This window comes from Microcystis sp. 0824 (assembly GCF_003112475.1).
GTDB classification, from domain to species: domain Bacteria; phylum Cyanobacteriota; class Cyanobacteriia; order Cyanobacteriales; family Microcystaceae; genus Microcystis; species Microcystis aeruginosa_C.
The window spans coordinates 115,344-165,682 of the sequence record NZ_BDSM01000004.1 but is presented as its reverse complement, the minus strand read 5'-3'; the positions used below and the strand labels follow the sequence as shown (position 1 = coordinate 165,682).

Genomic DNA, 50,339 nt, shown 5'->3' with positions numbered 1-50,339 from the left:
CCCACACCCCACTCCCCCACTCCCCCACTCCCTAATTCATAATTCATAATTCATAATTCATAATTCATAATTCCCCACTCCCCCACTCCCTAATTCATAATTCATAATTCATAATTCATAATTCATAATTCATAATTCATAATTCCCCACTCCCCCACTCCCTAATTCATAATTCATAATTCATAATTCCCTAATTCATAATTCATAATTCCCTAATTCATAATTCATAATTCATAATTCCCCACTCCCCCACTTCCCCACTCCCTAATTCATAATTCATAATTCATAATTCATAATTCATAATTCCCTAATTCATAATTCATAATTCATAATTCATAATTCATAATTCCCTAATTCATAATTCCCTAATTCATAATTCCCTATGCTAGAGGCTTTACAATTTGATTTTATGCGCCATGCGATTGCCGCAGGAATATTAGTTAGTATTGCCTGTGGGATTGTGGGTACTTTGGTAGTAGTTAATCGCGTGGTTTTTATCAGTGGGGGAATCGCTCATGCTGCCTATGGAGGGATAGGAATCGGTTATTTTTTTGGTATTAATCCTCTGGTGGGGGCGATATTTTTTACCTTTTTTTCGGCTTTAGGCATGGGGTTTTTACAGCGTCGCATCCGCGAGAGAGCCGATACTTTAATCGGGGTGATGTGGGCGATTGGTATGGCGATTGGGGTAATTTTTATTGATTTAACCCCCGGTTATAAAGCTGATTTGATGAGTTATCTTTTTGGTAGTATTTTAACTGTACCGAGGGATGATTTATGGATAATGGCGGGCATAGATATATTAATTATAACCTTAGTTAGTATCTTTTATAAAGAGTTGTTAGCCATATCTTTTGATGAAACCTTTGCGATTATTCGTAATATTCCCGTGGAGATAATTTATTTAGGTTTAATGGGAATAACCGCTTTAACTATTGTGGCAGTAATGCAGGTGGTGGGATTAATTATGGTAATTGCTTTGTTAACTATTCCCGCCGCTATCAGTGGACAATTTGTTAAAAATATGAAGGCAATGATGCTCCTAGCGATTATTTTAGGAATTGTCTTTACTTTGGTTGGTTTATGGTTATCCTATAGTTTAAATCTCACCTCGGGGGCGACAATTATTTTAGTGGCAGGATTGGGTTATTTAATCAGTCTTGCTTGGAAACCTTTCATCCTCACTATCACCAGAAAAATAGCTAATCTTTAAGGAATTCCCCTAGTTGTGGTGATATAGCATTTATCTTAATAGTGAGGTATAAGGTTTTTATTTTCGGGAGACAGGAGCCGGTCGTTAATACCAAGTTAGGTTATACTTCATCTTTATGATAAACGCCGTAATTTAAAGAAAGAATACCAAATCCGTGTTAATCGCAATGATGATGAAATCCCGAAAGATATACTGTGACTAGATTTATCAAAAGTTTTGCCCGGCGGATTTGGTAAAATCAAGTAATTAATCGAGTTCATCAAACAAAAGTTCCTCTAGAATCGGTCCCATACCGTCATCATCGGGGGAAACTAATTCAACCTTCCCTTCCGCATCACCGACAGCTAAGAATAACAAAGGAGCAAGGGGACTGTAAATCGAGTATTTTTGGTCTTCGGAAAAGAAACTGGCGAGAAATTGCAATTCTTCCGGCTCTGATGACGAGGAAGGAGCATCGCTATCGATTTCTAAACTGAGAACATTATCTTCTTCCAGGGGAGGCAATTCACCACTAACGGTTAAGGTGTGAGCAGTGGGTTTGAGCAATAGGTCTAATTCTGCTAAAACTGCCTTAGCATCGGCAAAAACCCGCTCGATTTCCTCGCTATCTTCGATTAAGAAGGCATCAGATTCTTCTTCCTCCGATTCCTCATCCCAAGCTAGAATCATCACCGGGGTATCCACGGGGACAAGAAGCATATAGGTAAGGTCATCGGTTTCATAGGCATTCTCAATATAACAGTCTAGCGATCGACCTTGCTCATCCCAGAGGGTTATGACATCCGCTTCTTCGAGTTCGTTTTCTTGAAAATTAAATTGAGGGGACATAGGCTCTCAAACGCTAATGATTGAATCAGAATATCATGAGATGCTCCTCAATCAAGCCAAGAATTCTGGTGCAAATGTTGAAAACCCTGTACATCAGTTAAATTGTATTGTAGGGGCGTGATGGTGATAAAATTCTCGCCAATAGCGCGTACATCCGTAGGCACTTCCGGGGGTAAATGGCTGTAGTCCGGTTGTTCGATATCTTCCACCACTTCCCCAATTAACCAGTAATAACTTTTACCCCTGGGGTCCAGTCTTTTCTCGAAGGTTTCCTCGTAGCGTCGCAATCCCTGCCTAGTGATTTTCACTCCCTTGATTTCGGCACTACTAACCGGAGGGACGTTGACATTGAGTAAAGTGGGAACAGGAAAAGGGTTAAGGGTAACTTTCCTGACTAAAGTGAGGGCAAAATCCGCAGCCGGTTGGAAATCACAAGCTTTAAAACTGGCCAGACTAACGGCAATACTGGGAATACCTTCGATTAATCCCTCCATGGCCGCGGAAACCGTGCCAGAATAGAGGATATCAGTGCCGAGATTAGACCCGTGGTTAATGCCGGCTAAAACTAAATCGGGACGCTCTTTGAGGACGGCACTAAGGGCAAATTTTACCGAATCGGCGGGAGTTCCCGAGCAGGACCAGGCAATCACCTCGGGATGAAAAATTCCTTCCACCTGTTCGGCCCGGATGGGATGGTGTAAGGTTAGGCCATGACCGGTGGCAGAGCGCTCGCCGTCGGGACAAACTACGGTGACTTGATGACCGGCGGCAGCGAGGGTGTTGGCAAGGGTGCGGACTCCTAGCGCGGAAATACCGTCATCGTTACTGATAAGTAATTTTAAAGAGCGATCGCTAGTCATGGGAAATTTCTGCTCTACTGCGCCGGCTAGTGGTATAATGTAATAGTATTTTATCGTGGGTACGTAGCTCAGAGGATAGAGCACCAGGTTCCGGTCCTGGGTGTCGGGGGTTCGACTCCCTCCGTACTCGTTCAGTAATGTAGGGTTGATTCATGAATCAACCCTACCCGTTGGTGGTTTATGGGGTTTTAGTTCAATTTCCCCACTTCCCAATTCATAATTCATAATTCATAATTCATAATTCATAATTCATAATTCATAATTCATAATTCATAATTCCCCTACAGGGTTTGATAAGCTTTGAGGGTGGCAGTTTTGACGCTTTCGGGGACGAGGGGAAAGGTACTTAATATATGTTGAAATTCTGTTGGGGTTAATTCATACAAGTGGGCGACTATTGCATCTAATTTCGCTCTAATTGCCATTCTTTCTGCTTCTTCTGTTACTCCATTTTTATGGGAACCTATCCCCACTTCTTTCGCTAATTGCTCAAATTCTTCTGTAGTACAAATCAATTTCGCTGCATTTTCTACTATCTCCTGAAAGTATTTATCTCCCTCTTTTAATCGGGGGATAGGAGTTTGATAGATGTAGAAAAAGTTTAAGGTTGTTGAGACTTTTTTACGAGTTAACCAATCTATAAGAAAACTATTTAAAATTACACACAGAAATAATAATTCTGAATTCTGAATCAATCTTTTCCCATTGTCATTATAAATTTTTGAATTTGGCAATTTATTACCATGAAAAACACCTACGGTAATAGTAGCTATCATAGTTCTAATATCCGTATTTCTAGCAATATCACGAAATCCTAAACGATAGGTTTGATAGTCCAAGATTTGACCTTTATCGACTTCACCGCGTTTTAATAAAGCTTGTCTTGCTTCTTTTTCATCTAACCAGTATTTCGGTAAAGCATACCGATGGGTGAATTGATGAATCATTTTTCCTTCGTAGAGAGGTAGTCTTCCTTCTGCGGGTTCAGTTTTAAATAAATAACTATCATCAGTCATGTTAAATTCTGATGTTAACTTGAGATTCCATGTATCGGGAAGGGTTTCTCCTAGCATGGGAAAACGAGACATTTTTTCAGCGATATGAATATCTATATCTTGTTTAAATTCCATTACCGAGAGGGAATCGGGGGATAGTTTGCGGATTAAATCGACGCTAATTACTAAACTATCTTTATGGGGAAACCGTTGTAATTCCTCAACATCGTGACGCATAAACTCTACAGGAAAGGAAAAAGTTTGTTTATTTTTCTCAAAAGTTAGAATGACAAACTTAAAGCGACTATCTACACCTTCAAAAATTGTTTTACGATTTTCAAAACAAAATAATCCTGTCACGTTTGTCTGAGAAAATAACATTTCTCGCAGTTGCTTGGTTCCCAAATCGGTATAAATTCCACTGGGAACAACTATTCCACATTCTCCCTGGGGATGGAGTAGATTAAAACATTGTTCTGTAAATAAACAATAAAGATTAATTTTCCTTGAAGCACTTTTGCCGTTAATTACAGAATTTTGATTTCGATATTGTTCGGACTTTTTAAAATAAGCACTAACATGGGGATAACCACTACAATATTCTAACCAAGCTTTTTGGATTTCTGGATTCTCTAAAAGTTTATCTCGCTGTTTGTTCCATGATTTTATATCAAGTTTGTTTTTCTGAATTAAACTATCATACTGCTGAAAAAATTCCTTTTCATCGGTTTGAAAGACTTCCCAAGGGGGATTGGTGATAATCACATCAAAACCACCTTTTTCTGTAATCAGTTTATCGAAGTGATAACCCCAGTGGAAGGGTTTCAGGGATTGCATATCAGAGAGAGTTAATAAACGTTTCTTTGCTTTTCCCGTTAATTGTGCGGATTCGTACTTAATTGACAACTTACCGCTAAACTCATCTAAGAGAATTTGGTTTAATTTCTGCACCGATTCGCGGTTGACATCCTCGATGTGGTTGCGTAACATCTGGAGACGGTTTTCTTGGGGGGTTCCCTCTACTTCTCCCAACCGAAAAGCGTGTTCTTTGTATAATTCAATACTACGATTTTTTTCTGCGAGAATTGCCTGATAATTTTGCGCGGTGAGGGTTTGCAGAATGTTTTCCTCTCCCATGAGATTAAAACTTTTTTCGTCCACGCGAATTAAACCGATGAGGGAATTTCCCGACATGATATTAAAATCAATATTCGGTAAGGGTTCCAATTCTGTCACCGATTGTGCGGCAGCAACTAAAGCGAGAAATAAACGCAGTTTTGCGATTTCCGTTGCTTCCTCCATGATATCGACACCGTAGAGGTTATCGGAAATAATTCTTTTTTTGATGTAATATCCGAGAGAGGGATGGGATTTTCTTACCTCTGTTAACCACTGTTTTAATTTACTGTCTCCCCGTAGTTCAATTGTCCCAATCACCGCGCTATAAATTCCGATTAATGTCTTCATCGCAGCCACTAAAAAAGCACCGGAACCACAGGCAGGGTCTAAAATAGAAAGCTGGGGAAGAATATCTTCAATCAGAAGCTGACAGAGGGGAGAATCGAGATTAATTAGTAGTTCAGAAATACTGGCAAATTGTTTGCGGGGATAATGTTGATTGCTTCTCTCGACAATCCATTTATTAATCGTCCTATCACAGAGATATTCGGTAATCTCCGGACGGGTATAGTAAGCACCGAAAGCTTTTTGGTTGATATACTTTTCAAAGATATATCCCAAAACATCGGGGTTAATTTCGTCATCGCTTCCCCCCGGAGTGTCGTCAAGGTTCCAAGAGTAACGGGAGAATAAATCGAGGATATTCTCAAATGCTTGGTCATCAATACAAATGTTTTGATAAAGATTTTCGAGGGGATGTTGGAGAAATAATCCTCCGTTAAGATATTTGACTTTTCCCACCAATGCAGTTACTGTCTCATCTCGTTGGGATTCCGGTTGAGCGAATGCTTGGAAAAAGAGGGTTTGCAGAAACTGACGATAAAATAAATTTTTCCCGCGTCGTTGACTTGCTTGTAATTGGTTTTGCAGATAGTTGAAGTCGTTATCGATAAATCCCTTGCGCTGCAGGAAATAGACGAACATTAAACGATTGAGAATAACCGAAGTGTACCATTTTCGATCGCTTTCTCGATCGATTCCTTGGATAAAGGGGAGGAACTGTAAATGCTCTCGCTGAAATTCCTGATAAAATTTCTTGGTAATCTTTTCGATATCGAAACCTTTTTGTAAGCGATGGGCCACCTCCACCACGGAGGGTTCCCCATCTTCAAAGTCGGTGATATCGAGGACTAATTCCGCTAGTTTACTGAGAAATAAATCTCCCGGTTGTCCTTTTATATAAAGATGGTCACGGATATAACTTTTACTTCCCTCTCTTTTTACCCAGTACCATAAACTGCGTGTCCGTCCCCCATCGACGAAAATTAGCAGATTTTCGGCAATTCTTTCGATAACTTGCTGGTGAATGTCCCGACGAAGTTTCGCATCGGGTATATCGGTAGTTGTCACCTCTAATACTGCTACTCCGGACACTTCCGCAATCCGTTGACAGGGATATTCTTGGTTGTCAACGGTGATACTAACAGTTTTTTTTGCGCGAGGATGAGACCATCCCAATTCCTCGATAAACAGTTCCCCAAATTGGAAGTTAGATAATAAGTCACGAGTCCGGGAGAAATTGAGGGACATATTAGACCTCTTGGAAAAATTAAAAATTGTTGTTAGGGTTAGGAGTCAAAAGGTTTGATCCCCCTAAATCCCCCTTGATAAGGGGGACTTGAATTGGTTTGATCCCCCTAAATCCCCCTTGATAAGGGGGACTTGAATTGGTTAGATCCCCCTAAATCCCCCTTGAATTGGTTTAGATACCCCTAAATCCCCCTTGATAAGGGGGACTTGAATTGGTTTGATCCCCCTAAATCCCCCTTGAATTGGTTTAGATACCCCTAAATCCCCCTTGATAAGGGGGACTTAAGAAGGTTGAAATAGACCCAAGGAACAAATAATCTGAGGTTCTTGGGTGGATTCTTGTGGGTGAACAATACAGAGACGGTCATCTTTATATAAAGATACCAGTAAGTCTGCCAATTGTCGGTCACTGATGCCAGTTCTTAAACAACGATTTAAGCAATCGAGAGCCGACTGTCTAAGGGGATAATGATACAATTGGTCGAGAGCCTTGCATAAATCCTCATGAGCAAATAGATCATCCTTACTATCTTGAGAATACCTTTTTAAGCGCTCATAGGTCTTAAATTTTGCTCCCGTCAATCGTCCCAATTTAGATCCGGAGTTGTTTTCCTCCTCCGCAATTAATTCTGTACCTTTTTGTACTAACTGATGGTGTTGGGGATGGGGGGAAATGGCCGGGGTTTGGGGATGACAGGCAGCGGACCGTAAAATAGTTAATTGGGATTGAGTCACACTATTTCCCTGCTTATCAATCCATGCTAAAGCATCATTCCCCCCGGCAGTTTTTAGATAAACCATGACTCCCTCTGGATGGGTTGCTGTCCCACTATGGCAACGGGTAGAATAAACCACCGGCGGCAGAGTCTCTATGGTATGTTTTAAACTAGGGTCAACTTCGATCGCATTTTTCCAAATTTGATACGCTTCCGAGGTTAAATCCACTTCTTGATCCTCCTCCTCATCGATAACCTCAGATTTTTCATGATACAGATCTAATAAAGTCTGGTTATCCATCTCCTCCTCAAAAAATATCTCATCGGTCCCCACCACGTCCGCATTCTCTCGCAGTCTTTGAGATAGTCTCGTCCGCAGTTTAATAATTCTCTCCACTCCCTCCGCAGGTAAAAAGGAATAACAGAGAATCTGACTTGCTTTTTGACCGATTCTATCTACCCTTCCGGCCCGTTGAATCAGGCGAATAATTGCCCAGGGTAGGTCATAATTAACGATAATGGCACAATCCTGTAAATTTAACCCTTCACTCAAGATATCCGTCGCAACCAAGACTCGTATTTCTTCCCCCACTTGCTGAGAATTACTGCGGGGACTAAAACGATGGACCATTTCCGCAGGATTAGCAGAGTTTCCCGTCACTCCCGCAATCTTATCCACTCCCCGATTTTGCAACTGAGTGACTAAATAACTGACTGTATCGGCAAATTGGCTAAAAATTAACACCTTTTCTCTGGGATGATTCTCCTCTAACAGCTGCCATAACTTCTCTAGCTTTTCGTCGGTCTCCGGCTGCCAGGTCCCACAGGTTTGCAACAATGCTATTAAAGCCAAGGCATCGGATTTTAGGTCTTTTTTCAATGCGGGTTTAAACACCTCGGGGTTAATCCACTGAAAGCGCTTGCGATAATCACCGCTATACTTTTGATACACTTGTTCGGCTCTTTTTTGATACTCTTTTTCTAACCCGGTTATCCCCCCAGTCTCCTCGGTTTCTATACTTTCATCTTCTCCCTGAGTGACTAAATCCTCATCCAGATAACGAGTGTCTAACAAAGCTGGATCCTGACTCCCGATGGGAAGGGGTAAATTATTGGCCATGGCATGAAGGAAAATATAGTTACGGAGAATATGACGGTCAAGGGATTGCAGGAAAGCATACCCCCCACTCTCCAAACGTTTAAATAAATTCGTCCGACAAAAACCCATTAATCTTTTACCCGCACGGGATAGACTTTTTAAGATGGTTTCTTCCTCTCCTGTCCCTTTGCATCCTTTAATTAGATAATTTCCCAATCCGTAACGGGGTAACTTCAATCCGTTGAGAGTTATCACCACTGCTTCCGAATATAAACGCGCATAAACCGAGTCTTGTAGGTCAAACTTGATTGTCTTTAGTTGTCGTTGGGGAAGATAAACCCTCGACCCATCAGCAAATTTTAGATACCGACGACCCTGTTCGTCTTCTGTAGCATAATTATTTTCGATAAAACCGCGAGTCCGTCTAATCATATAGAGACGCATTAAGTCTCTCCAGTCGTCGGGAGAGTCACTTTTTTCAAAGGCTGCTAGGGACCTAACCGGAGATTGGTATCTGCGATTAAATTCGATTTCTCCTCCCAGAGATTCTAGTAGTCTTTCGGGACGAATTCCGAGATTAGTATCCTCTTGAATGAATAAACGCAGTTGATTGGACAGGTCAAGATAGTTTTTATTGTAGGGAGTCGCAGTCAAGAGAATACAGCGACTTTCATTGGTGTTAATGTACTCCTGTATCACCCGATAACGTTTACCCTCCCGATTACGCAGGTTATGACTTTCATCGATAATTACTACCCGATAGCGCCGCAGATTGGGTAATTCCTGCATAACCTGACTTAAGGGGATAATTTTCGCTCTTAATTTGTATTTATAGCTGTAATCCTCCCACATGATTAGGAGATTTTTCGGACAAATAATTAAGATTTCTAAATCGTAGTCTTCCTGCAAAATATATGCTAGAATGGAAGCGATGCGCGTTTTTCCTAACCCCACCACGTCGCCAATTAGTACCCCACCGCGTCTTTGCACATAACGAGCGGCAATTTTAATGGCCGATTTCTGAAAATCTAGTAAGTCTTGGTCAAACTGTCGGGGAATTTTGTATTCCGCTAAACCGGCTCTCGCTTCAAAGGAAAGATGGTAGGCTATTTTTAAATAGATATGATAGGGGGGAATAAGACTTTCCCGGGCCCAACTTTCGTTAATCACATTGACAATATCCTCGGATATATCCCAACACCAAGCATCAAACCAACGATCATTAAACCACTTTTGTAGTTTGGCACAAGCATCGTGGTCAAGGACATCAATATTTAATTCTCCCTGCTGTTGTAATCCCGCAAAAGTTAGATTACTACTACCCAAAAATCCCACCGTTGGGTTATTGACATCCTGTCGATGAATAAGGTATAATTTAGCATGGAGATTATAGCCCAAAAATAAGCGAATTACTAACTTACCCGATTGAATTTGTTTTCCCAAACGTTGCAAAGCTGCCTGATCTCGATTGCTAGGATTCCCCCAAGTTAATTGTTGGCAAAAATCCTGAACAATTTGTTTTCTTAAACGAGCGCAAGTAGCCTTATCTATATCATTTGAGCGCTTCAATAAAGACAGGGATTGCTGTAGTAATTCCTGGGGTGCTTGCTGCATACCAATCAGCAGACGACAACAGGACAAATCACCACCGAGAAAGTGATCAATATAGGTATCAATGGACTGCCAACCGCGCAAATTAAAATAACCCACACAAAAATCAGCGCGTTGGGCCACTAATAAACTTTCGCGTAAAATTGGCAATAAATGGGACTCAATATTATCAATAATACGCGGCATATTTTTAATCCGTAGGGTGCGATCTTCGATAGTGTAAACTAGCGATAATTATGGTGAGTGATTTTGGTTATGGTGGTGGGTTCGATCCCCCCTTCCCCCCTTGATAAGGGGGGTGGTTGATAGTTTTTAACACCTAACTACTTAACTGAATTTACTTACTTAATCCAAACAGTTTTAACGTTGACAAATTCGCGAATACCTTCCACACTTAATTCCCGTCCAAAACCGGAACGTTTAATCCCCCCAAAGGGTAAACGAGGATCGGATTTAACCATACCGTTAATAAACACACAACCGGCCTCAATTTCGGTAATTAAACGCTCAATTTCTGCGGGGTTATTCGTCCAAGCACTAGAACCCAAACCAAAGGGACTATCATTAGCTAAAGCGATCGCTTCCTCGATATTTTTGACTCGAAATAGTAAAGCCACCGGTCCAAAAAATTCCTCTTTTTCCCCCGGAGAACCAGCAGGAATATCGGTTAAAATCGTCGGTAGATAGAAGTTACCTTTCCCCTCTAAACGTTGACCCCCCACAAGGACTTTACCACCCATAGCGACGGTTTTTTCCACTTGAGCGGCAATTTCCGAGACGATCGATAGCGTGGCCAAAGGACCAATATCAACAGCTTCATCGAGGGGATCACCAACTTTTAAAGCTTGGAATTTAGCCACCAATAACTGTTCAAATTGATCGGCGACAGTTTCCATAACAATAAACCGTTTGGCAGCGATACAAGTCTGACCATTATTTAACAATCTTGCCGTCACTGCCGTAGCCGCTGCCACCTCGATATCGGCACTATCTAAAACGATAAAAGGATCACTACCTCCCAACTCCAAAACCACCTTTTTGATCTGTTTTCCGGCGGCGGCTGCTAAACTGATCCCCGCCGGTTCACTACCGGTTAAAGTGGCGGCTTTTACCCGTTCATCGTTAATTAAATCACTAACGCGATCGGCCCCGATCAAAAGAGTTTGAAAAGCACCTTCAGGAAAACCAGCTTCTAATAAAATTCTTTCCACCGCTAAAGCTGATTGGGGAACATTAGAAGCGTGTTTGAGTAGGCCGACATTTCCCGCCATTAAAGCGGGAGCAGCAAAGCGAAATACTTGCCATAAAGGGAAATTCCAGGGCATAACCGCTAAAATTACCCCTAACGGTTGATAACGGACAAAACTGCGACTAGCATCGGTGGCAATCAGCACATCTTCCAGATAACCGGCGGCATTATCGGCATAAAAACGACAAACCAAGGCACATTTGAGGACTTCTGCGATCGCTGACTTGATCGGTTTCCCCATTTCTAAAGTCATGGTTTTAGCCAATGCTACTTGATCCCGTTCCAAAATATCCGCCGCTTGCCGTAACCACTGTCCCCGTTGAATGATGGCGGTGCGGCGATACTGCTGAAAAGTTGTCTCAGCTAGGGCCAATTTCGCCGCCAATTCCTCCGAGGTTAGAGGGGTAAAAGTCTTGAGAATTTCTCCAGTGGCAGGGTTAACTGAAGCGATACCCATATCCAATTGTCTCCTATCGAGCGCTATATCTCTAGTTTAGTTCTCCGGTTGTCCCGCTGCTCACACTAATTTGGCGATCGGGATTAGGATTCAGGAGATAGGAGTCAGGAGATAGGAGTCAGGAGACAGGAGATAGGGTGATAGGGTTTTGGGGTGATAGGGTGATGAGACAGCTTCCCCACTTCCCACTTCCCACTTCATAATTCATAATTCATAATTCATAATTCTCATCTCCCCAACCCCGAACACCTAACACCGATCAATACGGTGCTGCTGACATAATTCGATCGCTAATTGGATCGCCGCTTGCATACTCTGGGGTCTAGCGATGCCAAGACCGGCGATATCAAAAGCCGTCCCGTGGTCTGGAGAGGTGCGAACAAAAGGTAAACCGATGGTAGTGTTAACAGCACAGTCAAAAGCCATTAATTTGACGGGAATTAGGCCCTGATCGTGGTATAATGCCAGATATGCGTCGGCGGGTTGTCCTGCACCGCTAAACCAAGCGCGTCCCGGTTCCACCCAAAGCGTATCGGGGGGGACAAGGCCGATTAATTGGGTTTGCGGGTATTTTTGCGCCATTGACTCTAGCCAAGGCTGTAACCAGTCCTTTTCTTCCCTTCCCAGTTTTCCCGCTTCGCCACTGTGGGGATTAAGACCGGATATGGCGATTTTTGGGCGATCGATGCCGAAATCTAGCTTTAAAGACTCGATCAATAGGTCTAGTTTTCGGGTCATCAGATCGGGGTTAAGAGTATCGGGAACTTCTCGCAGGGGGATGTGGGTAGTGGCGAGGAGAGTGCGTAAGTTATAGCCAGTGTGAGGGGATTTAGCGACGAATAGCATCCCATAACGGTTAATTCCCGCCATAGTAGCTAAAACCTCCGTTTGACCGGGGAAATCATAACCGGCCAACTGCCAACAGGATTTAGCAATCGGACCGGTGACAATACCGTCAAATTCGCCCTTGAGGGTGCGTTTTATGGCTTCTTGCAGGTAAAGAAAGCTAATTTCACCACTATGGGCATCCCCACGCCCACAAACTATTTTTTCTTGATGGTAGGGCAAATCGATCAGAGAAAAGCGATCGAGGAGATAGGGATCGTGATAGGCTTTTTCGAGAAGCGTTCTGGTGCCGATTAGAGTAATCTGACAACCGGACGAGATTGGGGAATCGGCGATCGCTTTTAACACCACTTCAGGGCCGATTCCGGCGGGATCACCGACGGGGATAACTAGACGGGGAATAAAAGAGGCGGATTCCATAAATTTTGGCCGTCAATATTGCTAATTCTCCCGATTAATCTCATCGTTGACAATTATCAGGAGGGAATAAATCAGTAAACAATCTTCAGTTTACTGTAATCTAATGGCGATAGATAGTAACTTTAGGCAAATTAAATTTTTTAACTTTTCTGTTTTCTTATTGCCCAAATTAGCCAGATTGTTGTAAGCTTATGACCCAACTACAACCCGATATATTCGTTAACAACCGTCCCGATACCGATGGAGACGAGGAAGAAGACTACTTCGATTATTTTTATGATGAACCGGGTAGTGAACCGGGGACATTAATTATCGAACCGGATGCAAAACCCTCGCGGATTATTTTAATCGACTACGATGAAGATAACGCCATTCGCAAGGTGGATATTACTCCCAATGCTTGCGCCCCCTATATTGGCACAAATACCGTGTCTTGGATGGATATTCAAGGGTTAGGTAGTGAGACGGTTTTAAAACAAGTAGGGGAAATTTTTAATCTGCATCCTTTGTTATTAGAAGATGTGGTTAATGTGCCGCAGCGACCAAAGTTAGAGGACTATAACAATCAATTGTTAGTGATTTCTCAGATGGTGCGACTGAAAGAAGATGAAAGCGGTTTTGATACGGAACAGGTGAGTTTTGTCTTGGGAAAACGCTATCTTTTAAGTTTTCAAGAGGAGGAATTACAGGACTGTTTTGAGATAGTGAGAGATCGAATTCGCACTTCCCAGGGACGAGTACGGAAATCGGGGGCGGATTATTTAACCTATTTATTATTAGATACGATTATCGATGGTTATTTTCCCGTGGTAGAACACTACGAAGATCGGATTGAAGCGTTGGAAGATATGATCATTAGTAATCCCGATCGAGATACCATGCAGGAAATCTATGATGTCCGTCGGGAATTATTGGCACTGCGTCGCTTAATTTGGCCGATGCGAAATGTCCTACATTTACTGATGCGTGACCATCATGGTATAGTCAGCGATGAGGTACAAATTTATTTTCGTGATTCCTACGACCACGTCATTCAAATTCTGGAAATTATCGAAGCTTATCGAGAATTAGCGGCGAGTTTGATGGATGTTTATATGTCCACTATGGGCAATAAATTAAACGAAATTATGAAGTTTTTAACCGTAATTTCGACGATTTTTATTCCCTTAACTTTTATCGTTGGTGTCTATGGCATGAACTTCGAGAATATGCCAGAATTAAAAGGAGAATGGAGTTATTTCCTTGTCTGGTTAGTCATGTTAGCCGTAGCGGGGGGCTTGATTTTCTACTTCTGGCGCAAAGGTTGGTTTAAACCAATTTATTCCCTTAAAGAGGAAGCAAAAAGTTAGGTAAAGCAGTTATCTTAATGGTGAGATAGGAAGTTTTCCTTTGGGGGGAGACAGGAGACAGGAGATAGAATTCTAAATTCTAAATTCTAAATTCTAAATTCTAAATTCAGGAAATTGCTTTTATTTATTCTCCCCACTCCCAATTGATAATTGATAATTGATAATTCATAATTCATAATTGATAATTGATAATTCATAATTCCCACACCCTAGGCCTTTTTCAGCCAACCCTAATTATTCCACCACAAATGCGAGGATTTGGCCTTGGTAACTGCCGAAGCGAATCTGTAAACCGGACTCTAGGGGAACTTCTTGGTTATGTACCTGGTTCCAGTGGCCATCTTGGTAGATAAAAGTACCAAAACGGGAGAAATCTTCGAGAAAGTATTGATAGTCTGGATAATCGGCATTTTTACGGCAAATTATCCGACAATGGTTTTTACTAACCCATTTTTCAGTAATCTGTAGATCATTTTCCCTGTCCCGTCCTATATTCATGCCACCACCACGGATTGACAATTTTCTTTCGGGACGATCGAGATAGTATAAGAAAGCGGCGGGCATGGTTCCGGAGACATTGGGCATAACCGTCGGTAATTGAGTCTCATCAAGGGTTTGCAGCAATTGCCCGTCGAATTCCGGGTGCATATAGAGAATCGGCAAAGTCCAAGCGGGCTGATTGTACTTGTAGAGGGTTAATAACTGCTGCCTGGCGATGCGAACGGCCTGATCGATAGGGACTCTCGGACCGGGAAACAAGTTGGACATCTGCGCTTCTTTGTCTTTGAAACCGAAGAGGGTGCGGGTAAAAATTTCGATAAAACTCAAGGCCTCGCGATCTGCGATCGCATCTCGCATGGCCAAAACTGCGGGAACGCCGTGGTGAATCAAGACTTCCGCCAGACTGCTGCGGGGAATCATCTCCTGACCTGATTTAGCAGGATAAGCCCCCCAACAGGCATTAAAAACCGTTAAAATGACCTGATTTCTCACCAAAGCTTGGGCTAACTCCGTCCCGTTTAGCTGTTCTCCTGTCCGCAGAAATAGGGAACCGCCATTGGGGGCGGCGATTCCGTGGCCGGCGTAGAAAAAAGCTTGATATTTACCCGTATCCAAGGCCCTGGTCAGTTCTTCGGCCCCCGGTCGAATTAGGGTATCGACTTTGACTTTCACTCCCCAATTCTGGAGGGAACTACTGCCCCCAGGGGAGATGGACCGGATAAGATTGGCGGCCTCGGATTCCAGTGCCTGGTCGGGATTAGTTTCTCCACCGGTATTAATGGCGGTGAGGTTGAGGGAACTAGCGGCGGTTTTAATCTGTTTTTCGCCGATAACTAAGAGAATATTGAGACTATTACTCGTTTTTATCGGTGGCAGTGGGTCCACATCGCTGGTGGTGCGGCTAAAGAGTATATTCGGATGCAGAGATATGGCCTGTTTACCGGCTTGCTGCATAATTTCCCAGGGCAGCAGAATTAAATAGGGATTGCGACATTCCAAGCGAATTCGCAGGGGCTGATTTTTGCCGAGGGCGATTCCCTGACTTTGGGCAAAACTTTGACTAATTGATGCTTGAAATAACCATTCCCAGAGACTAATACCTAGTTTCTGCATTAATTGACCGCTATAACTGCCGCCTTCTCCCGAAAGAGTCAGTTTAGGTCGATAATTTCCTTCTAATTGCTCTAACATCGGCAAGGTCGGCATTTTTTGCAGACAGAACATTTCCTGCCAGGCCATCCATTCCGTGGTTAGACTCTCGGTCCATTCACAGTCATGATGCACATATCCCCCCGGTAGGGGTGCTTTCGTCACCCAACGGGCGAAGTTATTACTCGTGGCTAAACTAGCGATGGCTAAATTTAGACTAGGGATGGCATCATCGGTCATTGTGGTTATTGAGAAGTTTGAAGTCTATAGAATCTTATTCTAGAGGATTTCTGAAAAGCAAGGAAGAGTATTAAGTCACCAATAAACAACAAAGTTCGATAATTTTGGTTTGCAAAGTCGCCAAAGGTTCTGCACCCCGCTTGAGACGATATTCTAATTCGAGAAGTATGGGCAAGGTGGCCAGAAGTTGTTTAGAAGAAAAGGATTGTATCTCTTTGCGAATGAAATACAGTCGCTTGGGGTTGGCAATTTCGGCGGCGGCGGCGATATTTTTCTCGTCTTTTTCTCCTTCTTCAATTTTTAATTTTACTATTGCCCAAGTGCGAAATTGACCCCCTAGGGTGGCGGTGATAGCCAAGGGGTTCTCGTTGCGATTTAATAATTCATTGACTAATTCTAGGGCCTTGCCTGTCTCCCGTTTTAAAATCGCACTAGCTAACTGTAGGCTGCTTTGATTGCTGGCATTGACTAAGCTTAAAATGTCCTTTTTGTCAATAGTTCCCGCCGAATTATTTTTAAATAAACGCAGTTTTTCTAACTCCATCCACAGCAAGCGGCTGTTATTTCCCACTGATTCAGCTAAGAGTTCGATCGCATCGGGAGTTAATTTTACTCCCACTTCTTTGGCAATTTCCCTAACTCTTTGGGCAATTTCCTCGACTTTCCAAGGCGGAATTAGTTCAAATTCTTTAACCTCCGCCTGATTTTGGATAAACTTGCTCGATTTTAAGCGGGAGTCGGGTTTTTTGGCACTGGTTAATAACAGATAGGAATTTTCGGGTAAATTGGGCAAAGTGCGCTGTAATTCCTTGAAAATATCCTCGGAACATTGTTGACAAATAACCGTATCGGCTAACCAAACTAAACGATTTCCCATGCCGAAAACTGGAGTCATCGCTTGATTGAGGGCATCGATAATTGCCTCATTGCGATCACCATTAATTTTATCATAATTAAACTGTATCCAATTGGGATCGAGAAGTTTTGCTTGCAGATTTTTCACCGCTTGGTTAATAGCAAATTCATCTTCTCCCCAATAAAATATTGTCGGCATAAGCTTCTAATTATAGCAGTTAAGTAGGTAGGTGTTAAAAGTTGTCAGACACCCCTCTTATCAAGGGGGGACTAAGGGGGAATCGGCACCCCCCTTATTAAGGGGGGATCAAGGGGGGATTTATCTTCAATTTAATTATAACTACTTACTTATCTTGAGGTGTTACTCTTGCCCATTTTGCCAAATTTTTACAGTTTTGTCAGCACTACCACTAATTAAATATTTCTCATCGTCACTAATTACTAAAGATAACATTTTATCTGTGGGTTGATCAAGGGTTGCTAATTTTCCTTTGCTTGTTAAAGACCAAAACTTAATCATTTTATCGGAAAGCTTGTTTAATCTGATCAGCACAAGCAGCAGAGGATAAACCCAGAATTTCCTAATATTAACTATGGCTATTCATAAACACAGGTAAAGACTATCTGACTCGATAATTTCCCAAATTAATCAAAAAATAGACTCGATCGACCCCAAATAACGCACAATAAAAAAGGAAATGTCAAAGGAGAATCGCAAATGTTGCCCTATATCCTAGCGGTCGTGGTGGGATTAAGTAGTCTCTACCTCCTCACCACCGCTTTTATCGCCCCCGATCGCCACCGTCAAGATGATTTTCTCTGGAGTGCGGTAGGATTATTCTATGCCCTTGTCCTCTGGTTGTGCGCGGGAAGGATTACAGGCGCTATACTTCTGGGACAAGCTGCCGCGGCCATATTATTTATTGCTTTCGCTTGGCAAACTCTCAAACTCAGACAAGCGCTTTTTTATGCCGACAAACCGGTTAAATTATTTACTATTGTCGGTTGGTTAGGCAATCGTCTGGGGAAAGTTACTCCCTCTCAATCCCCTAAAACTAAAGCTAAACCTGAGAAAGTAGCAGCAAAAGTCAAAGAAACGGTTAAAGAAACGGTTGCCCCCGTTGTCGAAACAGCGGCAGCTATTGGAGAAACTATTACAGAATCAGTGACAGAAATTGGGGAAAAAGCTCAAGAAACGGTTGCCCCCGTTGTCGAAACAGCGGCAGCTATCGGGGAAACTACTACAGAATCAGTGACAGAAATTGAGGAAAAAGCTGAAGAAATTATTGATGATGGGGAAACTTTCGATGATTTCGATGATTTCGATGATTTTGATTTGGCAACGGAAGAGATCAACCCTTCCGAAAATCCTCCAGAAATTCCCCCGACTGAACCTGTCGCAACTGTTGAAGTCGAAACTATTGCCGTTAGCGAAACGGTGATTATTGAAGTTACCGAGGAAGATTTGCCCCCAGAAGAAACTATCGGAAAAGATACTCCCCCAGAAACTCGCTCAAAAAGGGAAGAAAATCCCCCCCCATCGGATTAAAAGTTAAGATTATTTAGCGGGTGGGTTAGGCAATAAGTAGGTAGGTGTTAAAAACTTTCAGATGCCCCCTTATTAAGGGGGGATCAAGGGTGGATCCATCTTCAATTTAATTATAACCAGCTACTTAATTACCGAAGAAATTAACTAATTAATTTAACCTCCCCCCCCCACCCAGTCAAACCAAGTTTAAAAGGTGAATGGTTTTATTTTCCCAGTACACAGGGATAGATTTTCTCGTTTTTCGGGACGATTCCCGAGATAATCTTCTAACCAAAGACAACCTCGATCGAGCAATTTTTGTAAATAATTATATTCTGTTTCTAAGGGCCATCGGTGCTTTTGACCATCCCTAGCAATAATCACAATCTCTTGACCATCAGGACTAAAAGTGATCCCATAGACGATATCTTCTTCTATTTTAAACTCGGAGCGCAAATTTCCGTCAATGTCCCAGCGTCTAGCTGTACCATCCCTTGAAATAGCGGCGATTTTTTCACCATCGGGACTAAAACTAACTCCATAAACGGGAAAAGAATCGGTTTTAATCTCCTTTAAAAGATTACCTTGCAAATCCCAAATTTTAATCTTTCCCCGAGTAGCAGTAGCAATTTTTTGAAGATCGGGAGAAAACATCAAATCATAGATAATACTATCATCGGCCGTCCAAGAATTAACTAATTGTGGTCGATGATTACTTAAATGCCAGTATTGAGTTTTTCCCTCGCTTGTTCCCGTGATTATTGCTGTTCCCTCTCCATTAAAAGCAAGACTATAAATTGGTACTTGACTAGCAGTAAATTCTTGAAGCATTGTTCCTTTTTGGCTCCAGATTTGTACTTTTCCACTTCTTCCTGTAATCGCTATCTGATTACCATCGGGATGAAAAGCAATACTATAAATTGAACGCATTTTTGTGGCAAATTCTCTAATTTTTTTACCTTGTGAATCGAGTAAAGTAATCTGACCATCTTTATTAGCAATAGCGATAATATTGCCCTGGGAATTAATGGTAACACTGGTATTATCAGTCCTAGTTTGATTTAAATTGTTCAGTTGCCAAATTTTAGCCGTTTCATCACTCGATCCAGTTACCACCTCTTTTCCATCTTGACTAAATACAGCAGTAAAAACCGATTCTTGATGTCCTTTGAGATTAGTTATTTCTTCCCCTTGCAGTCCCCAAATTTTAGCACTACCGTCACTAGATGCAGTAATTACAAACTGGCCATCAGGACTAAAATTAACACTGTTGACAAAATCTTGATGTCCCCGGAAAATAGCTCTTAAATTTCCCTGTAAATCCCAGATTTTAGCAGTTTTATCGGCCGCTGCCCCGGCAATTTTTTGACCGTCGGGACTAAAATTAACACTATAAAAAGCCTCAATATTTTCTTGACCTAAACTCAAGATAATTTTACCTGATAAATCCCAGATTTTAATCGTACCATCCCGGGAAGCGGTGGCAATTTTTTGACCATCGGGACTAAAACTAGCTGCATCTATCGATCTTTTATGTCCCTTAAATACCTGTAAAGTTTGACCTGATAAATTCCACAATCTAGCAGTTTTATCCCTAGAAGTGGTGACAATTTTTTGACCATCGGGACTAAAACTAACACTATAAACCGATTCTTGATGGTCAGAATAGGTGACTAAGTTTTGTCCTTGCAAGTTCCAAATTTTGGCGGTTTTGTCTTCGGAAGCGGTAGCGATTTTTTGACCATCGGGACTAAAACTAACACTATAAACTGCTCCTTGATGACCGGTCAAAGTTTGAATATTCTCACCTTTTTGATTCCAAATTTTTACCGTTCCATCTTGAGAAGCAGTGGCGATTTTTTGACGATCAGGACTAATACTAACACTATAAATAGTTCCCCGGTGTCCTTGCAGTTGGTTTTTTTCTTGAATGCGATCTAAAATTTGTTGTAGGGTAATAATTGGACTGGTAGCAGGATATTTACCCAAGGTTTGCCCATCAGTAACGATATTTTTTAAACTATTTACTGCTTGCATGGCCGCCATTAAAGATTCTAGTTCTTCAAATTGAAATTGTTGCCAATAACTGTCACCATTGCGCTGTAATTGAATACCTAGTTGAGCGGTTTCTACTTGCTGCCATGCTTGTTTTACTTGAATAAAAGCTAAGAGAGAACCCAAAAGAGAAGCAATTAAAATTACCGAGCCAATTTGAATTCTTTTCGTAGCTTTTTGGTGAGCGATTGCTAAAATTTTATTAGCTTGCCTCTGGGTTTCTAGGCTAATTTCTGCCTCTCTTTTATCGAGATTTTGACTAGCAGTTAAAAACTGATAATCAAGATTACTTAGGCTTTTCCCCTGAGACCAATCAAGGGCATTATTTAAAGCTTTTCCGCGTAAAAGCCGTGATTCATCGGTATAATTAGACTGTTGCCAAGCGGCGATCGCTTCTGAGTAGGGACGCAATTGCTCTAATTGTTTTTCCAGCCAATTGAGATTAAATATTTCTCGATAAATAGGATTATATACTACTAATTGATTATCCTTTTTTACCACTAATCCCGACAACCTTAATTCCCCTTGTTCTGGACTATCATCGCACAGAATCGCCCCCTTTTCTAAAATTTGTTGATAGATGCCTAACAAACGACCCGCTTTGTCTTGATTTCTTAACAAGCGATCAGCAATAGTTCGCAGATGAACTGGTTCATCATGAGATTCCCAATTATTAATAATTCTCTCTTTGATCAGCGTCTCAATATCTAAATTACTTTCCCGCAATAACTGGCAGATTTTCTGGGTTAAAAATGGCTGTCCTCCCGTCCAAAAAATAACTTTTTCTAACCAGTCGGGTTGATAATTACTTTGACTGGATAATCCTGCGGCTAAAGGAGCAATTTCTGCCAGATTAAATCCCGTTAATTCGATCGCCTGGCCGATATTAAAAGATGTTTGGGTCTTTTCGCGAATTAAATCTGCTGGGGTAGCAACACCGAATAAAGCAAAAGTAATTCTTTCATACTGGGCATTTTCCGCTCTTTGGTTATAACAATAACGAATCAGGGAAAAAAAGTCATCTAGAGAAAACTGTAAACTGAGAATTTTATCGATCTCGTCGATAAAAATATATATTTTCTCTCCCTGACAATAAACTAATAAAACTTCCTCAATAAATTGTCCCAAACGCTGCACGGGGGGTAAATCCTCTCGCTCGCGCAACCAGGATTTAAGATTAATTTTTCCCGTCAGATTAAATCCTAAAAACAAACGGGTGATCACGCCGTTATACCATTGGGATAAATTATCATTACTACCAAGACTGGTTATATCTACGGACGCGCAATCCATGCCTAATTGCTGTAAGATATGAGTCACTCGTACCCTTAAACTGGATTTACCCATCTGACGACAGTTAAAAACGTAGCAAAATTGACCATTTTTTAACGCCGTTAACAGTTCTCGATCGGCATTTCTCTCGATATAGGTAGGATGGTTATAGGCAAGACTACCCCCGACACGATATTGATAATTCATTATTCTTAAACAAAATTATTTCAATGTCACCAACGGAAATAAAATAGACAATTCTGATTTAGATATCTATAATGCAAGGATAATCGCTATTGACAACCTATCCCCAAGGCAATTATGAAGAAAACTTTTTTCACCTCCATCGCCGTTAGTGCCACCCTCGTCAGTGGCATTGTTTTAGGTACTCTTGATGCCGGCAGTGCCTCCGCTTGTGCTTTCGCTAAAGGTAAAAGCATTTTTGGCAGCAATACCACCTTCCATCTGGATCCTAACAAACTTATTTTAGGGGTTGCCGGTGCTACGGGAGCAATCACCGTAGCTGGTGTTTTAAGCTACCGTCGTTTTCACTCTGCGCAGCCTGCCGAAGATGCCACCGCTAACCTGCCGGCGGTATTTCCTATCCCCATTCCCCCCGCAGCTTTAAACGCGGCAGTGGTGACGGAAGAAGCGGCAGAAACCAACAAAATCTCCTAAAAATCTGCTAGATTCCCTCAAAAAAGGTGTTGGCATCCCCGCAGATTTCCCGCTAGGCAACACCTTTTTCTAGCTAATTGTGTCCCAGTTATCAGAATTTTCAGCGATTTTTAAGTTATGTTAAAAGGTGCAACCCTACCACCAGAGGTAAAGATGGGCAACTCTACCACATTTTCCGACACCCCACTTCGCAAAGATCATCACACTTGGGAGCATTTAAAACAAGCCATCGCCGCTAGTTCCGGTTTTCGGCGTTGGCAGCAAGAACAACTAGAATCAGGTAAGAATAGAGACGATGCTGATGCTCGCATTTGTTCCTATCTACGCGAAACTTTAGAAACTTTAGCCTACTAGATTGATGCTCCCCAGCTATGATGGCATGGGGACTTTTTTTGTCTGTTTAAGCTAATTTGCGGGTATTATTTTCTGCGCGCTTCATAACCTAATAACCAGACAAAAGCGACAATTAAAGGCAGGAAATAATAAATAGCTCGATAGGCGATTAAAGAACCTAAAAGCTCGGCATTAGATACATATTCTGGTCGTAATCTCAGCATGATAAACTCAAAAACACCTATTCCCCCCGGCACATTGCTTAATACCCCTGCCGTCATGGCAAATACATAGAGACCGAAAAATACTAAAAACGAAGTATTGTAGTTGCCCGGGAGAAGAAGATATAGAACTCTAGCGGCTAATATCCAATCGATAAAAGTCAACAAAATCAAAGCCAGAGAAAGATTCCAAGCAGGCAAATAGATATTTTCTTTGCCGATTTTTATGGGTTTTTTATAAGTGAGAGTCAAGAAAAAATATCCCGTAACCAAGAATAAAAAAATTATTCCTAAAGGTTTGGTAGTTAAAAAAGGTAATTTTAAAAGTTGAGGAATCCGTTGGGGATCGAGGAGGAAACTTACACCACCAATGCCTAACATTCCTAACCAAAAGCTTAAATGGGTAAAAGTGATAACTTTGGCAATATCCACCACCCCCACCCCCGCAGGAGTATAGAAACGATAACGGATAGCAGTCCCAGAAAATAAGGTTAAACCAATGGTATTACCAAAAGCATAACTGATAAAAGCAGTACGGATAATAGTGCCTAAAGCTAAGGGATGATTGATATAATAAAAACCTAGGCGATCATAACCCGTCATCGACAAATAACCCAAAGCCATGCAAAAAATAGCTTCTAGCTTACGACTTGTGGTAATATGATCCAAACTAGCCAACAGTTGGGCAAAAGTGTAGTGTTTAAATTCTTGACTAATTGACCAGACCGCTAGAATAAACAAACTCAAAGATAGGATAATCGGAGCAAAACGCAGGATTTTTTTATACATCTTAACTTTTTACGAATTACTTTTAACTAATTAAAATTCATGAGAAAATCAAAGCTAGATTTAGCCAAACGTCTAAATCGATCCCGAAAAAGGAAATATGATAAATTCCTGACTTCTTCCTTATATTTAACAATTACTCTGGTTTTATGTTACCTAGTTTATCTCAATCTTCCTTGGTCTTTCCATCTTTTTATGCGTTGGGCAACTAAAGGGGGTGATTTAAACAAAATTCCTGACAAATTTTATGCAGAACTTAATCAATTGTGTTTGAGGGCAGATAGTACGGGGGAAGTAAGAACGAGAAACTATACAGAATATACAGAAATCGCCGAATCTCTTGGCACCTTTAGATGTACCTTAGTTAATGGTGGTCAAGAGTGGTTAATAGAAGATTATAAATCTTTTAGTTCTGCCGATGAAGCGATTTTAGGCACTCAGTTGGCGGTTTTTATCACCGAGATTTTGGGAACAGATTATAGTTATAGAATTCGCGCTTATATTCCCAGATACTAAGGAGCAACTAACTCCTGAAAAAACCTGTAAACCTAGGGATGGGTTCTGCACCCATCCTTAGAAAAAATTAGTTTTCCGATAGGTTTTTTGGTCGGGAAGGCCGAGGGATAGGGGATTGTCCGGGGGGAAAAGGTCGTTTTTCTCCTTCCCCTTGCGGTCCAGAATATCTATCGGCCGAGGGACGACGATTTTTATCAAAAGGCTTTTTAAAACCTCCCTTACCCATCGGTTTTTTCTTGCTGGCAAAACCGAGGTCTAACCCTTCCAAAATAGTTAAGGCATCCCCTTTAAGCTGTACCTGAAAATCCCAAAAACGACTGACCGGTTTACTAGGTAAAGTGCCGCGCAATTTTAGTTTAAAAAACTTGGGTTTGTCCGCTTCAGTTTTGGGCATTTGTCGGATTTTGACCACTACCGCTTGATTTTCCCGTTCGGTAAAGATGACTTCACCTCGAATCGAAAAATAACCAGGGGTAGAAGCGAGGAGTGGCTCTATCTCTAGATCATCCTCTTTTTTCAGGGTTTCTGGTTCCCAAACACCGACAATCTGAACATGAAGAGCATCATTTTCCTGACGGGTGCGCGGATAAACCACCCAAAGATGGGGTTTTTCCAGATCGAGATGATTTTTAACCAAACTGATCACCCGGCCGAGAATCACAGAATCGATCAGAGTACCATCGGCAGTTAAAATATTGCCTTTAGTTAATTGTTCCTCCGATCGCTGATAATGGCCATAGACGAGACCGATCGCCCGATACTGCCGCAGATGACTGGGAGGGGGGATCGGTTGTTGGCGTTTGACTTCTTCGGGGGTGGCTGACTCTACGGCTAAGTCAGCCTCGGTATGGGGGGACTCAAGGGGGACTTCCTGAAGTTCCACTTCAGGAGTCGGGGGGGTTTTCGGTGATTCGGTAAACCGATTCCCAGGACGATTCATATCACACTCCTAGCGGCGGAGACACATAGTAAATTAGTAATCAAGCAAGTCAAAAGCGCAATCTGGGGGGTTACAATAACCCTCTAGGGCGAATTTACTGGCATCTAATATATTAAGAACCATGATCTTTTGACTGTCAACCCAGTCAAAACCCTTTTGAGTCTTGACCGTTTGCCCATTGTACTCATTGACACTCCCGTCGCTAAAAGCGAGGGATTCTTGGTTCAACGAGTCCACTTAAACTAGATACCTTGCGTTATCCAACCCAGAGGTGGTTCTCTCCCCAAGCATTACTTTTCGTATGCCCTACGATAGTCCCCCAACCCCCCCCCGACGTCGGGGGGGGTTGGGGGTACAAAATTTGCTTGAATTGAAACGTTAGCTTCAAATACTGCTTTGTCTAATTCCTGTAAAGATTTTACCTACTCACGGGTGAGAAACTAGAACTATTGAGTAGAACCCCATATCTTTAATTGTCAAGGTGCAGAGGTTGTAGTGATTAGACTACATGGGTTTTTAAAGCGGTTAATTACCCTATCCGCTATACTCATATAGTAGCTATTTAGCCTGAGTAGGTCAAGACCCTTAAAAGAAGAAGTCATGCGAGATTTTTTCAGGAGACTGGACGCTTATTTTTAATCTGGCTTCGTGTCACTGAGCCTTGACATTGAGCCTGTCGAAATGTGTCGAAGTGCTGTTTTATATTGGCGCTTGGTTTCATCCCGTCGCGCTCATGCGGGGGTCTTCACCCCGACATTTGAGATAAAGAGCGGCGAATTCGATCGATCCCCTAATCAAATCTCTAGATTTCTATAACTTTTTCTTGTCTGTTCCCTCCCACCCCAGTCTATGAAAGCCTCTCTCTCTAACCGTCGTTGGCTGTCCATCGGTCTCATCCTGATGTTATTTGCTTTGCTGTCTTTCTCGACTATGCCGCTATTGACTTCTATTCTCAAAAGTCAGCACTCCTCGGGCCAGAGTCATCTGTCCGCAGTGAAACAAGAGGAATTAGCCAGTCAAGCACTGGGTTATCAGATGGTTTTAGAGCGTGAACCCGATAATCAGACGGCTTTGCGGGGATTATTAGATACTCGCTTACAGCAGGGCGATTTAAAGCAAGCGATCGAACCTTTAGAAAAATTAGCGCAACTTAACCCCCAACAATCCGATTATCTACTACTTTTAGCAGAAGCAAAACAGCAAATAGAGGACTATACAGGAGCCACAGGCAGTTATCGCAGCCTTTTGGCCTCCCAACCCCAAGATCTACGGGCCTTAACCGGATTAACTAATTTATTTCTCAGCCAAAACCGCTCTATCGAGGCGATTAGTCTGGTTAAAGACACGATTGATCGCGCTTTAAAAGCCGCTGCCGATCCCAATAATCCGGCTAGTTTAATCGATATCGTTTCCGTTCAGTTACTTTTAGGAAAAATCTATTTCGAGCAGCAAAACTATCCGGAAGCTTTAAACGCCTATCAACAAGCTCAACAGATGGATGTTAACGATTTCCGACCGATTTTAGCGGCGGCGATCGTACTAAAAGAACAGGGCAAAAATCAAGAGGCTCAACCCCTCTTTCAAGAGGCTCTCGGTCGCGCTCCTTTTGCCTACAGAGAGGAGATTCAGTCCCTAATCAGGAGTCAGGAGATCGGAGCCAGGAGATAGGAGATAGGAGATAGGAGATAGGGTTTTGGGGTGATAGGGTGATGAGACAGCTTCCCCACTTCCCCCACTTCCCACTTCCCAATTCATAATTCATAATTCATAATTCCCCCACTTCCCACTTCCCAATTCATAATTCATAATTCATAATTCATAATTCCCATAGTTTTGTAACGGCAATTTTTACTAAAAATCAATAAATGTAAACTTTAATCACAAGCTCGATCGAGTCCCGACAAAGGTGTTATATTAAAAACATAAGGCACAAGGGAAGCGACTCAACTTCCTTTCAGGCAAAAAGACCTAGAGCCTGTGCCACCTGCTCTAGCTCAACGCAACAGCTAAATCGGACGCAGATTCTCGAAGTTTGTAAAGTAAAGTATGGTTTCGCCTCTGTTGCTCGATATAGGACAGATGGAGTGAGCCGTAATCAGCACCTGAGTCGGTAAACTGAGAAATCTTGATAGTTGACAGATAGACTGTTGTGGGTTCCGTAAACCTCTATTATATTGAGTCCGTTAAATTTTTAGGAGTCCATATCGTTTGCACAAGATGAAGCCCGCCTCCCTAGGCGGGCCTATTGTGTTTTTAGAAAACCGCCACGAGATATTCCTGTAACTGCAATTGATAACCTGCCTGTAGCTGACAGGGATAATCAAGGGAAAACTCAGGTAAAGCTAATAGAGAACTTTTTTGACAACTAACCAAAGCCACATCGAAGCGACAGGTTAAATCGGACCATTGGGGATAAAAGGAGAGAAATATCTGAGCAGCTTCGTAAATTCTCCCCTGTTTACGGTCATCGATTGCTAATTTGCCCCCTAAATCCCAATTGCCGGCGCTGCGGGTTTTAACCTCGACAAAAGCGAGAATCGCCTGAGACTCAGACAAAACGATTAAATCGATTTCACCGCCACCACTACGCCAACGACGCTGGAGGATATGCCATTGCTGTAATTGCAACCAATCCGCCACCAAATTTTCGCCCAATTCCCCCACAGTTGTCATCTTCAGTTATCAGTGAACAGTGAACAGTGAACAGGGAACAGGGAACAGGGAACAACGTTGATTTATTATCCTGTCTTCTGACTCCGAACTCCTGACTACTGGCTCCTGTCTCCTGTCTCCGAACCAAGCAGGACAATTTTCTTTACCAGAGGTCTATTACAAAAGTCCTTCTAGACGACGACGGATGCTGTCCAACTCCGCATCGGGAATCTCGGAAAACTCTTCTTCGGCGGGGGGGACTTCCTCTTTTTGCCAATCCAACTCCGAGGCATTGCTTTCGGGGGGAATTACCAACATACCCGCTTCAATCATCTCCGCTTGATAGCCAGCATCGCGACAAAATTCTGCCACTTCCTCCGAATCAATTTTCTCTACCGTGGGAGTCGGAAAATCCTGCGCCTCTAACAGCAGCGCATAACGGGTGGCATCATCTTCCGATTCAAACATCAACACCTTATTGATAGCTCCCATTTGAATGGTGTGGATACCTTCGTTTTCTGTGCCTGCGTTAAAAAGTAGTACAAATACACGCATAATTACTATTAGCGATCGATAAGCAGTGGTCATCTATACTCATTTTACCCCCCTTCTCGATCGCTAATCCTCAGTAATTTTAGTTTCTCGTCAACCACTTTTGACCGTTAAGCCGTTGCAGGGTGTAAAACAACAGTAAATCGAGACTAACTTTCCTTTCATCGATCATAAATGATTCAAGTGTACTAGGTTGAGCGCCGCCCTCAGCCTGGGAAAAAGCTTTTTTACCGTTGATGTTTTCTTCCAAAAAATAAATGCTAAATTGACGCATTCCCCCGAGCCAATTGCCGCTTAACTGCCAACAGGGAGAGCTAGAAAAGCCCTGCACGGCAATTTTATCCTGTTTAAAGGACAGTTTTATATCAGTTATACCCAGCTTTTGCAAGGCTGCCGCCAGTGCGGGTTGAAAATGCTGCTCGATAAATTCAGCAAAGGGTTTTTCCTCGACGGTAGGCTCCTTGGGTTTTTTAGCAGCCGCAGGTTGAGCCGGTTTTTCTGCTGCTGCTGCCGGAGTTGCGGGGGTGGTGGTTTCTTCTGCCATAGGAATTAATCTGGAATGGGTAGGTAGCTACAATTATATTTTCTCCCGGGTTATCGGTTATCAGTTTTTTTAGCTATCAGCTTTTATTTACCCCATTGATTAGCCACTTTTCTGGTGAGGGCATTTCTCATAAAGATGAAGTATAACTGGACAGGGTAACGAAAACCTCTATATCAAGGTAGTAGGGTTGATTCATGAATCAACCCTACGAATCAATCCTAGTAATCAACCCCCCTTATCAAGGGGGGCAGGGGGGATCAAACCTAAAATCCATTCAACCCTAGGAATCAACCCTACGAATCAACCCCCCTTATCAAGGGGAGCAGGGGGGATCAAACCTAAAATCCATTTTTAATTTAATTATAACCAGCTACTTAGGGTTTGCGGCAAAAAGTTTTTACTGGAGGCAGAATGTAGAATAAGATTCCCCGGAAGCAATCTTTTTAATCTCTCATCGCTTCTATTATTTTCATGGTTTCGACGCTGACAGTACAGACTCTTTGTAGTAAGTCAATTACTGTTTCTTTATAATCGGCGAAGCGATAATGATTAAATCTTTCGGCGATGGTTTGATCTTTGGGTTTCTTTTCCTTATATTGATCTAATATCCATTCTAAGGCTGAACGATTACCGAGTTTATATTCCCAGGCAATTTTGGGAATATCTTGTAGGAAAGTGATATCATCAAGGTTGATAGAATTTTTTTCTCGGTCAGCTTTTAGTTTAGTTTTGGGTTTGAGATTATTATTAGTATCAATGCGAGTTAGTGGGTAGGGTGCGACGGTTTCATAGTTGATATGTAATTCCATTAGTTTGCTTCCCCATTCTACCCATTGAGAGAAGTTATCATAAAAGGGAAGCCGGGGAAATTCTCGCTTAAGATTTAATTCATATTTACTGCGATATTCTGGGTAGTGGAGGACTGCATAAGTGTAGTGGAAGATGTCGAGTTTGGTGATGGTTTTATCGTTGTAATGGTTTTGGAATTGTTGCAATCCCCAATCGGTGATATTATCGATGCGGTTTCCTTCTTTGTCGTAGTAGTAAAGAGGGAGACATTGAGAGTCACCTGTTAAATGTAAATCAAAAATTTGATTACTTGAGAGAACTGTAAATGCTTTTTGTCCAGAAGAATAAATAATAACTATGTTTTGAGAATTTATATCAGGAAAGATTTTTGGGAGTTGATATTGCATTTCATTAACACATTTATCCCAGTAAATATATTTTGAAACAAAACTTCTATATAGAGATGGTAATATGCAATTCTCATCAAAACTTATTTTACTATTATTTGTTAATTGTTTTTTCAAGTCTCTCGTCCACTTAATCTCAGTTGATAATTTTTCCTCTAAAACATTTGATGTTTTTGATATTTTTCCTAGTTGTCTATTATAAATTTCTAGAAAATAAGACATTTTACGAGATAAGTTTTTGTCAGAATAATCATATACCCATTCATCTCGATTGGTTACTACACCCAATGAAAATAGTTTGAAAACTGCCATTTCTTCTGCGCCAGATTTGGCTAGTTTAGTATTCTTATTTACCAATGGTATCAGACAATCGAAATCATTATCTGATTGTTCAATCCAGTTATGTTTTTTATCTGGGATGATATGCTCAAAATCAAGCTGATTAAGTTTTGTCGATGACAAAAACTCTAATTTTTGCGCTGCTGTATCCAATTCAGGACGGCGAGTATATAAAATTTGACAAGGAAGATTATTACTTTCTCGCTTCACCATCAAACTAATCGTCACCCCCGTCTGAATACCGAAAACATTATGAGTTGTCCCTGAAAGTTTAGGATTTTTCCTGACATTACCACCTAAATCAATGATATAAATTTCACTAAACTCATTCTCTACTACTTTTCTAAAACCGTCAAATGTCCTCGCATCGATAAATGACGAATTAGTAATAAAACCTATTATACCATTTTCACCTAACCTATCTGTAGCCCAACGAAAGAAGCGAGAATACATATCATATAGCTTTGTCTTCTGCGCTGTACTCTCTTCGATGTAAGTATCCTTAATGCGCTTATCAATAGCAGGATACTTCCGATTTTTATTATTGTCATTCTCATTTTGCTGATTAGCATTATAAGGAGGATTACCAATAATTACAGAAATATTGCGGTCATTTTGATTTTGAATGCGTTGGGTATTCTCCACCGACATAGCAAATAAATCCATCTGCTTGAGATGAAAAGCAGCATGGTCCAGGGTATCCACAAAACAGATATGCTCAAACTCTTCATACTCACCCATCTTCTGCTTGTAGGTGAACTCAATATTCAAATTAGCAATATAATAAGGCAGAATTGCCACCTCGTTACAGTGCATCTCATGCTTATACTTGTACCGTAACTTATCCTTCGGTAAATACTCAATTAACTCCGTTACAAAAGTTCCTGTCCCCGTCGCCGGATCTAAAATTTCTACTCCTGGATCCGCCAATAACTTACCAAAATGCTTGTGGACTAAATAATCGACACTTTCAATCATAAAACGGACAATTTCATTGGGTGTATAGACAATTCCCAAACGGTCCGCCGCTTTCGGATTGTATGCTTTATAAAAATTCTCATAAATCGCCTTGAGAAACTTCTGCTTTTCGTGGTGGTTATAAATATTCGCCGCTGTCCGCCGAATTACCGCATAATAACGTTCAATTGTCCCTAAAGTATTGCGCTTGGTATTACCAGTAAAGAAAGTTTCAATCACTCCCTGTAATTCCCTGGCGATATTATTTTCCCGGTGAAACTGGGACTCATTAAAAATATTGATAAAAATATCCTCTGTCAGAATGTGCTGAATAATCATCTCTCGCACATCTTCCAGACTAATTTCTGGATTGATTGACTTGCGACAAATCTCTAAAAATTTGTCCCGCGCTGTCACAAAATTCCGATTCGTCTCCGATTGCAACGCAATTAAACCCCGCAACGCTTCTAAAATTGTTGGTAAATCTTCCTTAAAACTATCAATCGCCTCTCGAAAATCCTCAACCTCCGGACGTACATAATTAATAAAAGCATTAATAATCCCATCCAAAGCCTCATCATCGCGCATCGAGACGCGCAGTCTTTCCTCTCCTCCTTGAATTAAAACCGCCGTCTGGGAATCTTCAAATAAAATATTGTCATTAGGGTAGCCTTTCGCTAACTTTTTCTCAATTTCCTCATCTAAATTGTCATATTGATCCTTACTTTCCCAATATCCCCAATCTAACCGTAAAGCATCCTTTACCGTCCCGTCAGGATAGACAACTTTTCCCGACTTAGTGCGATAATCCAACTCCGGAATTAACAAAAAATCCCGCGCCTTGCAATAGTCATTTAACAAATTCTGAAAAGCGACTCTAATCGAAGTTTCCTTGCGACTGCCGCCATATTGGACAATCTTCTCAACTTCCGCCTGATACTGGCTGATTAATAATCTAGACATGGGCTTAGAGGAGGTAAATTAAGTAGTTATAATCAAATAGAAGATAGATTTTGGACTCTGATCCCCCCTGCCCCCCTTGATAAGGGGGGTGCCGATAGGCGGGGGGATCTACCCTTATTAAGGGGGGTGCCGATAGGCGGGGGGATCTACCCTTATTAAGGGGGGTGCCGATAGGCGGGGGGATCTACCCTTATTAAGGGGGGTGCCGATAGGCGAGGGGATCCACCCTTGATTGTCTTTAATCGGGATGACAGGATTCGAACCTGCGGCCCCTTCGTCCCGAACGAAGTGCGCTACCAAGCTGCGCTACATCCCGAAAGTTTTTAGCTAAATTATCATAGCATATTCTGCCTTGAGTGGGTCGAGACTTGCTAGGATATTACAGATATAGGCAAAAATTATCGGAGTAGTTCAGGCGTGACGGTAAAACCAGAGTGGTTACGGGTAAAAGCACCGCAATGGCAGCGAGTCGGCAGTGTTAAGGAAGTTTTACGCGATTTAGGCTTAAATACCGTTTGTGAGGAGGCTTCCTGTCCCAATATCGGCGAATGTTTCCACGCGGGGACGGCTACCTTTTTAATTATGGGTCCTGCTTGCACTCGCGCCTGTCCTTACTGTGATATAGATTTTGAGAAAAAACCCCAACCTTTAGACTCCACGGAACCCCAGCGATTAGCGGCAGCCGTGCAACGTCTTGATCTTAATCATGTAGTGATCACTTCTGTCAATCGCGATGATTTGGCCGATGGGGGTGCTAGTCAATTTGTCCGTTGTATCGAGGAAATTCGCCGCATTTCTCCGAAAACCACCATCGAAGTGCTGATTCCCGATCTTTGTGGCAATTGGCAGGCTTTAGCTTTAATTCTTGCCGCTAAACCTGAAGTTTTAAACCACAATACCGAAACTGTTCCCCGTCTCTATCGTCGTGTGCGTCCCCAGGGTGATTACCAGCGTTCTCTAGAATTATTGCAGCGCGCTCGCGCCATTGTTCCCGCTACCTACACAAAATCGGGCATTATGGTGGGATTGGGGGAAACCGACGAGGAAGTGCGGCAAGTAATGCGCGATTTACGGGCCGTTGATTGTGATATTCTCACCATCGGGCAGTATCTGCAACCATCGCCAAAACATCTCGGTGTACAGGAATTTATCACCCCCGAACAGTTCCAAGCTTGGCGCGAATACGGCGAGTCTCTGGGATTTTTACAAATTGTTGCGAGTCCCTTGACAAGAAGCTCTTATCATGCTGAACAAGTCAGGGCTTTAATGAATTTGTACCCGCGAGAGTCTTGAGATGGGGCAGCAATTGCTCAAAAGCTCGTCCTCGATGGCTAATTTTTCTTTTTAATTCGGGAGACATTTCCGCAAAGGTTAAAGCGTACTCGGGGACATAAAAAATCGGATCGTAACCAAAACCACCTTTACCCCTAGGACTGGTGAGAATTTCTCCCGTGCAGATTCCTGTGGCGCTCAAGGCAATCTCACCATCGGGACGGGCGATCGCAATTACACAGACAAAACGGGCCGATCGATCCTGATTATCTCCTAATTCTCTGACGAGGCGATCGATTCTTTCTCGATCATTTTTACCATAGCGGGCCGAGTAAATCCCCGGGGCATTTCCTAACCCGGTTACTTCCAATCCCGAATCATCGGCGATCGACCATTCTCCCAAAGTTAGGGCAATTTGAGCAGCTTTTAAATAGGCATTTTCAGCAAAAGTCGCCCCGGTTTCCTCTATCTCTAAATCATCGGGTTTTAACTGCAATTCTAGGTCGATATCGGTTAAGTATTCCCCTATCTCTGCCAATTTACCCGGGTTACTCGTGGCTAGAATTAATTTTTTCATTGGCCTTTTATCTCAGTGATCAGTTATTTTAACCGTCAGGAGCCGGTCGTCGAGAGTCAGACTTCAGGAGTCAGTATTCAGGAGACAGGAGATTATTTTTATTTATTCTCCCTTCTCCCTTCTCTCTTCTCCCCAATTCATAATTCATAATTCATAATTTATAATTCCTAGTCCCTAACCCCCGATAATCCCGCTAACATTTGAGCGTAGGGAGTTTCGTGGAGGTGGGCCTTATTGACAGCACCAAAAAGGGTTAATTTGTCGATAATTACCGATTTCATCGCGGAAATTGCCTCTCCTGCGATCTCTAATAAATCCTTATCCTCTGGCCCACAAATTTCCCGTTTTAGGGACTGCATATAGGCTTGACGCACTTCTGTATTAACATTAAATTTGCAGACTCCTAACTGGATCGATCGCCCGATCATTTCTGGGGGTAAACCGGAAGCACCGTGTAAAACTAGGGGAATAGACAGAAGTTGTCGAATCCGGGCCAGGCGATCGAAATCGAGACGGGGCGGACTTTTGTACTCGCCATGGACATTACCGATAGTTACGGCCAGAGAATCCACTCCCGTTGCCTGCACAAATTGCACTGCTTGCTCTGGATCTGTCATTTTAGCCTCTTTTTCGGCAATAGTTAACCCGTCCTCAGTGCCGCTAATTCGGCCGATTTCTGCCTCCACCACAGCCCCGTATTCGTGAGCTAAACGAGTCATTTCTTTGGTAAAAGCGAGATTATCTTGGTAGGGAAGATGAGAGCCATCGGCCATAATTGAGGTCATCCCCGCTTCTAGGGCCTCGTAGATATCGCTGGCTTTAGTGCTATGGTCAAGATGAACCGAGATAGGAACCTTGGCCGAGCGAGCGGCCTCTAAACAGAGAGCGACGAGGGTGGAACTGCCATAACGCAAAGCGCTGGGGTGAATTTGCAACATAGCGGGACTACGGCAATCCTCGGCGGCACTAATCACCGCTTTGACTCCTTCTAGGTTATAAACATTAAAAGCTCCGATCGCATAGATATTTTTGCGAGCGGTTTCGAGGAGTTCCTGAGTAGAAGCGAGCATAATATGGAAAATAACCATTGATACTGCCCAATTTTACCCTAATTAGGGCTGGCTTCTAGAGGACAAATAAAAGGGCAGCCATGGTCAAAATCGCTACAATATATAGATAAAATCCTAATTGCGAGGAAAGCCTATCGATACCATCTTCGGCAATACCCAGGGACTAAAAGCTAGTCAGATGAAACAGCTACAAAGGCTGTACCATGAACGCTTGCCTATCGACAGTCTCACCACCCCAGAATTCGCCCAAAGACTGGCGGCCATCAGTACCGATATTCATCAACCCCTCTGCACCTATATCAACCGTCGCGGCCAGGTAATTCGTGTGGGAGTGGGAACCCCCCGACAAACCCAATTTTCCCTCTTGGAACTACCCCGCTACGGTTCCGAACGTCTTTGCGGAATTCGTTGTATCGCCACGGAACTCAAGCAGGAACCGCCAAAAGAATCCAGTTTAACCGCCATGGCTCTGCAAAGATTAGACGCACTGGTGATCTTAACCCTAACCGGCACAGGCATGATCCGTCGCGGTGGTGGGGCGACCGGTTATGTGGAGCAGGTCTATCTGGCGCATCTCATACCACAAAGTCAAACAAATGTCAATAGTAATATATACTGGTCTGTCTCCCCGCCCTTAAATCTAGAGGATTTAAGCAAACAGGACTTTTTAGAGTTAGTGGAAGGACTAGAGGCGGAGTTTCAGCGAGAATTTACCGCTATAACCGTTGATACAGCCGAAGATCGGGTGCTATTGGTTGGTTTAATCACCGACAATATGAGCGATCGCCAGTTCGAGGACGGTTTAAGCGAATTAGAACGTTTAGTTGACACCGCCGGGGGCAAAGTTTTGCAAGTCACCCGACAAAAACGGGATCATCCCCATCCTCAAACAGTGATCGGTTCGGGAAAAGTGGCAGAAATCGCCCTACAGGTGCAAACTTCGGGGGCTAATTTAGTCGTATTCAATCGCGATCTTTCTCCCGCCCAAATTCGCAATCTAGAGAACCAAATCGGGGTGAGAGTGGTCGATCGCACCGAGGTGATCCTGGACATTTTCGCCCAACGGGCCCAATCCCAAGCGGGTAAACTACAGGTAGAATTAGCCCAATTAGAATACACTTTACCCCGTCTGACCGGGCGCGGATTAGCTATGTCGAGATTAGGGGGCGGAATTGGCACTCGCGGACCGGGGGAGACAAAATTAGAAACAGAACGCCGAACTATTCAACGTCGTTTATCCCGTCTCCAGGATGAGGTGGATCAGCTGCAAGCTCATCGTTCCCGTTTACGCAAACAACGGCAAAAACAAGAGGTAGCCAGTGTGGCGATCGTCGGTTACACCAATGCGGGAAAATCTACTTTAATTAATGCTCTCACCGCTGCCGAAGTGTATACCGCCGATCAACTGTTTGCTACCCTCGATCCCACCACCCGACGCTTAACTATTACCGATCCCCTTACCCAAACATCTCACCCCCTCTTACTAACCGATACGGTGGGTTTTATCCACGAATTACCCCCCTCGCTGGTGGATGCTTTTCGGGCAACTTTGGAGGAAGTAACGGAAGCAGACGCCTTACTCCATTTGGTGGATCTCTCCCATCCAGCTTGGGAAAGTCAGATTGCCTCGGTGTTAAAAATCCTCTCGGAGATGCCGATTCAAACCGGTCCGATGTTAATGGTGTTTAATAAGTTGGATCAGGTAAAAAGCGACGATTTGGAAATAGCTAAGGAAAAATATCCCCAAGCTGTTTTTATCTCGGCTATTCGTCGGCTAGGATTGGAAACTTTAAAACAAAAGTTAATCGATTTAACCGCTTAATTAGGGTTTGCTGAATAAGTCTGTTGGTGGGGTTAGGAGGCAGTAGCCGGTCGTCAGGAGATAGGAGTCAGGAGATTATTTTTGTTTATTCTTCCCACTTCCTAATTCATAATTTATAATTCATAATTCATAATTTATAATTCCCACTGATAACTTAGGAACTATGCAAACAATCTTTCAGCGCGTAGGCTACCTGTTGTTGTTCATCAAAGCTTAAATCGGGGAACATAGGTAAAGATAACACTTTTTCACTGGCCAATTCAGCCATGGGTAAATCACCTTTTTTATAGCCTAAATACTGATAAACCGGCTGTAAATGTAGGGGAATCGGATAATAAACCATGGATAGGACATCTTTTTCCTGCAAAGCTGCCCGAATTTGGTCACGATTTTCCGTTAGGATTGTGTACTGATTCCAAACGTGCTTACCTCCGGCTAAAGCGGTGGGTAAAGTGATATTAGGCAAAGGTTGCAGTAATTCCCGATAACGTTGGGCAATCTCGATCCGTTGATTATTCCAAAAATCGAGATATTTCAGCTTAATTTGCAAAATAACCGCTTGAATGGCATCTAAGCGGCTATTCACCCCGATTACCTCGTGGAGATAACGCACCTTGCTGCCGTGTTCTTTAATCATGCGAATTTGTGCCGCTAACTCGGGGTTATTGGTGGTAATTGCGCCACCATCGCCACAACCGCCTAAATTTTTGGTGGGAAAGAAGCTAAAACAGCCAATATCGCCGATACTCCCCACTTTCTGCCCATGCCATTCTGCTCCCGTTGCTTGCGCGCAATCCTCAATCACCAATAAATTATGAGAACGAGCGAAATTTACCACCTCAGACATATTGACAGATTGCCCAAAAAGGTGTACTGGGATAATCGCCTTAGTTTGGGGAGTAAGCGCTTTTTCCAACAGTGCCACATCGAGGTTAAAAGTATTAATATCGATATCGACAAAAACCGGCACTGCTCCGACTAAATTAATCGCTTCGGCAGTGGCAATAAACGAAAAAGTAGAAGTGATTACTTCATCCCCCGCTTGAATACCGAGGGCGCGTAGTGCCAGATAAAGGGCATCGGTCCCCGAATTACAGGCAACACAATCGCTAACACCATGATAGAGGGCAAATTGTCGTTCTAATTCGCTCACAGCTTCGCCACCAATATAGCGCCCAGAACGGAGGATTTCTAAAACGGCATGGTTAGCTTCTTCGCTGATGACTTGGTATTGACGGGATAAATCGACGGGGGGAATTGTACTCACGCGCTTTCACTCAAATTAGAGACTAATCGGGATTTGTCGGCGAAAAGAAGGAATAATTAGTCAAAAATAATTATAAACTTGCTATTTATAGATGAAGTACCCTTGTAATTTGTTTCTTTTATTTTTATGGATGGATTAGTAGAACTAAATCTGGTGGATTTGGGTTGGGCTTTGGGGATGATGGGTATTTGTTTACTCCTCTCCCGTTGGTCAAATTTAGCCCTAGAGGGACAATTATTATTAGCGACCGGTCGATCAATCCTGCAATTATTAGTGGTAGGCTACGTTATCGCCGTTATTTTTTCCCTCGATAATCCTCTAGCAGTGCTGGGTATTTTGGCAGTAATGATGACTATCGCGACTATTGTTGCTAAAAATCGCATTGATAGCCGGGATAAAGCCCTATTACCGCTAGTTTTCGGCTCTTTATTAATTAGTAGCTGTCTAACTTTAGGTTATGCGATCGCTTTAATCATTCAACCAGAACAATGGTACTCACCCCAATACTTGATTCCCTTGACGGGGATGGTGTTAGGGCAAGCGATGAACAGTGCCTCTTTAGCCGGGGAGAGATTAAGCAGTACGATTAAAAGTCACCGTTTAGAAATCGAAACCCATCTTTGTTTAGGGGCAACCCCTCAACAAGCGATCGCAGCTTATCAAAAAGAAGCGATTCGAGCTAGTTTAATCCCCACCCTCAATCAGATGATGGTAGTGGGTTTAGTCAGTTTACCCGGAATGTTCACCGGACAGGTATTGGCAGGAAGTGAACCTTTAAACGCCGCTTCCTACCAGATACTGATCCTGTTTATGATTGCCCTAGCCAACCTAATCACCGCTCAACTGGTGACAGAGGGAATCTATCGGCGCTTTTTCAGTGAGAATTTATCACTGCTCAGTTAACAGTTAACAGTTATCACCCACTGTTCACCGATTACTGTTGACTGATAACCGATTTAGCTTTTCCACTTGCTGGCGACGACTTCAGCGAGATCAACCACCCGTTGGGAGTAACCCCATTCGTTATCGTACCAAGCGATAACTTTTACCATATCGCCACCCATCACCATGGTGAGACTAGCATCAATGATCGAGGAGGCATCAACACCGCGATAATCAGAGGAAACGAGAGGTAAATCATTATATTCGAGAATTCCTTTTAAAGAATTTTCCGAAGCTTCTTTGAGGACTTCGTTTACCTGTTCCGCGATCGTGCTTTTTTCCACTTGCGCCACTAAATCCACCACGGAAACGTTAGGAGTGGGTACCCGCAGGGCGATACCGTTAAGTTTCCCTTTCATTTCCGGGATAACTAAGGCTACAGCCTTGGCGGCACCGGTGGAGGTGGGAACGATGTTAACGGCAGCGGCGCGGGCGCGACGCAGATCCCGGTGACTAGCATCCAGAATCCGTTGATCACCAGTGTAACTGTGGGTGGTGGTCATCGTACCTTTGATGATGCCGAAGTTTTCGTGAATCACTTTGACGACAGGAGCCAGACAGTTGGTGGTACAACTGGCATTACTGATGACGTTGTATTTATCGTGTTCGTATTCGTGAGCGTTGACACCGACGACATAGGTTCCCACACCCGAACCTTTACCCGGTGCGGTAATGAGGACTTTTTTTGCTCCTGCGACAATATGCTTAGAAGCGCCCTCTTCATCGACGAAAACACCGGTAGCTTCGATAATCAGATCTACACCCCATTCTGCCCAGGGCAGATTGAGGGGATTGCGATCGGAATAACATTTAATAGTTTTACCGTTAACAATTAAAGAATTATCATCGGCATCGATATTAGCGTTAAGTTTGCCTAACATCGAGTCATATTTGAGCAGGTGAGCGTTACTCCGGGGATCGGATGTATCATTGATCCCCACTACCTCCAAGCCACTATTAGTCCGTCCTAACCAACATCTTAGGAAATTACGTCCAATCCGTCCGAAACCATTGATCGCTACTCTAATCACTGCTGCTTGCCCTCTACGTTTTAGTGCAATACATAAAAAAATAATTAATGTTCCCAATCATACCTTAAAGGTTGAACTTTGCGATCCTGATCGGAAATAATTTATTACCTCGCCAATTCTATCGGGTTTAAATGAGGAAATTTAATTGATTAAAGCGATTTAAAGGCAAAATTAGCCTAAATAACCGCTAAAAAGTTCTCATAACCCCATTCCCTCTTTAGCTGTCCGCCTTTTCGGCGATCAGCTCTGAGTTTTCAGTTTACTGATTACTCAAAGATACCCGCTCCTCTTATCCTCAAAAAAAAACTCGTTTACTTTTCTGCAAACGAGTTCACTTTCCATGATAAGATTAATAGTCCTGTGATTTATTTAGCAACTGCTACTGCTACCTTGACTGGCTGGGGCTGCAGGTCGCGCAAACTTGGGAAAAGGAAGTGGTTTTCCTCCACATATTGCGCTCCAAACAGTCCTTTTTCAGCCCAGAAATAGCGATCGGTTGTATGCTCGTTACGCTTAACAATCAATAAAGCTGGTGGGCTAATGCCTATAGCTTGAATATACTTACGCGCCGCAGTTACGGGTTTATCCTCGCCACTTTCAATACTATACTGGGGTACAAGTTCAAGTATCTTACGTCCTTCTTGACGACGGCGACTTTTACGTTTCCGTTTTCTGGCCAACCCAATTACCTCCTGTTTTGGCTAATCGTTGTAATGATAGTTACAAAAGCCGTAGCGATTATATCCCTTCTAGACCAAGAAATCAAGTGTCTCTCACAAACCCAATTACAGACAAGTTTGACTAGAAGCTAGACTGAGACTGTGTTTAAGTTTTTGTTACAAAAACACCCCCCCAAATCCCGATACAAAACTTATTATTCTTAAACTTTTTTTAATATATACCGTGATCCACCCCTAAAATAATGACCAAACCCTTGTCCTAATTGCTTTTTACTGGCTGCACTCGACCCAAGAGAATCGCCCTTCTCTCCCCTGTCAACTGGGAAATAAAACTCGCAACCCTAGCTTTATCAAGGTTTTCTGATTTTTTACTTTTTACTTTCTTGGTATGCCCTTCTCTTTCCCCTCCCGGACTCCCCTGAGTAATGATTTTATTGCCCTCTGTCAGGCACAGATGGAACTTTTGCGGGAGCAAATGGAAGCGGACAGAAGTGCGGTTTATTTAACTGAACCTTTATCGAGTGATTTAATCCCAGTCGTTGTTTATCCGCCCTTTAATCCCCCTTCTCCCCAAAAAAAGCGGCTTTCCTTACAACCAGGGCAACCGGTGGCCGACCTGTTAACTGCGGTTAAATTAGAAGATTTATCCCACCTCTGGAGTAATCAGGAGAGCGTCAGCGGTCATCGCTTGTTTTTACCCTTAATGTATGAAGAGGGCATGATCGGATTATTGGTGACAACCAGAGAAAAACGACCTTGGCAAAGTTGGGAATTAACCCAGATGGAAAAAATCACCCAAACCCTTGCTTTAGCCTGTGTACTCGATCGCCAATTGGGAGAAGAACGTTATTATCGACAATGGCAACGTCAGCGCCTCGATACCTTTCTCCATCAAATCCGCAATCCCCTTACCGCTTTAAAAACCTTTGGTAAACTTCTACTCAAAAGGCTTTTAGCCGAAGAGGGTAACGATCCCGCCATTACTGGTATATTGAGGGAAAGCGATCGAGTTCGGGACTTAATCGCTGGATTTGAGGCACAAATTCAGCAAGAAAGCGAAAATTACCCCACCGTCGATATTCCCCTCCTGCAAGCGCAATCTTCCCCCACTGCCTTTCTCTTGCCTGCTGGCAGCAGCCAACTAACTCCGATCGATCTGCATGATATTCTCGATCCGCTGCTCCTTTCGGCCCAAGCGGTAGCCAAAGAGAGAAATCTCAGTCTAGAAACGATTCACGGGGAAAATATACCACTTATCCGCGCCAATATCGCCGGTTTGCGGGAAGTATTCAGTAATTTAATTGATAATGCCCTCAAATATACTCCTGCTGGCGGAAAAGTCACCGTCGAGGTGGAGAATGTTAAGAATAGTGTAGAAATTGTTTTTAAAGACACGGGTTATGGTATACCGAGGAGCGATCAAGAAAGAATTTTTCAACGTCACTACCGGGGAGTGCAAGCGGGGGGAGATATACCCGGTACGGGATTGGGTTTAGCGATCGCCAAAGAATTAATTACCAGCATGGGGGGGACGATTGAATTGATCAGTCCCAATCCCGAACCAACAAGCTTCCCCTACCCCGGCACGGTTTTTCGGGTTAGTATGCCAGTTATGACCGATCATAAACCCAGTACAGAAAGTTGATCTGGTCGTAAATTCTGCCTATTTTCTCCCTCGGGGAATCTCCCGAGTGGTCGGTTAAAATATATCGGAAATATCATTTTTACTGGTAACTTGGCTGTGAAGCAAAGAATTAACTAATTATGCCGACGATCGAACAATTAGAACCCGCTAATAAGGCCGATGTGTTAGTATATATGCCCTACTATGCCAAGGACAAACATAGTATGCTGCCCTATGCGATCGCTTTGTATCAGGGAGGATATTTAGAAGGTCGTCGTCGCATAGAAAATAGTGAAGGGATTCCCTTTGTCGCCTCTTGGTATGTATCAAAATTGCCCTCGGAGTTAACCCGTTGTCGTTTACAATTTGAAGGACAGGCCGACCTAAGCTATGAGATGACAATTATTAACGCCGAGTTGATCGAATATCTAATCGGTGCAATTAAAACCTTTAAGCAGCTAGGTTCGGCCGACTTTTCGCAGGGATTTTATCGGAAACTGCTGCGATTTGAAGGATAAAAATCGAGATTGTACGGGTTAAAAGGAGCAAATCGTGGCGAAATCAGCCAAATCTATACTTATCTCTTCCCTGGAACCCCTCAGTGGTAAATCGGGAACTGTCGTCGGTTTAGCGCATCTATTGCGACAAAAAGGACTAGAGATAAGTTACGGCAAACCAGTGGGCAATTGTCCGGGCTACGTCGATGGGCAATTGGTCGATGAGGATGTAGAATTTATTCGGCAATTACTAGAATTATCCCCCGAGCAGCTGCGTTTACCAGTGATTTACACAGATGTGGATTCCGTTGCTAAACGTCTACAAGGTGCAGATAAACAGGACTACGGCAATATTCTTGCTGGTTATCTCGATCGAGTTAACAGTGATATTACCCTCCTCGAAGGGCCGGGGACTCTCTGGGAAGGGAGTATTTTTCAGCTGTCGATGGGGGAGATGGCCAAAATTCTCCAGACTCCGATCCTATTGGTGGCCCGCTATAGTTCTCCCCTGATTGCCGAGAGTCTGCTGAAAGCAAGAGAGGAATTAAATAATCAGCTGCTGGGGGTAGTGATTAGTGATATCCCGGCCGATGATTGGGAGGAAGTACAATCTCTCCTGAAACCCTATTTGGCCGGCCAAGGAGTGGAAGTTTTAGGACTGTTACCCGCTAGTAAACTGCTGCGTAGTATTAGTGTTCGGGAAATTGTCCATCTTTTGGGGGCAAAAGTATTATGTCGGCCCGATCGTTTAGATTGGATGGTAGAAAGTTTAGCGATCGGGGCAATGAATGTCAACGCCGCTCTAGAATATTTTCGCAAGGGGGAAAATATGGCCGTGATCACGGGCGGCGATCGCACAGATCTCCAGTTAGCTGCCCTAGAAACTTCTACCACCTGTTTGATCTTAACCGGTTCCATCTCTCCGGAGCCCCTGATTCTGGGCCGGGCCGAGGATTTAGAAGTACCGATTCTCTCGGTAAATTTAGATACTCTCACCACCGTGGAAATCGTCGATCAGGCCTTCGGCAAGATACGCTTACAGGAACAGGTAAAAGTCGCTTGTATTCGACAATTAATGGAGGAACATTTCCAAATCGATCGCCTGTTAGAAAAGTTAACAATAGGGGCGTAATTTCTCCCCAGCTGCCCAGAATTTCATGGGAAATCACTTCATGACTCCATCATCCCCCCCTGTGTCCCCTTCGGTCAAAGAAAATGACTGGAGCTTACTATTAAGATTACTTCCCTACGCAAAAAAGCAAAAAGCCCTGCTATTTTGGTCATTAATACTTCTTTTTCCCCTATCTCTGACGGGGGCGATCCAACCCTTAATTATTGGTCAAGCGGTCTCGCTTTTGCAAAAGGAACAAACTTGGGATTTTTTGGCTCAAATGCCCTTAACGGCAGCCATTAACACCTTAATTATTATCCTGTCGGCTGCGATTATTTTACGACTGATTTTAGGGACAATGCAAGGTTATCTAGTGCAGAAAGTCGGTCAGTCCATTACTGCTAATGTCCGGGAAGATTTATTTAGCCATGTCACCTCCCTTTCCTCTAGTTTTTTTGATCGCTCTCCCGTGGGACGTTTAGTCACCCGTTTAACCAGCGATGTGGAAGCATTAGGAGAAGTTTTTGCTAGTGGGGCGATCGGAGTTGTCAGTGATTTAGTCTATATTTTAGTTATCATCATCACCATGTTTACCCTGCAATGGCAATTAGCCCTATTGTTGGTGTTGATGTTATTTCCTGTCACTGCTTTAATTATCTTTTTTCAAAAACAATACCGCAGGGCTAACTATCAGGTACGCGAGGAATTATCAAAACTTAATGCCCAATTACAGGAAAATGTAGTCGGAGTTAATATTGTTCAATTATTTCGCCGCGAACGCTTTAACGCTGAAATGTTTCGCGCTATCAATACTCACTATCGTCAATCCCTAGATAAAACAATTTTTTATGATTCGGCCGTCTCAGCTACTTTAGAATGGATCGGATTAATTGCCGTGGCAGGAGTATTATGGTTAGGCGGTATTTTTATTCTCCAGAAAACCATTGATTTTGGCGTTTTATCAGCTTTTATTTTATTCTCCCAACGTCTCTTTAATCCCCTGCGTCAGTTTGCGGAAAAATTTACCATGTTTCAAGCGGGTTTTACTGCTATCGAACGCATTGGGGAATTAATTAGTATTCCTATTGAAATTACAGATTCTAACAATTATAAAGAGATTTCTTTCCCAGAAAAACTTAAAACTGGCGAGATTATTTTTGAAAATGTTTGGTTTGGTTATAAACCGGATGAATATATTATCAAAGGTCTCAATTTTACTATTAATCCGGGGGAAAAAGTCGCTTTAGTCGGTCCGACTGGTGCGGGAAAAAGTTCGATTATTCGTCTTCTCTGTCGTCTTTACGAACCAAGTAAGGGCAGAATTCTAGTGGATGGTATCGATATCCGTTATCTTCCCCAAGGGGAATTAAGACGTTATATCGGTGTGATTCTCCAAGAAACTTTTCTCTTTGCTGGGGATGTTACTCGCAATATTACTTTAGGAGAAAATTATGATTTTGAGCAGGTGAAGGCAGCGGCTAAATTAACTAATATCGATCATTTTATCGAGGAGTTACCCGATGGTTATCATACCCGTTTACGCGAACGGGGCGCAAATTTGTCGGGAGGACAAAAACAATTACTCGCTTTTGCGAGAGTCGCTATTCGTAACCCAGAAATTTTAGTTTTAGATGAAGCTACTGCTAGTTTAGACGTGGGGACAGAAGTATTAATTCAAGAAGCTTTAGAACAGATTTTAGTCGATCGTACTGCTATTATTATCGCCCATCGTCTCTCCACTATTCGCAATGTCGATCGAATTCTTGTGCTGAAACGCGGGGAATTAGTCGAATCGGGAACCCATGAAGATTTATTAACCAAAGACGGCCTCTATGCTAGTTTATCGAAAATTTGGGTTTAAAAGCCCGAAGTTCGAGCATTTGTATTAAATTTTCCCATTCTTTTGCAAATAATCGACTAATGCCCATAATCCTAAGCGATAACTTTCGGCCCCAAAACCGCTAATCTGTCCGATAGCTATATCGGCAATGTAGGAATGATGACGAAAAGACTCGCGCTTGTAAATATTGCTTAAGTGTACTTCCACACAGGCAATTTTTGTGCCTAAGATTGCGTCGCGGATGGCGATACTGGTATGAGTATAAGCTGCTGCATTAATCAAAATACCGTCATGCTGACCCCATGCTTGCTGAATCCAGTCCACTAATTGCCCTTCCTGATTGGACTGGTGCGCGGTTAAATTCACCCCTAAACGGGTAGCTTCTTCGCTTAAAAACTGGTTAATCGCTTCTAAATTGACGTTACCGTAGAGATTCGGCTCTCTTTTCCCCAATAGGTTTAAATTCGGCCCGTGTAAAACCAGAATGCTTAGTTTATTCACCACTGTCCTCCCTATGATCACCAGAATTAATCTTATCTCGATCAGGGATTATTGCCTATCAACAGCATTTTTGCCGCTACGGTAATCAGACTAAATCCAGTTATTAAAAACTGATTATTTATTCTCCGTTTTGCAGGAGTGCCTCTCCTGATATGTAGCCCATACTCCACGGATTTAGTATTGCTTCCGATTTTATCACTCAATCCAAGCTTTTGGGGGGTTCTACCCCCCAAACCCCCCGTTGGGGGCGTGGCGCCGCCCCCAAACCCCCCGCGCATTAGTTTTTCGGTGGGATGCTTACACGCAGCTGCTGACGCATCTGTAATAATACTAAATTCGGTTATTAAAAACTGATTATTTATTCCCCCTTTTGCCTCTTGCCTTCTGCCTCTTGGCTCTCCTGATATGTAGCCTATGCTCAACGGATTTAGTATAATTTAAGAGTCACTCCCCTTGCAGGAGTGCATCTCCTGATATGTAGCCCATACTCATTGGACTTGCTCCAGGACTATCGCTATATTTGATCAGTGCAGCGGGATGGCAAGGAAGCAGCGATCGCCGATAAATTGCTAGGGAGGGGAATCCTTGATCATGCACCCCCTGTGCGACAATATATCGAGTTTGCCCTTGGCTAAAACCATTAATTGATGACCTTACCCATACAAGTTTTACCCCAAGACGTAATCGATTTAATTGCCGCAGGAGAGGTAATCGACTCTTTAGGTGCTGTGGTGCGGGAATTAGTCGAAAATGCCGTTGATGCGGGGGCAGATAGGATTACCATCGATATATCTCCCCAAAATTGGCGAATACAAGTATCGGATAACGGTAGAGGAATGTCTAGAGAAGATTTGCAACTGTGTAGCTATGCCCACAGTACCAGCAAAATCCGCCAACGGGACGATCTTTGGCAGATTACCAGTCTCGGATTCCGTGGTGAAGCTTTGCACAGTATCGCACAGGTGGCGCGTCTGCGGGTTGCCAGTCGTCATGACGATGATTTAGGTTGTTATTGTCTTTACAATCACCGGGGCGAGCCGGATAATTTAGAAACGATTCCTATCGCTATCGGCACTATCGTCACGGTAGAGCATCTCTTTGGTAACTTTCCCGTCCGTCGTCAAGCTTTACCGTCAATTAACAAACAATTAAAGGATATACAGACTTTAATTCATAATTTTGCTCTCTGTCATCCCCAAATTACTTGGCAGGTTTTCCAAGATCATCAAGATTGGTTACGCATCAGTCCGGGTAAGGATGCCAGTCAAATATTACCGCAATTAGTTAAATCTCTGCATTTTAACGATTTAGCATCCCTAAAACTTGACTTAACGACTCCTGACGCAGAATTGGCTCAAATTGAATTAGTCATCGGTTTGCCCGATCGCATTTCTCGCCATCAACCGGATTGGGTTAAAATTGCTGTTAATGGGCGAATGGTGCGCTCATCGGAGTTAGAACAGGCAATATTTAAAGCTTTCGCTCGCACAGTCCCTAAAGATCGCTATCCCGTTTGTTTTCTCCATCTACATCTTAACCCCCGTTCGATCGATTGGAATCGTCACCCAGCCAAAGCGGAAATATACCTGCATAACCTCATTTTTTGGCAAGAACAGATAATTTCAGCCATAGACAAGGCTTTAGGACTAAATCCCGAACATATACCCGAAAAAGCGCAAAATCAGCGCGTCAGTCAAATTCTCAAGGCTGCCGAAGAAAAAAGCACCTATACAATAGGGGAAAAATCCGGGAAAAATGGGCTGGAATTAAAGGCATTAGCCCAAATTCACCAAACTTATATAGTTGCCGAACATCCTAACGGATTATGGTTAGTGGAACAACATATTGCCCATGAGCGGGTTTTGTACGAACGTTTAGAGGATAACTGGGAAATCGTGCCGTTAGATACTCCGATCATCTTAAATCAGTTAACTACTCGACAAGTCGAACAATTACAACGTTTAGGATTAGAAGTTGCTAGTTTTGGCGATCGTTCTTGGGCTATTCGTAGTATTCCTGTTCTACTAAAAGAGCGCGAGGATCGGGCCGATGCTTTACTAGAATTAAGTTTAGGGGGCGATTTACAAACCGCTCAGGTGGCTACCGCTTGCCGTAGTGCGATCCGCAATGGTACAGCTTTAAGTTTAGAAGAAATGCAGAATTTACTCGATGATTGGCAAAATACTCGTAATCCCCGCACTTGTCCCCACGGAAGACCGATTTACTTATCCTTAGAAGAAACCTCGCTCGCTCGCTTCTTCCGTCGTCATTGGGTAATCGGCAAAAGTCACGGCATTTAATCAGTTATCAGTTATCAGGATTCAGGAGTCAGGATTCAGGAGTCAGGATTCAGGAGATTATTTTTATTTAGGGTTGGCTGAATAAATCTAAAAACCTTGTTGGATAAGGTTTTTAGACTTTTTTCCCTCAAAAAGTGCCGACCATTGGAGTGATCAGGGGGAAAATTCAGGTGCTTTTTCCCCGAAAATTAGGTAATTGACCTCCTCAAAATCGGTAAAACCCTACACCCTACACCCTACACCCACCAGCAAACTTTTTCAGCAGACCCTATTTATTCTCCTCTCCCTTCTCCCATAGGGTTAGATGCGTCATCAGACGCATCCTCTCTGTTTAGGTTTTCTTACATTTTGCTGAGAATACGCTGGACTATATCCATTCCTGTGAAGGCTTGCCAGCCAAAAAGACCTAAAATGACGGCATTAAGGGTAATATGGGTGATTCTAGCCAATTCATTGCCTTTTTGCATTAAAGGTACTAAAGCGGCGCTGATTGAGATTAAACCCACCATCCCTAAACCGGCCAGCAGATGGGGACCGACAAATAATTTACCGTTATTAATATAAGTCACCGCCATAGCCCCGATCGTCCCCAACACCATTAAAGCGAGGATGAGGGAGCCAATTTGATAGTGTTTAGTGCGAAAATCCTTGGGCAATAATTGTTTTTTTAGGTCTTTATCTGCTGTCCGCGTCCGTCGCCATTGTAGCCCCGAATAGAGGGCATAGATAGTTAATCCTAATAAAATCCACATGAGAATGGGATGGCCAAATTGTGACCAAGTTTTTACGGCACTGGGAATCTCGAAGTTCATAGTTGTCTGTTCTCATCAAAGATCGCTTCTTAATAAAAATTAACATGAATCGCTCGCGCTTCCCTGTTTTCTGGGTCACTGGACCTGTCATACTAAATTCCGTTTAAAAGCTATAGGAGAGGGGGGTGTGGGGTGTGGGGTGTTGGGTGTAGGGAGAGATAACTAGAGCTTTTGTACTAAAATACTTAATACGCAGTTTAAATGCAGTACAGCTTACTATCGCTATTATATTTAGTTGACAAGAGGCTCCGAATACGATAGTATTCAATCATGAAACAACAAATTATCGACTTATTTTCTGGTGCGGGTGGATTGACCACGGGATTTCATTTAGCTGGTTTTGAATCTATCTGTGCAATTGATG

The 50,339-nt window shown here is 42.8% G+C and carries 40 protein-coding genes and 2 tRNA genes (1 of these 42 only partly in view); 17 read left to right on the top strand and 25 right to left on the bottom strand.

The features are described from left to right. Positions 1-382: 382 nt before the first annotated feature. Positions 383-1,213, top strand: coding sequence for a metal ABC transporter permease (locus N0824_RS02150; protein ID WP_046661320.1), 831 nt, complete (start codon positions 383-385; stop codon positions 1,211-1,213). A 246-nt stretch (positions 1,214-1,459) separates the two neighbouring features. Here N0824_RS02150 and N0824_RS02145 read toward each other — a convergent pair whose 3' ends face one another. Both N0824_RS02145 and surE read right to left on the bottom strand, forming a co-directional pair. After that, positions 1,460-2,041 (bottom strand): DUF3727 domain-containing protein, encoded by a 582-nt coding sequence (locus N0824_RS02145; RefSeq protein ID WP_046661319.1) that lies wholly within the window; start codon positions 2,039-2,041, stop codon positions 1,460-1,462. Between the two features lie 47 nt (positions 2,042-2,088). Beyond that, positions 2,089-2,901 (bottom strand): 5'/3'-nucleotidase SurE, encoded by an 813-nt coding sequence (gene surE / locus N0824_RS02140; RefSeq protein ID WP_108935525.1) that lies wholly within the window; start codon positions 2,899-2,901, stop codon positions 2,089-2,091. Between the two features lie 57 nt (positions 2,902-2,958). Here surE and N0824_RS02135 point away from each other — a divergent pair. Next, positions 2,959-3,031: transfer RNA gene (locus N0824_RS02135), tRNA-Arg, on the top strand. A 151-nt stretch (positions 3,032-3,182) separates the two neighbouring features. Here N0824_RS02135 and N0824_RS02130 read toward each other — a convergent pair. From N0824_RS02130 to pdxA, 4 genes are all read right to left on the bottom strand, one after another. Next, on the bottom strand, positions 3,183-6,605 hold the full coding sequence (locus tag N0824_RS02130; RefSeq protein ID WP_108935524.1) for an Eco57I restriction-modification methylase domain-containing protein: 3,423 nt from the start codon (positions 6,603-6,605) through the stop codon (positions 3,183-3,185). A gap of 282 nt (positions 6,606-6,887) precedes the next feature. After that, on the bottom strand, positions 6,888-10,217 hold the full coding sequence (locus N0824_RS02125; RefSeq protein ID WP_108935523.1) for a helicase-related protein: 3,330 nt from the start codon (positions 10,215-10,217) through the stop codon (positions 6,888-6,890). A gap of 155 nt (positions 10,218-10,372) precedes the next feature. Continuing rightward, entirely contained in the window at positions 10,373-11,737 is a 1,365-nt protein-coding gene (locus tag N0824_RS02120) for an NAD-dependent succinate-semialdehyde dehydrogenase (protein ID WP_108935522.1), read from the bottom strand. A 249-nt stretch (positions 11,738-11,986) separates the two neighbouring features. Continuing rightward, positions 11,987-13,003, bottom strand: a complete 1,017-nt coding sequence (gene pdxA / locus N0824_RS02115; protein WP_108935521.1) for a 4-hydroxythreonine-4-phosphate dehydrogenase PdxA — start codon at positions 13,001-13,003, stop codon at positions 11,987-11,989. 191 nt (positions 13,004-13,194) lie between these two features. Between pdxA and corA the strand changes: the two genes are divergently transcribed. Then, positions 13,195-14,352 carry a magnesium/cobalt transporter CorA gene (gene corA, locus N0824_RS02110; RefSeq protein ID WP_002757043.1) on the top strand — a complete coding sequence of 386 codons (1,158 nt, stop codon included), beginning with the start codon at positions 13,195-13,197 and terminating at the stop codon, positions 14,350-14,352. Positions 14,353-14,586: 234 nt separating this feature from the next. On the opposite strand, the gene N0824_RS02105 is transcribed toward corA, so the two are convergent. From N0824_RS02105 to N0824_RS02095, 3 genes are all read right to left on the bottom strand, one after another. Then, the gene (locus tag N0824_RS02105) at positions 14,587-16,242 is read right to left on the bottom strand and encodes a CHAT domain-containing protein (protein ID WP_108935520.1); all 1,656 of its coding nucleotides are present in this window, start codon (positions 16,240-16,242) and stop codon (positions 14,587-14,589) included. 70 nt (positions 16,243-16,312) lie between these two features. Next, complete coding sequence (gene holA / locus N0824_RS02100; RefSeq protein WP_108935519.1) at positions 16,313-17,296, bottom strand: DNA polymerase III subunit delta; 984 nt, start codon at positions 17,294-17,296, stop codon at positions 16,313-16,315. A 162-nt stretch (positions 17,297-17,458) separates the two neighbouring features. Beyond that, positions 17,459-17,650 carry a WD40 repeat domain-containing protein gene (locus N0824_RS02095; protein ID WP_108935518.1) on the bottom strand — a complete coding sequence of 64 codons (192 nt, stop codon included), beginning with the start codon at positions 17,648-17,650 and terminating at the stop codon, positions 17,459-17,461. A gap of 165 nt (positions 17,651-17,815) precedes the next feature. On the opposite strand from N0824_RS02095, the gene N0824_RS02090 reads away from it, so the two are divergent. Continuing rightward, positions 17,816-18,646 (top strand): Ycf66 family protein, encoded by an 831-nt coding sequence (locus tag N0824_RS02090; RefSeq protein WP_108935517.1) that lies wholly within the window; start codon positions 17,816-17,818, stop codon positions 18,644-18,646. Between the two features lie 186 nt (positions 18,647-18,832). Here the strand turns inward: N0824_RS02090 and N0824_RS02085 are convergent, their stop codons facing one another. After that, positions 18,833-22,159, bottom strand: coding sequence for an AAA-like domain-containing protein (locus N0824_RS02085; protein ID WP_108935516.1), 3,327 nt, complete (start codon positions 22,157-22,159; stop codon positions 18,833-18,835). Between the two features lie 114 nt (positions 22,160-22,273). Here N0824_RS02085 and N0824_RS02080 point away from each other — a divergent pair, with 114 nt between their 5' ends. Beyond that, the gene (locus N0824_RS02080; RefSeq protein WP_108935515.1) at positions 22,274-22,630 is read left to right on the top strand and encodes a hypothetical protein; all 357 of its coding nucleotides are present in this window, start codon (positions 22,274-22,276) and stop codon (positions 22,628-22,630) included. A 117-nt stretch (positions 22,631-22,747) separates the two neighbouring features. Beyond that, entirely contained in the window at positions 22,748-22,984 is a 237-nt protein-coding gene (locus N0824_RS02075) for a hypothetical protein (RefSeq protein ID WP_108935514.1), read from the top strand. A 65-nt stretch (positions 22,985-23,049) separates the two neighbouring features. Here N0824_RS02075 and N0824_RS02070 read toward each other — a convergent pair whose 3' ends face one another. Beyond that, the gene (locus tag N0824_RS02070) at positions 23,050-23,973 is read right to left on the bottom strand and encodes a lysylphosphatidylglycerol synthase domain-containing protein (protein WP_108935513.1); all 924 of its coding nucleotides are present in this window, start codon (positions 23,971-23,973) and stop codon (positions 23,050-23,052) included. Between the two features lie 39 nt (positions 23,974-24,012). Between N0824_RS02070 and N0824_RS02065 the strand changes: the two genes are divergently transcribed. Beyond that, positions 24,013-24,486, top strand: a complete 474-nt coding sequence (locus tag N0824_RS02065) for a hypothetical protein (protein WP_108935512.1) — start codon at positions 24,013-24,015, stop codon at positions 24,484-24,486. Between the two features lie 67 nt (positions 24,487-24,553). Here the strand turns inward: N0824_RS02065 and N0824_RS02060 are convergent, their stop codons facing one another. Then, positions 24,554-25,426 (bottom strand): hypothetical protein, encoded by an 873-nt coding sequence (locus N0824_RS02060; RefSeq protein ID WP_108935511.1) that lies wholly within the window; start codon positions 25,424-25,426, stop codon positions 24,554-24,556. A gap of 33 nt (positions 25,427-25,459) precedes the next feature. Next, on the bottom strand, positions 25,460-25,663 hold the full coding sequence (locus tag N0824_RS02055; RefSeq protein WP_108935510.1) for a hypothetical protein: 204 nt from the start codon (positions 25,661-25,663) through the stop codon (positions 25,460-25,462). Positions 25,664-26,275: 612 nt separating this feature from the next. On the opposite strand from N0824_RS02055, the gene N0824_RS02045 reads away from it, so the two are divergent. Beyond that, positions 26,276-27,094, top strand: a complete 819-nt coding sequence (locus tag N0824_RS02045; protein ID WP_108935509.1) for a lipopolysaccharide assembly protein LapB — start codon at positions 26,276-26,278, stop codon at positions 27,092-27,094. 585 nt (positions 27,095-27,679) lie between these two features. On the opposite strand, the gene N0824_RS02040 is transcribed toward N0824_RS02045, so the two are convergent. The 5 genes from N0824_RS02040 to N0824_RS02020 form a co-directional block, all read right to left on the bottom strand. Further along, the gene (locus N0824_RS02040) at positions 27,680-28,099 is read right to left on the bottom strand and encodes a YraN family protein (RefSeq protein ID WP_108935508.1); all 420 of its coding nucleotides are present in this window, start codon (positions 28,097-28,099) and stop codon (positions 27,680-27,682) included. 156 nt (positions 28,100-28,255) lie between these two features. Further along, positions 28,256-28,633, bottom strand: coding sequence for a DUF3110 domain-containing protein (locus tag N0824_RS02035; protein ID WP_104395290.1), 378 nt, complete (start codon positions 28,631-28,633; stop codon positions 28,256-28,258). 79 nt (positions 28,634-28,712) lie between these two features. Further along, positions 28,713-29,174 (bottom strand): DUF2996 domain-containing protein, encoded by a 462-nt coding sequence (locus N0824_RS02030; protein WP_004268067.1) that lies wholly within the window; start codon positions 29,172-29,174, stop codon positions 28,713-28,715. A 443-nt stretch (positions 29,175-29,617) separates the two neighbouring features. Further along, positions 29,618-32,629 (bottom strand): type ISP restriction/modification enzyme, encoded by a 3,012-nt coding sequence (locus N0824_RS02025; protein WP_108935507.1) that lies wholly within the window; start codon positions 32,627-32,629, stop codon positions 29,618-29,620. 242 nt (positions 32,630-32,871) lie between these two features. Then, positions 32,872-32,945 (bottom strand) — tRNA-Pro (locus N0824_RS02020). Between the two features lie 71 nt (positions 32,946-33,016). On the opposite strand from N0824_RS02020, the gene lipA reads away from it, so the two are divergent. Continuing rightward, a complete protein-coding gene (gene lipA, locus N0824_RS02015) occupies positions 33,017-33,922 on the top strand; it encodes a lipoyl synthase (RefSeq protein ID WP_108935506.1) in 906 nt (301 codons plus the stop codon). Here lipA and rdgB read toward each other — a convergent pair. After that, positions 33,885-34,478: an RdgB/HAM1 family non-canonical purine NTP pyrophosphatase gene (rdgB, locus tag N0824_RS02010; protein ID WP_108935505.1), complete on the bottom strand. Its 594-nt coding sequence runs from the start codon at positions 34,476-34,478 to the stop codon at positions 33,885-33,887. The genes lipA and rdgB overlap by 38 nt on opposite strands. A 167-nt stretch (positions 34,479-34,645) precedes the next feature. Next, entirely contained in the window at positions 34,646-35,548 is a 903-nt protein-coding gene (locus tag N0824_RS02005) for a class II fructose-bisphosphate aldolase (protein WP_108935504.1), read from the bottom strand. Positions 35,549-35,666: 118 nt separating this feature from the next. Between N0824_RS02005 and hflX the strand changes: the two genes are divergently transcribed. Continuing rightward, positions 35,667-37,370: a GTPase HflX gene (gene hflX / locus N0824_RS02000; RefSeq protein WP_108935503.1), complete on the top strand. Its 1,704-nt coding sequence runs from the start codon at positions 35,667-35,669 to the stop codon at positions 37,368-37,370. Between the two features lie 154 nt (positions 37,371-37,524). Here the strand turns inward: hflX and N0824_RS01995 are convergent, their stop codons facing one another. Beyond that, a complete protein-coding gene (locus N0824_RS01995; protein WP_108935502.1) occupies positions 37,525-38,637 on the bottom strand; it encodes a DegT/DnrJ/EryC1/StrS aminotransferase family protein in 1,113 nt (370 codons plus the stop codon). A gap of 126 nt (positions 38,638-38,763) precedes the next feature. Here N0824_RS01995 and fetB point away from each other — a divergent pair, with 126 nt between their 5' ends. Beyond that, positions 38,764-39,540 (top strand): iron export ABC transporter permease subunit FetB, encoded by a 777-nt coding sequence (gene fetB / locus N0824_RS01990; protein WP_108935501.1) that lies wholly within the window; start codon positions 38,764-38,766, stop codon positions 39,538-39,540. Between the two features lie 53 nt (positions 39,541-39,593). On the opposite strand, the gene N0824_RS01985 is transcribed toward fetB, so the two are convergent. Beyond that, entirely contained in the window at positions 39,594-40,610 is a 1,017-nt protein-coding gene (locus tag N0824_RS01985) for a type I glyceraldehyde-3-phosphate dehydrogenase (RefSeq protein WP_108935528.1), read from the bottom strand. A 365-nt stretch (positions 40,611-40,975) separates the two neighbouring features. Further along, positions 40,976-41,290, bottom strand: coding sequence for a DUF3155 domain-containing protein (locus N0824_RS01980; RefSeq protein WP_046661342.1), 315 nt, complete (start codon positions 41,288-41,290; stop codon positions 40,976-40,978). Positions 41,291-41,678: 388 nt separating this feature from the next. Between N0824_RS01980 and N0824_RS01975 the strand changes: the two genes are divergently transcribed. From N0824_RS01975 to N0824_RS01960, 4 genes are all read left to right on the top strand, one after another. After that, the gene (locus tag N0824_RS01975) at positions 41,679-42,935 is read left to right on the top strand and encodes a GAF domain-containing sensor histidine kinase (protein ID WP_108935500.1); all 1,257 of its coding nucleotides are present in this window, start codon (positions 41,679-41,681) and stop codon (positions 42,933-42,935) included. Between the two features lie 119 nt (positions 42,936-43,054). Continuing rightward, positions 43,055-43,432: a type IV pilus biogenesis protein EbsA gene (ebsA, locus tag N0824_RS01970; RefSeq protein WP_046661344.1), complete on the top strand. Its 378-nt coding sequence runs from the start codon at positions 43,055-43,057 to the stop codon at positions 43,430-43,432. 34 nt (positions 43,433-43,466) lie between these two features. Then, positions 43,467-44,543 carry a phosphotransacetylase family protein gene (locus N0824_RS01965; protein ID WP_108935499.1) on the top strand — a complete coding sequence of 359 codons (1,077 nt, stop codon included), beginning with the start codon at positions 43,467-43,469 and terminating at the stop codon, positions 44,541-44,543. A 40-nt stretch (positions 44,544-44,583) separates the two neighbouring features. Further along, the gene (locus tag N0824_RS01960; protein WP_108935498.1) at positions 44,584-46,383 is read left to right on the top strand and encodes an ABC transporter ATP-binding protein; all 1,800 of its coding nucleotides are present in this window, start codon (positions 44,584-44,586) and stop codon (positions 46,381-46,383) included. Between the two features lie 24 nt (positions 46,384-46,407). Here N0824_RS01960 and aroQ read toward each other — a convergent pair whose 3' ends face one another. Next, positions 46,408-46,863, bottom strand: coding sequence for a type II 3-dehydroquinate dehydratase (aroQ, locus tag N0824_RS01955; protein WP_108935527.1), 456 nt, complete (start codon positions 46,861-46,863; stop codon positions 46,408-46,410). Between the two features lie 647 nt (positions 46,864-47,510). Here aroQ and mutL point away from each other — a divergent pair. After that, positions 47,511-49,163: a DNA mismatch repair endonuclease MutL gene (gene mutL / locus N0824_RS01950; RefSeq protein WP_108935497.1), complete on the top strand. Its 1,653-nt coding sequence runs from the start codon at positions 47,511-47,513 to the stop codon at positions 49,161-49,163. Positions 49,164-49,504: 341 nt separating this feature from the next. Here mutL and N0824_RS01945 read toward each other — a convergent pair whose 3' ends face one another. Beyond that, positions 49,505-49,975, bottom strand: a complete 471-nt coding sequence (locus N0824_RS01945; RefSeq protein ID WP_108935496.1) for a DUF4079 domain-containing protein — start codon at positions 49,973-49,975, stop codon at positions 49,505-49,507. Between the two features lie 270 nt (positions 49,976-50,245). Here N0824_RS01945 and N0824_RS01940 point away from each other — a divergent pair, with 270 nt between their 5' ends. After that, a protein-coding gene (locus tag N0824_RS01940; RefSeq protein WP_002794406.1) for a DNA cytosine methyltransferase crosses the window boundary here: on the top strand, positions 50,246-50,339 show its start. Its footprint extends 1,052 nt past the window's final position; 94 of the gene's 1,146 nt are visible here — the first part of the coding sequence; it begins with the start codon at positions 50,246-50,248; its stop codon lies beyond the right edge, outside the window.

Bases quoted from the DNA above. Each gene is read 5' to 3' on its own strand.
- holA (WP_108935519.1), bottom strand. From the start codon at position 17,296: ATGCCGACAATATTTTATTGGGGAGAAGATGAATTTGCTATTAACCAA.
- fetB (WP_108935501.1), top strand. From the start codon at position 38,764: ATGGATGGATTAGTAGAACTAAATCTGGTGGATTTGGGTTGGGCTTTG.
- N0824_RS02030 (WP_004268067.1), bottom strand. From the start codon at position 29,174: ATGGCAGAAGAAACCACCACCCCCGCAACTCCGGCAGCAGCAGCAGAA.
- corA (WP_002757043.1), top strand. From the start codon at position 13,195: ATGACCCAACTACAACCCGATATATTCGTTAACAACCGTCCCGATACC.
- N0824_RS01945 (WP_108935496.1), bottom strand. From the start codon at position 49,975: ATGAACTTCGAGATTCCCAGTGCCGTAAAAACTTGGTCACAATTTGGC.
- mutL (WP_108935497.1), top strand. From the start codon at position 47,511: ATGACCTTACCCATACAAGTTTTACCCCAAGACGTAATCGATTTAATT.
- N0824_RS02145 (WP_046661319.1), bottom strand. From the start codon at position 2,041: ATGTCCCCTCAATTTAATTTTCAAGAAAACGAACTCGAAGAAGCGGAT.
- N0824_RS02125 (WP_108935523.1), bottom strand. From the start codon at position 10,217: ATGCCGCGTATTATTGATAATATTGAGTCCCATTTATTGCCAATTTTA.
- N0824_RS02045 (WP_108935509.1), top strand. From the start codon at position 26,276: ATGAAAGCCTCTCTCTCTAACCGTCGTTGGCTGTCCATCGGTCTCATC.
- N0824_RS01975 (WP_108935500.1), top strand. From the start codon at position 41,679: ATGCCCTTCTCTTTCCCCTCCCGGACTCCCCTGAGTAATGATTTTATT.
- N0824_RS02025 (WP_108935507.1), bottom strand. From the start codon at position 32,629: ATGTCTAGATTATTAATCAGCCAGTATCAGGCGGAAGTTGAGAAGATT.
- N0824_RS02080 (WP_108935515.1), top strand. From the start codon at position 22,274: ATGAAGAAAACTTTTTTCACCTCCATCGCCGTTAGTGCCACCCTCGTC.
- pdxA (WP_108935521.1), bottom strand. From the start codon at position 13,003: ATGGAATCCGCCTCTTTTATTCCCCGTCTAGTTATCCCCGTCGGTGAT.
- N0824_RS02150 (WP_046661320.1), top strand. From the start codon at position 383: ATGCTAGAGGCTTTACAATTTGATTTTATGCGCCATGCGATTGCCGCA.
- N0824_RS02105 (WP_108935520.1), bottom strand. From the start codon at position 16,242: ATGACCGATGATGCCATCCCTAGTCTAAATTTAGCCATCGCTAGTTTA.
- N0824_RS02060 (WP_108935511.1), bottom strand. From the start codon at position 25,426: ATGAATCGTCCTGGGAATCGGTTTACCGAATCACCGAAAACCCCCCCG.
- N0824_RS02040 (WP_108935508.1), bottom strand. From the start codon at position 28,099: ATGACAACTGTGGGGGAATTGGGCGAAAATTTGGTGGCGGATTGGTTG.
- N0824_RS01960 (WP_108935498.1), top strand. From the start codon at position 44,584: ATGACTCCATCATCCCCCCCTGTGTCCCCTTCGGTCAAAGAAAATGAC.
- surE (WP_108935525.1), bottom strand. From the start codon at position 2,901: ATGACTAGCGATCGCTCTTTAAAATTACTTATCAGTAACGATGACGGT.
- N0824_RS02035 (WP_104395290.1), bottom strand. From the start codon at position 28,633: ATGCGTGTATTTGTACTACTTTTTAACGCAGGCACAGAAAACGAAGGT.
- N0824_RS02075 (WP_108935514.1), top strand. From the start codon at position 22,748: ATGTTAAAAGGTGCAACCCTACCACCAGAGGTAAAGATGGGCAACTCT.
- rdgB (WP_108935505.1), bottom strand. From the start codon at position 34,478: ATGAAAAAATTAATTCTAGCCACGAGTAACCCGGGTAAATTGGCAGAG.
- N0824_RS02120 (WP_108935522.1), bottom strand. From the start codon at position 11,737: ATGGGTATCGCTTCAGTTAACCCTGCCACTGGAGAAATTCTCAAGACT.
- N0824_RS02130 (WP_108935524.1), bottom strand. From the start codon at position 6,605: ATGTCCCTCAATTTCTCCCGGACTCGTGACTTATTATCTAACTTCCAA.
- N0824_RS02090 (WP_108935517.1), top strand. From the start codon at position 17,816: ATGTTGCCCTATATCCTAGCGGTCGTGGTGGGATTAAGTAGTCTCTAC.
- N0824_RS02085 (WP_108935516.1), bottom strand. From the start codon at position 22,159: ATGAATTATCAATATCGTGTCGGGGGTAGTCTTGCCTATAACCATCCT.
- ebsA (WP_046661344.1), top strand. From the start codon at position 43,055: ATGCCGACGATCGAACAATTAGAACCCGCTAATAAGGCCGATGTGTTA.
- N0824_RS02070 (WP_108935513.1), bottom strand. From the start codon at position 23,973: ATGTATAAAAAAATCCTGCGTTTTGCTCCGATTATCCTATCTTTGAGT.
- N0824_RS02065 (WP_108935512.1), top strand. From the start codon at position 24,013: ATGAGAAAATCAAAGCTAGATTTAGCCAAACGTCTAAATCGATCCCGA.
- N0824_RS02005 (WP_108935504.1), bottom strand. From the start codon at position 35,548: ATGCTCGCTTCTACTCAGGAACTCCTCGAAACCGCTCGCAAAAATATC.